We start from the raw sequence: 56,733 nt of genomic DNA on the forward strand, positions 1-56,733 counted from the left end.
CTGCAGGAAGCGGCCGAAGCTGCGCTGGGCGGGCGTCGTGGCGCGGTGGTGGCGCTCGATCCGAAGACTGGCGAAGTGCTGGCGATGGTCAGCCAGCCGAGTTTCGACCCGAACCTGTTCGTCACCGGCATCAGCTTCAAGGCCTATGCCGAACTGCGCGATTCCATCGACCGGCCGCTGTTCAACCGCGTGCTGCGCGGCCTGTACCCGCCGGGTTCGACGATCAAGCCGGCGGTGGCGATTGCCGGTCTCGATTCTGGCGTAGTGACAGCGTCGAGCCGGGTGTTCGACCCCGGTTACTACATGCTGCCCAACTACGATCACAAGTACCGCAACTGGAACCGTACCGGTGACGGCTTCGTCGACCTCGACACGGCGATCATGCGTTCCAACGACACCTACTTCTATGACCTGGCGCACAAGCTGGGCATCGATCGGTTGTCGGCCTACATGAATAAGTTCGGCATCGGCCAGAAGGTCTCGCTGGACATGTTCGAAGAGTCCCCCGGCCTGATGCCGTCCCGCGAGTGGAAGCGTGCGACGCGCAAGCAGGCGTGGTTCCCGGGTGAAACCCTGATTCTGGGGATTGGCCAGGGTTATATGCAGTCCACACCGTTGCAACTGGCGCAGGCCACGGCGCTGGTCGCCAACAAAGGCATCTGGAACCGGCCGCACCTGGCCAAGACCATTGAGGGCGCCAAACCGGTAGACGAGAACCCGATGCCGGACATTGTCCTGCGCGATCCGTCGGACTGGACCAAGGTCAACCACGGCATGCAGCAGGTGATGCACGGCGCCCGGGGTACTGCGCGCAAGGCAGCAATCGGTGCGCAATACCGCATCGCCGGCAAGTCCGGTACCGCTCAGGTCGTCGCGATCAAACAAGGTGAAAAATACGACCGCTCCAAGGTTCAGGAACGCCACCGCGACCACGCCTTGTTCGTTGGTTTCGCCCCGGCCGACAACCCGAAAATAGTGGTTTCGGTGATGGTCGAGAACGGTGAGTCCGGCTCCGGTGTCGCCGCGCCAGTGGTGCGTCAGGTCATGGATGCCTGGCTTCTGGATCAGGAGGGTCGATTGAAGGCCGAATACGCCGGTCCTATCAGTGCGGAGGCTACGGCCCGTGATGAATAATTTTGATCGCATGCTCTCCAGCGAGGATGTGATGCGTCGCCGGGCGACGCTGCTGCAACGTTTGCATATCGATGGCCCGCTGTTGATCCTGCTGCTGATCCTCGCCGCAGGCAGTCTGTTCGTGCTGTATTCGGCCAGTGGCAAGAGCTGGGATCTGCTGGGCAAACAAGCCACGTCGTTCGGCATCGGCCTGGTGTCGATGATTGTCATCGCCCAGTTCGAACCACGGTTCATGGCGCGTTGGGTGCCGCTCGGTTACGTGGTCGGCGTGGTGCTGCTGATGGTGGTGGACATCATGGGCCACAACGCCATGGGCGCAACTCGCTGGATCAACATCCCCGGGGTGATCCGCTTCCAGCCCTCGGAGTTCATGAAGATTCTGATGCCGGCGACGATTGCCTGGTATCTGTCCAAACGCACGCTGCCACCGCAACTCAAGCACGTCGGCATCAGCCTGATGCTGATCGGTGTGCCGTTCATTCTGATCGTGCGCCAGCCCGACCTCGGCACGTCGCTGCTGATTCTGGCCGGCGGCGCGTTCGTGCTGTTCATGGGCGGACTGCGCTGGCGCTGGATCCTCAGCGTGCTGGCCGCCGCCGTACCGGTGGCGATCGCCATGTGGTTCTTCATTATGCACGACTACCAGAAGCAGCGGATCCTCACGTTCCTCGACCCGGAAAGCGATCCGCTCGGCACCGGCTGGAACATCATCCAGTCGAAAGCCGCGATCGGTTCCGGGGGCGTGTTCGGCAAGGGCTGGCTGCTGGGCACCCAGTCGCACCTGGACTTTTTGCCGGAAAGCCACACCGACTTCATCATCGCCGTACTGGGCGAGGAGTTCGGTCTGGTGGGCATCTGCGCGCTGCTGCTGATCTATCTGCTGCTGATCGGTCGCGGCCTGGTGATTACCGCCCAGGCGCAGACGCTGTTCGGCAAATTGCTCGCCGGCGCGCTGACCATGACGTTTTTTGTTTATGTTTTCGTCAACATCGGTATGGTCAGTGGCCTGTTGCCGGTGGTGGGGGTGCCGTTGCCCTTCATTAGCTACGGAGGAACTTCGCTGGTGACACTGCTGTCAGCGTTTGGGGTTTTGATGTCGATTCATACGCATCGCAAGTGGATCGCACAGGTTTGAATAAGGTGAAGAGTTCAATGCAAGTCATGCGCAGCTGGGCGACTCGTTACGCGCCGTGGGTCGGCCTGGTCGGCATCCTTGGCAGCGCGCAGGAAGCGCTGGCCGGCGATTACGAAGGTTCACCGCAGGTGGCCGAATTCGTCGGTGAAATGACCCGCGACTACGGTTTTGCCGGCGAGCAACTGATGGCGGTGTTCCGCGAGGCGCAGCGCAAGCAGGCGATTCTCGACGCCATCTCCAAACCCGCCGAGCGGGTCAAGCAGTGGAAAGAATATCGCCCGATGTTCATCACCGACGCGCGCATCGCCCGTGGTGTGGACTTCTGGCGCCAGCACGAGGCCGTGCTGGCCCGTGCCGAGCAGGAGTACGGTGTACCGGCACAAGTCATCGTGTCGATCATCGGCGTCGAGACCTTTTTCGGACGTAATACCGGCAATTACCGGGTGATTGATGCATTGTCCACGCTCGGTTTCGACTATCCTCCCCGTGCCGAATTTTTCCGCAAGGAATTGCGTGAGTTCCTGCTGCTGGCCCGTGAAGAACAGGTCGATCCATTGACCCTCAAAGGCTCGTACGCCGGGGCGATGGGCTTGCCGCAATTCATGCCGAGCAGCTTTCGCGCCTATGCGGTGGATTTCGACGGTGACGGTCACATCAATATCTGGACCAATCCGGACGATGCGATCGGCAGCGTGGCCAGTTACTTCAAACGGCATGGCTGGGTCGCCGGGGAACCAGTGGTCAGTCGCGCCGATGTGCGCGGCGAGCAGGTCGATGAAGGCCTGACCACCGGCATCGAGCCGACGAAAACGGTCGGAGAGTTGCGGGCGCTGGGCTGGTCAAGTCATGATGCGCTGCGCGATGATATGCCGGTTACTGCATTTCGCCTCGAAGGCGACAACGGCCCTGAATACTGGATGGGCCTGAAGAATTTCTACGCGATCACGCGTTATAACCGCAGCGTGATGTACGCCATGGCCGTACATCAACTGTCTGAAGAGCTGGTAAAAGCACGGGGCGTCAAGTAATGCGGGCATTGCCTATCAATAAACCCCTGAAGCTGGTGGCATTCGCCGCGTTGGCGGTGCTGGTCGCCAGCTGTTCGACCAGCCGCGCGCCAACCCAGAAGACCTCGTCTACCGCCGTACGTGCGCAGCCGGGGCTGGACATCAACCGCGCGCACAAAGACGGCGCGCCGTGGTGGGATGTCGATGTTTCGCGGATCCCGGACGCCACGCCGACCCTGCACACCGGCCCGTACAAGGCCAACCCTTACACCGTGCTGGGCAAGACCTATTTCCCGTTGCAGGAATCCAAGACCTACGTCGCCTCGGGTACGGCGTCCTGGTACGGCACCAAGTTCCACGGGCAGAACACCGCCAACGGCGAAGTGTATGACCTGTACGGCATGAGTGCCGCTCACAAGACTCTGCCACTGCCAAGTTACGTTCGGGTGACCAACCTGGACAATAACAAGAGCGTGATCCTGCGGGTCAACGATCGCGGGCCGTTCTATTCGGACCGGATCATCGACTTGTCCTACGCGGCCGCGAAGAAGCTCGGTTATGCCGAAATCGGCACCGCGCGGGTCAAGGTCGAGGGCATCGATCCGCAGCAATGGTGGGCCGCCAAGGGCCGTCCGGCGCCGCTGATGCTCAACGAGCCACAAGTCGCGCAGAATAGCGCCCCGGTGATCACGGCGTCGGCCGGTACCATCGAGCAGTGGACCCCGCCGCCGCAGCAACATGCCTCTGACACTGTCCCTGTACAGATCAGCGCAAAAAAAAACGCTTCTGCACCAGCGTCTGGCCAGTATCTGCAGGTGGGCGCGTTCGCCAACCCGGACGCTGCAGAACTCCTGAGGTCGAAGCTCAGCGGGATGGTGAGCGCTCCGGTGTTCATCAGCTCGATCGTGCGCAATCAGCAGACCCTGCACCGGGTACGCCTGGGGCCGATCGGTTCGCCGGGTGAGATCGCCCAGGTGCAGAACAGCGTGCGCCTGGCCAATCTCGGCTCGCCGAGCGTGGTCACAGAGTAAGAAACGTAGCACTTGATTGACGGTTCACTTGCGGTTTTGGGGGGTGAACCAGGTTGTTGGCTCGTCGAAGAACAAAAGCCCGGCAAGGGTGACTGGAGTGAGCAACTGAACACGCGATGGCCCGTTAGAAGGCTGTCTGAATAGTTTTGCCTTCGGGCAAGTTTCCATTAGCGATTTCGAGAGACGGATGAACATCACCACCTTTGCCAAACGCCTGTGTCTGCTAGTCCCGCTGCTCCTCTCGCCAGCCGCTTTCGCGGCCGAGATGATGCCGTCGCCACCTCAACTGGCTGCAAAAGCCTACGTGCTCATGGACGCCAGCAGCGGCAACGTGCTGGTGGAGAACAACGGTGACCAGCGTCTGCCGCCAGCCAGCCTGACCAAACTGATGACCGCGTACATCGCTACGCTGGAAATCCGTCGTGGCCAGATCGGTGAGAACGACCCGGTGACCGTCAGCGAAAACGCCTGGCGTACCGGCGGCTCGCGGATGTTCATCAAAGTCGGCTCGCAAGTGACCGTCAGCGACCTGCTGCACGGCATCATCATCCAGTCCGGCAACGACGCCAGCGTGGCGCTGTCCGAGCACATCGCCGGCAGCGAAGACGCGTTCGCCGACCTGATGAACAAGACGGTCACCGATCTGGGCATGACCAACTCGCACTTCATGAACCCGACCGGTCTGCCGAACCCTGAGCACTACTCGTCGGCTCATGACATGGCGATCCTGGCCCGTGCGATCATCCACGAAGACCCGGCTCACTACGCGATCTACTCGCAGAAAGAGTTCTTCTGGAACGGCATCAAGCAGCCTAACCGCAACCTGCTGCTGTGGCGCGACAAGACCGTTGACGGTCTGAAAACCGGTCACACCGACGAAGCCGGCTACTGCATGGTGTCCTCGGCTGTACGTGATGGCCAGCGTCTGATCGCCGTGGTGTTCGGCACCAACAGCGAAGTGGCGCGTGCCGCTGAAACCCAGAAGCTGCTGACCTACGGTTTCCGTTTCTTCGAAACCCAGACCTTCTACCAGAAGGGCACCGAACTGGCTCAGGCCCCGGTGTGGAAAGGCACCACCAGTCAAGTCAAGGCCGGCCTGGCTGAAGACCTGACCATGACCCTGCCAAAAGGCCAGCTGAAAAAGCTCGCTGCCAGCATGACCATGAACCCGCAACTGACCGCGCCAATCGCCAAGGGCGACGTGATCGGTAAAGTCGAAGTGAAACTGGACGACAAGGTAGTGCACAGCGCTGACCTGATCGCTCTGGACGCTGTCGAGGAGGGTGGTATCTTCCGCCGCATGTGGGATAGCATCCGTCTATTCTTCTACGGCTTGTTCAACTGATTTGTGTTGACCTGCATGGCCCCGCCCCGATCCGGTGCGGGGCCATGTGCGTTACCACGGCTTGCGCTCTAGAGGCCGTTACGCCATGACCGATACCGAAGTAAAGGCGCCAAAGATCGAATTTCCGCAGACTGATTATCCGATTAAGGTGATCAGCGATACGGGCGTCGGCAACAAAGACAAAATCATCGACATCGTCAAGAAACACGCAACCATCAATGATGAGCGCATCGACGAGCGTCAAAGCAGCAACGGCAAGTACACCACCATCCAGCTGCACATCGTCGCGACAGACCAGGATCAGCTGTACAACATCAACAGCGAACTGCGGGCTTCCGGTTTCGTGCACATGGTGTTGTGATGCCGGGCACGCTGGGCTTTCGCGAACTTGGCCAGATGGCTTACGAGCCGGTCTGGCATGCCATGCAACGCTTCACCAACGAACGCGGCAGCGATGCCGCCGACGAAATCTGGCTGGTCGAGCACCCTCCGGTGTTCACCCAAGGCCAGGCCGGCAAGGCCGAACACCTGTTGCTGCCGGGCGATATCCCGGTGGTACAGGTCGATCGCGGCGGGCAGGTGACTTATCATGGCCCGGGCCAATTGGTGGCTTACCTGTTGCTGGATGTGCGCAAGCTGGGTTTCGGCGTACGTGATCTGGTCACGCGCATGGAACACTGCCTGATCGAACTGCTGGCCAGCTACGGCGTCACCGCCGCCGCCAAGCCAGATGCTCCCGGCGTCTACGTCGACGGAGCGAAAATCGCTTCTCTGGGTTTGCGGATTCGCCACGGTTGCTCCTTTCATGGCCTGGCCCTGAACGTGGATATGAACCTGGAGCCGTTTCGACGGATTAATCCCTGCGGCTATGCCGGGCTGGCGATGACCCAGCTGAGCGATCACGCAGGATCGATTGAATTTGCCGAGGTAAGTGCCCGGCTGCGCGCGCAGCTCGTCAAACACCTCGACTATGCTGAGCAGACGACCCTGACGGGCGGAATCGACTGATATGACTACTGATGCAGTGCAAACCATGATCCCGACGCTCGACGTGACCGAGCGCCCGGCCCCGCGTCCCAAGGTTGAGGCCGGCGTCAAGCTGCGCGGCGCCGAGAAGGTTGCACGCATCCCGGTAAAGATCATTCCGACCACCGAACTGCCGAAGAAACCCGACTGGATTCGCGTGCGTATCCCGGTTTCGCCGGAAGTCGACCGGATCAAGAGTCTGCTGCGCAAGCACAAGCTGCACAGCGTCTGCGAAGAAGCCTCCTGCCCGAACCTGGGCGAGTGCTTCTCCGGCGGCACCGCGACCTTCATGATCATGGGCGACATCTGCACCCGTCGTTGCCCGTTCTGCGACGTTGGCCACGGTCGTCCGAAGCCACTGGACGTCAACGAGCCGGAAAGCCTGGCGATCGCCATTGCCGACCTCAAGCTCAAGTACGTGGTGATCACCTCGGTTGACCGCGACGACCTGCGCGACGGCGGTTCCCAGCACTTTGCCGACTGCATCCGCGAGATCCGCAAGCTGTCGCCGAACGTGCAGCTGGAAACCCTGGTCCCGGACTACCGTGGCCGCATGGACATCGCCCTGGAAATCACCGCTGCCGAGCCGCCGGATGTGTTCAACCACAACCTGGAAACCGTGCCGCGCCTGTACAAGGCTGCGCGTCCGGGTTCGGACTACCAGTGGTCGCTGACCCTGCTGCAACGCTTCAAGCAGATGATGCCGCACATTCCGACCAAGTCCGGCCTGATGCTGGGTCTGGGCGAGACTGACGAAGAAGTCATCGAGGTCATGAAGCGCATGCGCGAACACGACATCGACATGCTGACCCTCGGCCAGTACCTGCAACCGTCGCGCAGCCACTTGCCGGTGCAGCGTTTCGTGCACCCGGACACCTTCGCCTGGTTCGCCGAAGAAGGCTACAAGATGGGCTTCAAGAACGTTGCTTCCGGCCCGCTGGTACGTTCCTCGTATCACGCCGACGAGCAGGCGAAACTGGTCAAGGCTGAACTGCTCGGTTCCTGATCCGGCGCAGATAGCCTCGAAAAATACCCGCTTCGGCGGGTATTTTTGTTTGGGCCTGCCGCGCACTCTTTTGTTTGTCTCTGGACCTGACTACTGTGTCTGCAAGACTTCACACAGGGAGACCCATGGATGACCGTTCGACCGACCCACCGCCTTTTTCCGCATAAACCCGTACCGGCGCTGCCGTCCGAAGGGCAGATCGGCGTGATCGCGCCCGCCGGCCCCGGTGCGCTGGACACGGAAAAGGCTGTGCAGTGGATGCGCGCCCGCGGGTATGCGCTGAAAGTGTTCCCCGGTGTCTACGAGAAGGACGGCTATCTGGCCGGCAGCGATGACGTACGCCTCAACGACCTGCATGCCGCGTTCGCCGACCCTGAAGTCGACGCGATCATTTGCCTGCGCGGCGGCTACGGTACGCCGCGCCTGCTGGACCGGATCGATTACGATCTGCTCAGCCGCCACGCCAAGCCGTTTGTCGGCTACAGCGACATCACCGCGCTGCATCTGGCGATCAGTCGCTACGCCGGGTTCGTGACCTTCCACGGCCCGCTGCTCAATGCCGATTTGCTGGGCGACAAGGAGCCGCCGACTGTCACTTCATTCTTCGCCATGCTGCGCGGTCAGTTGAAGGCGGGGAGTGTGTTGAGCCATCCGGTGGCTTATCCCTTGACCACCGTCGAACCCGGCATCGCTCATGGACGCTTGCTCGGCGGTAATCTGGCGATGATTGCTTCGACGCTGGGCACGCCTTATGAAATCGATGTGGAAGGGGTGATTCTGCTGATCGAGGACGTCAACGAGCCGCTGTACCGCATCGACCGTTTGCTCACGCAAATGCGCCTGGCCGGGAAGCTGGCCCAATTGCGCGGGGTGCTGGTCGGTGATGTCGCTGGTGTCGATGTCGAGGCGCTGAATCGCTTGCTCAAGCAGACATTCGAGCCGTTACGGATTCCGGTGCTGTCGGGGTGGCGCAGCGGGCATTGTGATCCGAACCTGACGCTGCCGATGGGGGCGCTGGTGCGACTGGATGCGGGGAAGAAGGAATTGATGTTGGAACAGGATGTGGTGATCAAGACTGAAACGGTTATTGCCTGACAGTCAGTCTTCGCGAGCAGGCTCGCTCCCACATTGGAATACGGTCAACTGTGGGAGCGAGCCTGCTCGCGAAAGCGATACCCGCCATACGGCAGTGTTTCTATTGGGCGCGCAGGCTCTCAAGCAGCTTATGCGTCGGATACCCGTCCGCCGGCCAGCCAAACGACTGTTGCGCACTGCGGATCGCCTTGCGGGTATTGGCGCCGATAATCCCGTCCGCCGTTCCCGCATCGTAGTTACGCGCGCTCAGCAGGTTCTGCAATTCGATACGCTCGGTGCGGCTCAGTGGCAGGTCATCTTTCGGCCACGTGCCGTTGATCAGGCCAGCGCCATTGAAGCGCTCGGACAACAGGCTGACCGCCAGTGCGTAGGACGACGAGTTGTTGTACTTGAGGATCGCCCGGAAGTTGTCGAGGATCAGGAACGCCGGGCCACGGTAGCCGGCCGGCAGCAGCAGGGCGGCAGACAGCTGTTCCGAGCCGGCCGGGGCCTGACCGCCATTAGGCAGGATCACGCCCAGTTGCCGCCATTCGGCAACGGTCTTGCGCATCGCGCCATCGGCCAGGGTGTAGTTGAATCCGCTCGGCAGTTGCACCTCGAAGCCCCACGGCTGACCACGCTGCCAGCCTGAGCTTTGCAGGTAGTGCGCGGTGGAGGCCAGTGCATCGGCCGGGCTGCCCCAGATGTCGCGGCGGCCGTCACCGTCGAAATCCACGGCGTGGGTGTTGTAGGTCGTCGGAATGAACTGGGTCTGGCCCATCGCGCCGGCCCACGAGCCAAGCATCTTTTCTGGCGTGATGTCGCCCTGTTGCAGGATCTGCAGCGCCGCGATCAGTTGTGCATGAGCAAATGCGGGGCGACGGCCTTCGTAGGCCAGGGTCGCCAGCGAGTTGATCACCGATTTGGTGCCCTGGAACTGACCGAAGTTGCTTTCCATGCCCCATACCGACACCAGTGCCTGGCGATCCACGCCATAACGCTGTTCGATGCTTTGCAGGATGTCGGCGTACTGACTGATCAGCGCCTGACCCTTGCGCACCCGCAACGGCGACAGGGCGCCGTCGAGGTATTCCCATACCGGACGCGAGAACTCCGGCTGGCTGCGGTCGGCTTTGATCACACTGGCATCGAAGCTGACATTGGCAAACGCGCGGTCGAACAGATCGGCGCGGATCCCGGCCGCCAGCGCATCCTTGCGGAAACCCGCCTGCCATTCGGCAAAGGTCTGGGTTGGCTGAAGATCAAGTGGGTCAGCGGACGGCACTACCGGCGGGATGATTGCCGGGGCTGTTGCGACAGGGGCGGCTTGAAGGGGTTGCGCATCGGCGGCGGTAGGTTTTTCCGCGCAGGCGACAAGCAGAATGAAGCTGGAGGCAGCGATCAGTTGGCGAACGGGCCAACGACGGGAAAGACTGAAGGGCATGCACAGTTCCAGGGGATACGAATCAGGTGCAGACCTTAACATGACCAGGGGGTGCTGTGCTTCAGGCAGCCAGAAAGTAAGAAGCCTCCCAGCTATTAGACTGGAAGGCTTCGCGGCGGTAGCTGCCTTTACCCTTGGTTGGTCGTTCCTGGCGACTGCGGAACAGGGGTTGGGCGATGATGGATTTGGCCTTGTTCGGGCCATGTTTCGATGGCTTTTTGCTCATGAGGGTTCTCTCGAGTGAGTGGTTTTGCGGGGAAATAATCTGCCGATGTTGGACGTCTGTCCAGTCCCTGATATGTAGGAATGTTCTGACGCTTTCGCGAGCAGGCTCGCTCCCACAGTTGGAAAGCACTTCAATGTGGGAGCGAGCCTGCTCGCGAAGGGTCGTTATACGGTATGACAGATTATTCGGCGGGAAGAGTCAGGCGCTGGCCGGACATCAACAGCGCCAACCGGCTCAGGCTCATCCACGGCGAACCGGCGGCCTGACCCTTGATCTGCGCATCGATGCGCTGGGCTTCGAGCAACAACTGCGCCCAGCGTTGCGCCGAGTAGCGTTGCAGGGCTTTGCTCATCAGCGGTTTGCGCTTGTCCCAGACCGGAGGTTTCGCCTGACTGAAGCACTTGTCCAGCGGCGTGCCTTGGCTGTACTGCAGCGAAATATTGGCCAGCAGGCGCAACTCCCGCGCCAGTGCCCAGAGAATCACCGGTGGCTCGACGCCTTCACCGCGCAGGCCTTCAAGCATGCGCAAGGCGTGGGCCGGTTCGCCGTTAAGCACGGCGTCGGTCAGGCCAAACACGTCGAAGCGCGCACTGTCGGCCACTGCGGCCTGCACGGTTTCGACGGTGATCTGCCCACCTTCGGCCATCAACTTGAGCTTTTCGATTTCCTGCGCAGCGGCGAGCAGGTTGCCCTCGACGCGTGCGGCGATCAGTTCGACCGCGTCCTGGCTGGCCGACAAGCCGGCCTGCGACAGGCGCTGGCGAATCCAGCTCGGCAGCTGATTGGCATCCACTGGCCAGATCTGGATGAATTGAGTCTGCTGGCCTTCGACCAGCGCCTTACCCCACTTGGTCTTCTGCGCACTGCCGTCGAGCTTGGGCAAGCTGATCAGCAGCACCGTGTCTTCAGCGGGGCGCGAGCAGTATTCGATCAGCGCAGCAGCGCCCTTGTCACCGGGCTTGCCCGAAGGCAGGCGCAGTTCCAGTAGGCGTTTTTCGGCGAACAGCGACATGCTGGCGCCGGCCTGCAACAAGGTCCCCCAATCGAAATTGGCGTCGGCGGCGAACACCTGGCGTTCGTCGAAACCTTGCTGGCGGGCAGCACTGCGAATGGCGTCGGCGGCTTCCTGGCACAACAGCGGGTCATCGCCGCTGATGATATAGACGGGCGCGAGCGCGCCTTGCAGGTGTTTGCCGAGTTGAGCGGGAGCGAGCTTCATAAGAGAGGGCGAACGGGGCGCCTGAGCGCCCCGTACGTCTTACTGCTGCGGCAGTTCGAGCGGCGACTGACGCGGGGTTTCCGCTTCAGCTTTCTGTGCCGCCTTCAGCGCGTCGGCTTCAGCCCGGGCACGGTCGTTGGCCGCTTGCTGCAATTGCTGCAGTTGGCCCGGCGTCAGCTGTTGCAGGCGCAGCATCATGCGCTGAACCAGTTCGCGACGGGTTTCGCGACGGGCGTCGTTGGCTTCCTGATCGGAGCCGACGAGGTTGTTGCCGTCGTGGATGAACACTTTCTGCACTTCAAGCTTGTCGCTCAACAGGTTCAGATTGTGTTCGCCTACGATGTCGTAGTTCAGCACGGTGGTCACTTGGTACTCACCCGTACGACCGGCACCGGCGTAGCTGAGGATGCGCTGGTTTTCCTGTTCGTCAGCCAGATACAGCTTGTACGGTGCACCGCTGTAGACCTTGACGCCGCTGGACTCGAGCACCTGACGCAGCTGGGTGACGGTCTCGCCATACGCGTTACGGGCGCTCAGATCGAGCTCCTTGATCGACAGTTCGTTGGTGCCGGTGCCACGCAGCTGGAAACCGCAGGCGCTCAGCAGAACGGCGAGGCCCATCACCAGCAGATTGCGTTTGATCATTGTGTTGCTCCCCTTGAAACCATGTGGGCCGACCCTGCGGCCCGAAAGGTTTTACAGTGCGTCAGGCGAACCTGACGCCCAATCCAATTTAGCTGGCGACGATGTTGACCAGTTTCCCTGGTACAACGATCACTTTGCGAATGGTCAGACCGTCGACAAAACGCAGCACGTTTTCGTTGGCGCGGGCCGCCGCTTCAACTTCTTCGCGGGTGGCGCTGGCCGGCATTTCGATCTGGCCACGCAGCTTGCCGTTCACTTGAATGACCAGTTGCAGGCTGTCCTGCACCAGTGCGCTTTCATCGACCGCAGGCCAGCCGGCATCGATCACCGGGTCAGCGTGGCCCAGTTGATTCCACAGCTCATGGCTGATGTGCGGCGTGATCGGAGCCAGCAACAACGTCACGGCTTCCAGACCTTCGTGAATCAGCGCGCGGTCCTGTTCCGTGCCTTGCGCAGCTTTTTCCAGCACGTTCATCAGCGTCATCACCTGAGCGATGGCGGTGTTGAATTTGTGGTTCTGGCCGACGTCGTGGCTGGCCTGTTTGATGGCCAGGTGGATGGCGCGGCGCACGGCTTTCTGCTCGTCGTTCAGGCCGGCGATGTCCAGCTTGCCCGGCAGGCCCTGGGTCACATGGGCCTGCGCCAGGCGCCAGACGCGCTTGAGGAAACGGTGCGAGCCTTCAACGCCGGAGTCCGACCATTCGGCGCTCATGTCCGGCGGCGAAGCGAACATCATGAACAGGCGGCAGGTGTCGGCGCCGAACTGATCGATCATCGACTGTGGGTCGACGCCGTTGTTCTTCGACTTGGCCATTTTCTCGGTGCCACCGATTTCCACCGGCAGGCCGTCGGATTTCAGTTTGGCGCTGATGACCTTGGCCTTGCTGTCACGCTCGAGTTCCACGTCCGCCGGGTTGAACCAGGTGTAGGCACCATTGGCTTCGCGGCGATAGTAAGTCTCGGCGATCACCATACCCTGGGTCAGCAGGTTCTTGAACGGCTCGTTGGAGCTGACCAGACCTTCGTCACGCATCAGCTTGTGGAAGAAACGCGCGTACAGCAGGTGAAGAATGGCGTGTTCGATACCGCCGATGTACTGATCCACCGGCAACCAGTGGTCGGCCGCGGATTTTTCCACCAGGCCACCTTCGAAGTGCGGCGAGGCGTAACGGGCGTAGTACCAGGAGGACTCGACGAAGGTGTCCATGGTGTCGGTTTCACGCTTGGCAGGCTGGCCGCATTTCGGGCAGTTGCACTCGTAGAATTCCGGCATGCGCGCCAGCGGCGAACCGGCGCCGTCCGGCACCACGTCTTCCGGCAGCACCACCGGCAACTGGTCTTCCGGCACCGGCACGTCACCGCAGGTGGCGCAGTGGATGATCGGGATCGGGCAACCCCAGTAGCGCTGACGGCTGATGCCCCAGTCGCGCAGGCGGAACTGAGTGCGCGAGGCACCGAGGTTTTTCTTGATCAGGGCGACTTCCATGGCGTCGAACGCGCCGGTGAAGTCCAGGCCGTCGAACTCGCCGGAGTTGATCAGCGTGCCGTGCTCGCCGTAGGCGTCTTGCCACGGAGCCGGGTTGGTGTCGCCGGAGCTGGTGCGCACCACCGATTTGACCGGCAGGTTGTACTTGTGGGCGAATTCGAAATCGCGCTCGTCGTGCGCCGGAACTGCCATCACGGCGCCGTCGCCGTAGTGCATCAGCACGTAGTTGGCGACCCAGACCGGAAGTTTTTCACCGGTCAGCGGGTGCTCGACGAACAGGCCGGTCGGCAGGCCTTTTTTCTCTTGAGTGGCGACGTCGGCTTCAGCCACGCTGCCGCCCTTGCATTCGGCGATGAAGGCTTGCAGCTCTGGGTTGTTCTGCGCTGCCTGGGTGGCCAGCGGGTGCTCGGCTGCCACGGCAACGTAGGTCGCGCCCATCAGGGTGTCCGGACGGGTGGTGAAGACCTTGAGGGTGCCTGCTTCGCCGATCGAGTCGACGTTGTACGGGAACTGTACTTCCATGCCGCGGGATTTGCCGATCCAGTTGCGCTGCATGGTCTTGACCTGTTCCGGCCAGCCAGTCAGTTCGTCGAGGCTCTCCAGCAGCTCATCCGCGTAAGCGGTGATCTTGAAGTAGTACATCGGGATTTCGCGCTTTTCGATCAGCGCGCCGGAGCGCCAGCCGCGACCATCGATCACCTGTTCGTTGGCCAGCACGGTCTGGTCGACCGGGTCCCAGTTCACGGTGCCGTTCTTGCGGTAGATCACGCCTTTTTCGAACAGGCGGGTGAACAGCCATTGTTCCCAGCGGTAGTAATCCGGCTTGCAGGTGGTCACTTCACGGGACCAGTCCACCGCCAGGCCCAGGCTGCGCAGCTGGGACTTCATGTAGGCGATGTTTTCGTAGGTCCACTTGGCGGGCGCCACATTGTTCTTCATCGCGGCGTTTTCCGCCGGCATGCCGAAGGCGTCCCAACCCATCGGTTGCAGAACGTTCTTGCCTTGCATGCGCTGGTAGCGGGAGATCACGTCGCCGATGGTGTAGTTGCGCACGTGCCCCATGTGTAGCTTGCCGCTGGGGTAAGGGAACATCGACAGGCAGTAGTAGGTTTCCTTGCCTGGCTGTTCACTGACTTCAAAGGACTTTTGCTCGTCCCAGAACGACTGGGCGGCGGCTTCGATTTCACGGGGCTGATATTGTTCGTGCATGGCTACTTTTGTACTGGATAGGGGTGGCCTAATCCTCTTCAACGCGCCCTCCGGGGGATGCTCCGGACAGGCTGGAAGTGGAATGACAGGAAGCGCCGTAGCATACATGACCGCGCTTGGCCTAGGGAAACCCTGATTACAGCTGTCTGGCCCCGGAAAACCGTGGCGAGGGCCGTTGGTCGCGGCGTTCAGCCGGTTTGTGCAGCGAAGCTAAGCTCTTATTGGGGAGTGAGTCTTATCTTCAATGAGGTGAGGGATGGTGGAGCAACGGCAAAAAAACGTGACGAAACCCGAGTTGTACGAACGGTTGATGGATCGTCTGGGCATGGCGCTCGACGCTGCAAAAACCGCTGGCCGGCTGCGCGACGAGCGCCCCGTGGAACTGGAATTGCGTGGCTTGAGCCCCGCCGAGTTCAAACTGGTCAAGGCCTATCTGGATCGCAGTGAGCGTGAATCGCATGGATACCTGTCGCAGGCAGTGAAACAGCTCGATGCAGCACATTCAGCCAAGGTCATCTGGCTCAAGGACAAGGCGCCCGGCAGAGACACCGTCAAGGTTCGTTCTGTGCAGGCCAAGTAATCGCATGGCAGGTCAAGTAACGGATCTTTTCCAACAGGATCCTACCTATCGGTTGTAACGTGTCATTAACACTCTTAGGCTTCGGGCATCTCTGGAGATGCCCCGATGCCTTTGCGTTACTTCATCAAACAACTTCTATTGCCGCCTGGCATTCTTTTGCTGCTGTTGCTGGTCGCCTGGTGGCTGCGCCGCTCCCGGCCACGGCTGGCCGGCCTGTGTTTTGCCCTTGGCCTGGGTGGTTTCTGGCTGATGAGCCTGCCGGTGGTGGTGCAGTGGGGCGCCAAGGCGCTGGAGCGTGAGCCGCCGCTGCCCCGTGACGCGTGGTCGATATTGGCGCAGCGCGCCGATGCCATCGTGGTGCTGGGTTCCGGGCGCGAGCGCGGCGATCTGGCCTGGGGCGAGGACCAGCCAACCGGCGTGGGGCTGGAGCGTCAGCGCTATGCGGCGCGACTGGCCAAGGCCTCCGGGCTGCCGATTCTGACCAGCGGTGGCTTGCATTACGGCACGCCGCCGACCGAGGCGAAGCTGATGGCCGATTCGTTGCGCGATGATTTCGGCGTGACCACGCGCTGGCAGGAAGGCGAGAGCCGTACCACCTGGGAAAACGCCAAATTCAGCGCCGACATCTTGTTGCCACAAGGCATCAAGCGCGTCGTGGTGGTCACGCAGGCCTGGCACATGCCGCGCGCCGTGTGGTGTTTCCAGCAGGCAGGATTCGAAGTGGTGCCGGCGCCCGTCGGGTTTCTCGGGACCGATAATGCGCGCCCGTTTGGTGGCTGGCTGCCGGAGTTCAAGTCGATCTGGCAAAGCGGGCAGTTGCTGAATGAGGCGGTGGGGCAGGTGGGGTATTCGTTGTTTTACCGGGGTGATGCCAACCCTGATTGATTGGGTGCTGCTGATGTCCATTCGCGAGCAAGCCCGCTCCCACATTTGAATTGCATTCCAAATGTGGGAGCGGGCTTGCTCGCGAAGCTTTTTAAAGGGTTTTCGACATCCGGCTCGCCATCAGCGCCCAGCCAAACAGCAGCACACAGACGATGATCAGCGGCCACGAACGCCATTGCAGGTACGGCGTCAGGTTGTGCATCGGCACCACTTCGCCATACAGAATGCCCTGTTCGAACTGCGGGATCTGCTCGGTGATCTGCCCGAACGGGTTGATCAGTCCGGTCACGCCATTGTTCGTAGCGCGGATCATCCAGCGGCCTGCCTCAAGTGCGCGCATTTGCGCCATTTGCAGGTGTTGCAGCGGGCCGATCGAGGTGCCGAACCAGGTGTCGTTGCTGATCGTCAGCAGCAGATCGCTGCGTGCCGACAGCCCAGCGGCGAATTCCGGGTACACCACTTCGTAGCAGATGAATGGCGCGATTTGATAACCCTTGGCCTGCAGCAGCGGCTGATCCGCCGGACCGCGAGCGAAGTCGGACATCGGCAAGTCAAAGAACGCGATCAACCCGCGCAGCAGATCCTGCAACGGTACGTACTCACCGAACGGCACCAGTTTCTGCTTGAGGTAGGTGCCATCGCCCTCGCCGACCACGGTGATGCCGTTGAAGAAGCGTTTTTCGTGGCGGACCGTCTCGCGGATCGGCACGCCGGTGATCAGCGCCGATTTACGCTCGGCGGCGAAGTTGCCCATCATGTTCAAGTAGCCCTCGGCGGACTCCTTGAGCACCGGTACCGCGGTTTCCGGCCAGATCAGCAGGTCCACCGGCTTCGAGCGAAAACTCAGGTCGCGATACAGCGCCAGTTGCGCGTTAAGCTGCGCCGGATCCCATTTCATGCTTTGTTCGACGTTGCCCTGAATCGCAGCGACGCTCAGTGCCGGGCCAGACGGACTGGTCCAGGCGTGGCCCTTGAGCGCAATACCCGCCACCCATGGCCCAACCAGCAACAGCAAACCGGCCGCGATAAAGCCTTTACGACCGGTTTGCAGCAGACGCGGTGCGTTGTAGATCAGCGCCGCAGTCAGCGCCAGAACGAACGACACCAACCACATGCCACCGACCGGCGCGAGCCCGGCCAATGGGCCGTCGAGCTGGCTGTAGCCGGAGTAGAGCCACGGAAAACCGGTGAGGAACCAGCCACGAAACGCTTCCTGGCCGACCCACAGCGCGGCAAACGCCAGCGCATCGGCCAGCGGTGCTTCATTTCGGCGCAACCAGCGTGCCCAGACCCAGGCGGGCAGGGCGAAGAAAAAGGCGATCGCTGCGGTGAACAGCAGCATCAGGAACCCGGCCAGCAGCACCGAGGCACCACCGAAGTGGTGGATGCTGTAGTAGATCCAACTGGTGCCGGCGCCGAACAGGCCGAAACCGAAACACCAGCCACGGCCCAGCGCCTGACGCGGTTTCAGCTCGCGCAGGCCGGCGTGGAACAGCCCAACCGCGAGCAAAGCCAGCGGCCAGATGTTGAACGGGGCGAGGGCGAAGGTGGTGATTGCACCGGCCGCCACGGCCAGCAGGTTACCGGGCCAGCCGGGGCGGGTTGTCCAGCGCATTTCAGTCCTTAGATTTAACGAGCGATTGGCGTCAGTCGCAGCAAATGAATCCGACGGCTGTCGGCGTTCAGGATGCGGAAACGATAGGCGCCGATTTCAGTGATTTCGTTGCGTTTTGGCAAGTGCCCGAACGCGCTCATCACCAGGCCGCCGACGGTGTCGAATTCGTCGTCGGAGAATTCGCTGTCGAAGAACTCGTTGAAGTTCTCGATCGGCGTCAGGGCCTTGATCAGGAAGTCACCGCTGGGCAGCGGCTTGATGTAGCTGTCTTCTTCGACGTCGTGCTCGTCTTCGATGTCGCCGACGATCTGCTCCAGCACGTCTTCAATCGTCACCAGGCCGGCGACGCCGCCGTATTCGTCGATGACGATGGCCATGTGGTTGTGGTTGGCGCGGAATTCACGCAGCAACACGTTCAGACGCTTGGACTCGGGCACGAAGGTGGCCGGGCGCAGCAGGTCCTTGATGTTGAAGCTGTCGCCGTTCTCCTTGAGGATCAGCGGCAGCAGATCCTTGGCCAGCAGCACGCCCATCACGTCGTCGTGGCTTTCGCCGATGACCGGATAGCGCGAGTGGGCCGAGTCGACCACGGCCGGGAGGAATTCACGGGGTGTCTGGTTCGCCTTGATGCTGATCATCTGCGAGCGCGGCACCATGATGTCGCGTACTTGCAGGTCAGCCACTTGAATGGCGCCTTCGACGATGGCCAGCGCTTCGCTGTCCAGCAGTTTGTTCTGATGTGCATCACGCAGCAGCTCAAGCAGCTCCTGACGGTTCTTCGGCTCGTGGGCAAAAGCCTGGGTCAGTTTACCCAGCCATGACTTCTGCCCGTTGCTCGATCGATCTTCGCTCATAGCGATTACTCTGAATCCTTTGTTGTAACGATAGGGGATGTTTCGGCTTCGTCGTCCGCGTACGGATCGGGATAGCCCAGTTCGGCAAGCAACTCGCGTTCCAGTGCTTCCATTTCTTCGGCTTCGTCGTCATCTATATGGTCGTAACCGAGCAGATGCAAGCAGCCGTGAATGACTAGATGTGCCCAATGGGCCTGGAGTTCCTTGCCTTGTTCGGCAGCTTCGCGCTCGACCACGGCCACGCAGATCACCAGATCGCCAAGCAGCGGGATATCGAGAAACTCGTCCGGGACTTCGGCCGGGAACGACAGGACGTTGGTCGCGTAATCCTTGTGGCGCCAGGTGTGATTGAGCTCACGACCTTCTTCCTCGTCAACCAGACGAATGGTCATTTCCGAGTCGGCGCTGCGCTGGCGCAGGGCCAGTTCGCACCATTTGCGGAAGTCGGCTTCACTCGGGGCGTTCGCTTCAGTAGCGATTTGCAGATCCAGCTCAAGCATCGCGCGAGGTTTCCCTGGCGGCTTCGGCACGGGTCTCGAAGCGCTCGTAGGCCTCGACGATCCGCTGCACCAACGGATGGCGCACGACGTCTTTGGGCTGGAAGTGGGTGAAGCTGATGCCAGGAACGTCCTTGAGCACTTCGATCACATGGTGCAGCCCGGACTTGGTACCGCGCGGCAGGTCGACCTGGGTGATGTCGCCGGTGATGACCGCGGTGGAGCCAAAGCCGATCCGGGTCAGGAACATTTTCATCTGCTCGACGGTGGTGTTCTGGCTTTCGTCGAGAATGATGAAGCTGTTGTTCAGCGTCCGACCGCGCATGTAGGCCAGCGGCGCGACTTCGATCACCTGGCGCTCGATCAGCTTGGCCACGTATTCGAAGCCGAGCATTTCGTAGAGGGCGTCGTACAGCGGGCGCAGGTACGGGTCGATCTTCTGGGCGAGATCGCCGGGCAGGAAGCCGAGTTTTTCACCGGCTTCAACCGCCGGACGCACCAGCAGGATGCGGCGGATCTGCTCGCGCTCCAGGGCATCGACGGCGCAAGCCACAGCCAGATAGGTCTTGCCGGTACCGGCCGGACCGATGCCGAAGTTGATGTCGTTGCCGAGGATTTCCTTCACGTAGCGCAGCTGATTCAAGCCGCGTGGGCGAATCATGCCTTTCTTGGTGCGCAGGGCGACGGAGGCTTCGGCGGGGGCGTGGTTGTCCAGTTCGACCACGGCCGATTCCTGGAGGAACAGGTGCACCATGTCTGGCGACAGCTCGGTACCCTTGGTTTCGCGGTACAGGCGGCGCAGCAGGTTTTCCGCAGACGTGGTGTGCTTGGGGTCGCCGATCAGCTCGAACTGGTTTCCGCGATTACGGATCTCGATGGCCAGGCGCTGTTCGATCAAGCGCAGATGCTCGTCGAATTGCCCGCACAGATTGGCGAAGCGGCGAGCCTCAAAGGGCTCGAGGATAAAACGATGTGGTTCTATGGGTGCGTTCAAGGTCGTATTTAGCCGCCCTGGGGCAATTAAGATGAAATCAAGGATAACGCCAGTGGCGTGGGTGCGAAAGCTCTTATATGAACTCGCCCGATTCATGCCCCTGGCGCTGTACCTGTGGGAGCGAGCCTGCTCGCGAAGGCGGCGACACATTCAACATTGAGGTGTCTGACAGACCGCTTTCGCGAGCAGGCTCGCTCCCACAGGGATATGCGGTGTTATTGAATCAGCGAGCCGCGCAGCGAGTGCGGTTGCGCCGCATCGATGTGCACATCGGCGAACTGGCCGATCAGGGTCGGATTATCGCAGCGGAAGTTGACGATACGATTATTCTCGGTACGCCCTTGCAGCTCGCCCGGGTCTTTCTTCGAGTAGTCGGTGACCAGAATGCGCTGGATCGAACCGACCATTTGTCGGCTGATCTCGAACCCTTGCTGATTCAAACGATGCTGCAAGGCGTTCAGGCGTTCTTTCTTCAGCTCTTCCGGGGTGTCGTCGGCCAGATCGGCCGCCGGGGTGCCCGGGCGCTGGCTGTAGACGAACGAGTAGGAAAAGTCGAAACCGACGTCGGCAATCAGCTTCATGGTCTGTTCGAAGTCTTTCTCGGTCTCGCCAGGGAAGCCGACGATGAAGTCCGAACTGATGCAGATACCCGGTACCGCAGCGCGCAGTTTGCGCAGCTTGGATTTGTACTCCAGCGCGGTGTGGTTGCGCTTCATCGCCGCGAGGATCCGGTCGGAACCCGACTGCACCGGCAAGTGCAGGTGTTTGACCAGCTCCGGCACTTCGGCGTGGGCCTGGATCAGGCTGTCGGAGAACTCCAGCGGGTGCGAAGTGGTGTAGCGGATGCGGTCGATGCCGTCGACAGCGGCGACCACGCGGATCAGCTCGGCCAGATCGGCCAGACGCCCATCGTGGGTCAGGCCGCGATAGCCGTTGACGTTCTGCCCGAGCAAGGTGACTTCACGCACGCCGTTTTCGGCGAGGTGAATGATCTCGGCAATCACGTCATCGAACGGCCGGCTGACTTCTTCGCCACGGGTGTAGGGCACCACGCAGAACGTGCAGTACTTGCTGCAACCTTCCATCACCGACACGTAGGCGCTCGGGCCGTCGATGCGCGGCTCGGGCAAATGGTCGAATTTTTCGATTTCCGGGAACGAGACGTCGACTTGCGGCAACTTGCTGCTGCGCGCGGCGTCGATCATTTCCGGCAGACGGTGCAGGGTCTGCGGGCCGAAGACCACGTCGACGTACGGGGCGCGATCACGGATCGCCGCGCCTTCCTGGCTGGCCACGCAACCACCGACGGCGATCACCATGTCCGGGTTGGCCAGTTTCAGTTCGCGCCAGCGGCCGAGCTGCGAGTACACCCGATCCTGAGCACGTTCGCGGATCGAGCAGGTGTTGAGCAGAATCACGTCGGCGTCTTCGGCGCGGGCGGTGACTTCCAGGGCCTGATGTTCGCCCAGCAGATCAACCATGCGCGAGCTGTCGTACTCGTTCATCTGGCAACCGTGGGTTTCGATGTAAAGCTTCTTGGCCATGGAGTAAGGTCGTCACCTGATTCAAAGAACCGCGCATTATAGGGAACAAGCCCTCAGGTTCCTACCGCTGTGCGTCCGGCGGCTATGCTATAGTTTGCGCCCTCATTTTTATCCCCGATGTTATCCCCCCGCCATGACCAAACGCGAAGCTCCAATCTATAAGGTGATTTTCCTCAACCAGGGCCAGGTGTTCGAAATGTACGCCAAGCAGATCTATCAAAGTGATCTGTGGGGTTTTCTGGAAGTGGAAGAGTTCGTCTTTGGCGAGCGCACGCAAGTGGTGGTCGATCCGAGCGAAGAGAAGCTCAAGGCGCAGTTTGAAGGCGTGGTGCGCAGCTTTGTGCCGATGCATTCGATCGTGCGCATCGACGAGGTGGAACGTCTGGGCACCCCGAAAATCAGCGAAGCCCGTGGCGCGGTCGGCAATGTGATGCCGTTTCCGATGCCGATGCCTGAGAAGTAGGGCTCAGAACCGCGTCGCCCCCCTTCGCGAGCAGGCTCGCTCCCACAAAAGATCTTCGCAGCGCTGGAGATCAAATGTGGGAGCGAGCCTGCTCGCGAATGGGGATAGTCAGAGCAAAGCAGAAATCAGGGAAGTGGCGAGAACGGCGTACGCCCGTCGGCGCTCTGCAGTTCCATCAGGTATTTACGGAAAATTTGCCCGAGCACCTGGGTCGCGGTTTCGAGGTCTTCGCGGGACATTTTTTCGGAGACTTCGTCGGCGGTGTCCAGCGCATCTTCGGCGCCGTTGACCGCGGCCATCTTCAGCACGATGTACGCCTGAATGTTGTTGGCCTGCACGCCTTCGCCGTGGAAGAACATGGTGCCAAGCTTGAACTGCGCCTGAGCGTGGCCTTGCAGCGAGGCCTTTTCGAAATAGCTCAGGGCTTGATTGAGATCGCGTGGCGCATTCTTGCCGTCGTAGTAGAACTCACCCAACTCGTATTGCGCTTGCGCATCCCCTTCGTCGGCCGCTTTCTGGCAGGCGGCCAGTGCCTGCGTGACGTCTTGCGGCTGAGTGTTGAGGGTGCAACGACCCATCGCCGGGATCAACAACGAGTTGCCGCCTGCTTGTGCATGCGCGAGCAGGGGCTGAAGGAGCAACAGGCAGCCCAAGGCAAGGGTGCGGCCGGTGCGGTTCATGGGAATCGACTTACCTCTGAAGGGCACGCGGACCCATCGAGGGATCCAATAAGCGCGCATTATGAAATAAGCAGGGCCAACCTTACAAAGTCTTTACTCGTTTTTCTGCTGCGCGGGGAATATATCGGCCACTTTCTGATGGATTTTTAGCAGAGGCGTGGGAAAAACGGCGTGAGTGTAGGTGAAAGCTGACGCTGGCCATGGCCAACGTCAGCGGTACGGCGATTACTTCAATGCAGCGAAGGCGCGTTCTGCAGCGTCCAGGGTGATTTTCAGCTCGGCTTCGCCGTGGGCGATCGAGGTGAAACCGGCTTCGAATGCACTCGGCGCCAGGTACACGCCACCTTCCAGCATCAGATGGAAGAAGCGACCGAACAGTGCTGCGTCGCTGGCCATCACGTCTTCAAAGGTGACGATGTCGTTGGCGCCGCTGAAATACAGGCCGAACATGCCACCCGCTTGCGTGGTCACGAACGGAATGCCCGCGGCATCGGCGCGTTGTTGCAGGCCGTCGAGCAGGCGCGTGGTGTAGTCGGTCAGTTCGGCGTGGAACCCCGGACGGCTGATCAGGCGCAGGGTGGTCAGACCGGCGGCCATCGCCAGTGGGTTACCCGACAGGGTGCCGGCCTGATACACCGGGCCCAGCGGCGCGATGCGCTCCATGATTTCACGCTTGCCGCCGAAGCAGCCGACCGGCATGCCGCCGCCGATGATCTTGCCGAAGGTGGTCAGATCCGGGGTCACGTCGTAGTGCGCCTGGGCACCGCCGAGGGCAACGCGGAAACCGGTCATCACTTCGTCGAAAATCAGCACCACGCCATGCTTGTCGCAGAGCGAACGCAGGCCTTCGAGGAAACCCGGTGCCGGCGGCACGCAGTTCATGTTGCCCGCGACTGGCTCGACGATGATGCAGGCGACGTCCTGACCGACTTCGGCGAGCATCTTCTCCACGGCGTCGATGTCGTTGAACGGCAGAGTCAGGGTGTGTTTGGCGAACGCGGCCGGCACACCGGCGGAGCTTGGCACGCCCTGGGTCAGCGCCCCGGAGCCGGCCTTGACCAGCAGGCTGTCGGAGTGGCCGTGGTAGCAGCCTTCGAACTTGATGATGCTGTCCCGACCGGTGTAGCCACGGGCCAGACGAATCGCGCTCATGGTCGCTTCGGTGCCGGAGCTGACCATGCGCACCATGTCCATCGACGGCACCAGCGAGCAGACCAGGTCGGCCATCTCGGTTTCCATCGCGGTCGGCGCGCCGTAGGACAGGCCGTGTTGCAGTTGATTGCGCACTGCGTCGAGCACGTCCGGGTGGCTGTGGCCGAGGATCATCGGCCCCCACGAACCGACGTAATCCACATAGCGCTTGTCGTCTTCGTCAGTGACGTAGGCGCCTTCGGCATGCTTGAAGAACAGCGGTGTGCCGCCCACGCTCTTGAACGCGCGAACCGGCGAGTTCACGCCACCGGGAATGTGTTTCTGGGCATTGGCAAACAGGGTTTCGGAACGAGACATGTTCGGGCTCTCAAATCAGATTTTCAGAAGTTCGTTGAAGGCGCGGGCGCGGCGGGTCACTTCGGCGGTGCTTTCGGCACCGAACAAACCGTGGACCACCGCCAGCAGGTCGACCCCGTGGGCCACCAGCGGCGCGGCGTTGTCGAGGGTGATGCCACCAATCGCGCAGACCGGCAGATGCAGCTTGCGTTTGGCCTCGTCGAGCAGATCGAGGCTGCAGCTTGGCGCGCCGGGTTTGGTGCTGGAATTGAAGAAGCGACCGAAGGCGACATAGCTCGCGCCTTCCTTGGCGGCCTGTTCAGCCAGTTCGAGCTGCGCATGGCAGGTCGACCCGATGATGGCCTTGGAGCCGAGCAGGGCGCGGGTCGGCGACAGCGGGCCGTCGGTCTGCCCCAGGTGCACGCCGACGTTGAGGCGTGCGGCCAATTCGGCGTCATCGTTGATGATCAACTGCGTCTTGTAACGTTCGCACAGATCGCGTAGCGCTTCGGCCTCGCGCAGACGGCGGGCCTCGTCGCTGCTTTTGTCGCGGTATTGCAGCAGGGTGACGCCGCCTTCCAGCGCCGCCTCCACATACGACAGAAACTTGCCCGCCAGTAATTGGCTGTCGGTGATGGCGTACAGGCCACGTAGTTTCATCAGGCAGACCTCACGACGTTACGAGCAAAAATCCAGCGGCAGGCGACGCGGCACGAACTGGCCTTTGCCCAGTTGTTCGGCATCGCGCAGGGTGCGCCAGGTGTAATCCAGTGCCGTACGCACGGCGCTGGCGAGGTTTTCACCTTGGGCCAGCCGACCGGCGAGGGCGCTGGCCAATGTGCAGCCGGAACCGTGATAACTGCCCGGCAAACGCTGGCAATAGAAGGTTTCACGCAGGCCGTCACGGCTGTACAGGCGATTGTGGATTTCAGTTTCGTCGCCATGGCCGCCGGTGATCAGCAGGTTTTTGACGAACGGCAGGAGTTTTTCCGCGCACTCGTCCGCAGTGCCTTCGGGCAGTTCGGCGAGAATCCGCGCTTCGGGCAGGTTGGGGGTGGCAATGATCGACAGTGGCAGCAGACGCTCGCGCATCGCATAACCGACTTCGTCCTTGCCCAGGCGTCCGCCGCCGCCGGCACGCAGCACCGGGTCGCAGACCACTGGCAAGTGCGGGTGCGCAGAGAGCAGTTCGACCACGGTGTCGACCATTTCCAGCGAACCGAGCATGCCCAGTTTGACCGCAGCGACTTCGGAGTCGTTGAGCACGGCATTGGCCTGGGCCAGTACCCACTCACGGTCGAGGACGCGGAAGTCAGTGACGTTGACAGTGTCTTGCACGGTCAGGGCGGTGACGGCCGGAGCCGCATGGCAACCCTGCGCGAGCAGGGCTTCGATATCTGCCTGCAAGCCGGCGCCACCACTGGGGTCGTGGCCGGAGAGACAGAGGACAACGGGGCGGGAGCTGTAGATATTCATGGTGCGCGAGCTTACCACCAAAGCTGAATTTGGGGTTCAGTCCCGATCGAGCTTGTCATCACAAAAGCATTCACAATGTCTGCTGCTTTACTGAGTTGACCAACTCAACAGCTCTAGTCCGCTGCTTTGCTCTGAAACGCCCGTTCTAGAGCCTTTGTAGGAAAAATTTCGATGGTGCTCAATGGCTATCAACGGCTATGCTAGTCTGGATCCAAACCAATAACAGGTAATACCGGTTTTACGTCTACTCAAAGGGAATGGGGGGCTTCCTGACACAACCGGACGAGCCACGCTGGGGCTTCAATGCGCTATTTGCTGATGTTGCTGTTCTGCTTGCCCCTCCTCGCAAGCGCCGTCGAGTTCGACGAAAATACCCAGAGCCTTCCCCTGGGCCGCTCCTTGCAAGTGTTCGAAGACCCGAGCGGTCAGGCGAACATCGCCGACGTCCGTGCTCAAGCGGCGGCGGGCAATTTCAAACCCCATGACAAAGCCACGCTCAATGCCGGTTACTCGCGCTCGGCGTTCTGGCTGAAGATCGACCTGCATTACCGTCCGAACAATCCGGCCGCCCAGCGCACCTGGCTGCTGGAACTGGCGTATCCGCCGCTCGATCACCTCGACCTTTATATGGCCGATGCCAATGGCGACTACCGCCTGATCCGGCAGACCGGCGACGCCTTTCCGTTCGCCAGTCGCGAGATCCGGCAGAACAATTACCTGTTCGACCTGACCTTCGCCCCTGACCAGCAAAAAACCGTGTACCTGCGCCTGGCCAGTGAAGGCTCGATCCAGGCACCAGTGACGTTATGGTCGAGCACCGCGTACCTCGAAGACCAGCCGGTGCGCCTGTATGTGCTGGGGATCATCTATGGCGTGCTGCTGGGGATGCTGGTCTACAACCTGTTCATCTACCTGAGCGTGCGCGACACCAGCTACCTCTATTACATCTTCTACATCGCCTCGTTCGGCCTTTATCAACTGTCGGTGAACGGCGCGGCGGTCGAGTATTTCTGGCCGGACAATCCGTGGTGGGCCAACGCCGCCACACCGTTTTTCATCGGTTGCGCCGGGTTGTTCGGCAGCCAGTTCGCCCGCAGTTTCCTGCAGACCAGAACCCACAGCCGCTGGCTCGACTATCTGCTGATCGCCCTGATCGCGTTCGGCGCGCTGGTGGTCGGGCTGTCGCTGATGACCAGTTACGCATTGTCGCTGCGCCTGGCGACCCTGTTGGCGCTGGTGTTCACCGTGGTGATCTTCGCCGCGGGGATTCTCGCCTGGTGGCGTGGCTTGCGGGTGGCGCGTTATTTCATCATTGCCTGGTCGGCATTCCTGCTCGGCGGCATCGTCAATACGCTGATGGTGCTGGGCCTGCTGCCGAACGTGTTCCTGACCATGTACGCCAGTCAGATCGGTTCGGCGATCGAAGTCGCGCTGCTGTCGCTGGCGCTGGCTGATCGCATCAACGCGATGCGCGAACAACAGGCGCAAACCCTGTTCGATGCCGGGCAGAAGCTCGAAGTGCTCAACCAGCAACTGGCCCACAGCAACAAGCTCAAGGATGAATTCCTCGCGACCCTGACCCACGAATTGCGCACGCCGATGAACGGTGTGATCGGTTCGCTGGAACTGATGCAGACCGTCGAGCTGGAGCCTGAACTGGAGCAATACCAGCAAACCGCCGCTGGCTCTGCCCGGGACATGATGCGCATGGTCAACGGCATCCTCACCCTCACCGAATTGCAGGCCGGCAAGCTCAAGGCGACGCCGGGCAGCTTCAGTCTGCGCGCGGTGGTCGAGGCCTTGCGCGTGCAGTTCGATGGCAACGCGGCCAGCAAGTCGCTGGACTTCAAAGTCGAGGTGCTGCCGACCCTGCCGGATCGCTTGCACGGCGACAGCGCAAAACTGGCGCAGTGCCTGGAGTGCCTGCTGGACAACGCGATCAAGTTCACCCGGGTCGGCGGTCTGGCGCTGCGGGTCACTGGCAAACCGGCGACGGACAACCGCCTGGCGCTGTCGTTTGCGGTCATCGATACCGGCATCGGTTTCACCGATCTGGGCGAGGCGACGATGTATCAGCGTTTCTTCCAGCTCGACGGCTCGATGACCCGCGAATACGGCGGGCTGGGCGTGGGGCTGGCGATCTGTCGGCAACTGGTGGAACTGCTCGGCGGCAAGCTCACCCACCGCTCCCAACCTGGCAGCGGCAGCCGTTTTCAACTGGATGTCGAGTTCGAGCTGCCGGAAGTCGAAGCGGCGCCAACCGCGGACGCGCTGCACGAGCGCAGCCGTGCGCCGCAGGACTGCACGGTGTTGCTGGTGGATGACAACAGCGTCAACCAACTGGTGATGCGCGGCATGCTGCTCAAACTGGGGTTCCGCGTACGCACCGCGGACAACGGCCCGGCGGCGCTGGATTGTCTGCAACGGGAAACCTTCGACGCGGTGCTGATTGATTGCCAGTTGCCCAATCATGAAGGCGCGTCGTTGTGCTGCCAGATTCATGCGTTGCCTGGCTGCGCCAATCTGCCGGTGTTCATGCTGGCGCTGGGCACGGATCGCGAACACTGCGCGCCGGGTACGCGCATCGATTACCTGAACAAACCGGTGAAATTCGAAGACCTGCAGACGGCGCTGGAGCGTCGGGTGCTCAGCGCGTAACAGGGTGAAAGCGCCGACAGTTCGGCGCATATGACACTTTGATCAACCACGGGCCGGTGCTTAACTGAATCCCTTGGCTGACCAAAGGAGCCCCGTCATGAACCTGCATCAGTTCGCCGAAACCCACGAAGTCACCAACCAGCCACCGTCGCTGGATGGCGCCAACCTGTACCGCATCGACCTGCCGCTGCAGGAGTGGTCACGCCGTTTCGGCGCCGGGTGGGCCGAGTCGCGGATCGATGCCTACGGTGCGCTGGCCGGCGGACCGCTGATGGCAGCCGGGTTCCTCGCCAATCAGAACAAACCGGTATTCGTCAGCCATGACCGTTACGGCCATCGCATTGATCTGGTGGAGTTTCATCCGGCCTATCATGAGCTGATGCGCACTGCGATCGAACATGGCCTGACCTCGTCCCCCTGGACTCATCCGCAGGACGGCGCACATGTCGCCCGCGCCTCGATGAGCTATCTGCACAGCCAGGCTGAGGCAGGCAGCGGTTGCCCGTTGACCATGACCTTCGCCAGCGTCCCGGCCATGCGCTTGCAGCCGGATCTGGCCGAACAATGGTTGCCGAAAATCCTCGCCACCGAATACGACCCGCGCAACGTCGGCATGGCGCACAAGGCCGGCGTGACCATCGGCATGGCCATGACCGAGAAACAGGGCGGCACCGACGTGCGGGCCAATACCACCAAGGCCTATCCGGTCGGTGCCAGTGGCCCGGGGCAGGCCTATGAACTGGTCGGGCACAAGTGGTTCTGCTCGGCGCCGATGTGCGATGCATTCCTGACGCTGGCGCAGACCGACAAGGGCCTGACCTGCTTCCTGCTGCCGCGCCACCGCCCCGACGATACGCGCAATCAGTTCTACATCCAGCGCCTGAAAAACAAACTCGGCAATCAGTCCAACGCCTCCAGCGAAGTTGAATTCCGTGGCGCGCTGGCGTGGATGGTCGGCGAAGAAGGGCGCGGTGTGCCGACCATCATCGAGATGGTGGCGATGACCCGTTTCGATTGCATGGTCGGCTCCAGCTCGCTGATGCGTCAGGCGCTGACTCAGGCCAGCCACCACTGCGCGCACCGCAAGGTCGGCGGCAAACTGCTCAGCGAACAGCCGTTGATGCAGAACGTGCTGGCCGATCTGGCGCTGGAAAGCGAGGCCGCGCTGGCCCTGAGCCTGCGCATGGGCAAGGCGCTGGATCATCTGGATGATCGCCATGAAGCACAATTCGCCCGCCTGGTGACGGCGGTGGGCAAATACTGGATCTGCAAACGTGCCCCCGGAATGATCAACGAAGCCGCCGAGTGCATGGGCGGTGCCGGTTATGTCGAGGAGAGCATCCTGCCACGGCTGTATCGCGAGGCGCCGGTCAACTCGACGTGGGAAGGCTCGGGGAATGTGCAGTGCCTGGACTTGCTGCGTGCGCTGTCGAAAGAACCGGGTGTGCTCGACGTGTTGTTCAGCGAATTGGGCGATGGGCACGGCGACAAGCGCCTGGCCGCGCATATCCAGCAGTTGCAGGCGCAGTTCAAGGACACCAGCGACATTCAGTATCGGGCGCGGCAACTCACCGAAGACATCGCGCTCGGTTTGCAGGCCAAGCTATTGCTGGAGGCCGGCAACTCGGCGGTCAGCGACGCGTTCATTGCCAGCCGCCTGAACGGTGGCGGCCGGGTCTACGGTGCATTGCCGCGTGGGCTGGACGTCGAAGCCATCGTCGCTCGCTCAACCCCCCAGGGTTTCTGACCCAACACAAATCCCCTTGTGGGAGCGGACTTGCTCGCGAATGTGGTGTGTCAGTCAATGGATAGGTCGACTGACACAGCGCATTCGCGAGCAAGCCCGCTCCCACAGGGGATCTCCATTGACAGGGAGATTTGGGTACAGCCACAACGCCACTGTTCCCGTGAGACCACGATGCAGGCAAGATGAAGCTCTGCAAGTCAGAACACAGGAAGCTGATCGTGACCGAAGCGTTTATTGTCGTTCAAACCGCCGAACAAGCCGTGGATCGTCTGGCCGAGCTGCATGAGCGGGCCACCACTGCGCTCAACTCGGCGCTCAAGCGTTACCTCAAGGATCGCGTCGAGCCTGACGCCGAACAGCGTGCCCTGTTTCGTTATCCCGAACTGCGTCTGACCTACCTGTGTCAGGGCGAAGTCCCGCAGACCACCCGCGCCTACGCCAAGGTGCAACTGCCGGGCACCTACAGCGTCACCGTCACCCATCCCAAGGCGTTCCGCAAATACCTGCTGGAACAACTGGTGCCGTTGATGCACGACTTCACCGTGACCGTGGAAGTCGGCGTCAGTCAGCAGAATATTCCATACCCGTACGTGGTCGAGCAGGGCGATGAGCTGGCCGGCTCCGGCGTCACCGCTGCGGTGCTGGCGCGAGTGTTCCCGAGTACCGACCTGTCCGCCGCCACCGATGGCATCGCCGACGGTCTCTACGACTGGGAAAACACCGATCCGCTGCCACTGGCGCTGTTTGACGCCGCGCGCGTCGACTTCTCCCTGCGTCGCCTGGTGCACTACACCGGCAGCGACTGGCGCCATGTACAGCCTTGGATTCTGCTGACCAACTACCACCGCTACGTCGACCAGTTCATCGTCCATGGCCTGGAGCAACTGCGCAACGACCCGCGTTTCGTGCGCATGGTCCTGCCGGGCAACGTGATCATCGAGAAGGGCATGGATCACGGCGAAGCCTCGGCGATCGCCGCTGGCGTGGTCTGGCACCGCTACCAGATGCCGGCCTATCACCTGATCGCCAACGACGGCCATGGCGTGACCCTGGTCAACATCGGCGTCGGCCCGTCCAACGCCAAGAACATCACCGACCACCTGGCGGTGCTGCGCCCGCATTGCTGGCTGATGATCGGTCACTGCGGCGGGCTGCGGCAGTCGCAGACCATCGGCGACTATGTGCTGGCTCACGCCTACATGCGTCGCGACGGGATTCTCGACCGCGTGGTGCCGCCGAACATTCCGATCCCGGCACTGGCGGAAGTGCAACTGGCGCTGCAGCAAGCCGCGGCCAATATCACCGGCGAGAAGGGCGAGGAACTGAAAAAACGCCTGCGCACCGGCACTGTGCTGACTTACGACGACCGTAACTGGGAACTGCGCTGGGCGCAGGAACGTCCGCTGATCAACCTGTCCCGCGCCGTGGCGGTGGACATGGAAAGCGGCACCATCGCCGCCCAGGGTTATCGCCTGCGGGTGCCGTACGGCACGTTGCTCTGCGTCTCGGACAAACCGCTGCACAGTGAAATCAAGCTGCCGGGTTCGGCCAACGCGTTCTACGAGCGCGCGGTCAGCCAACACTTGAAGATCGGCATCGCGGCGGTGGATCTGCTGCGCACCGAACTCAACTCGCTGCACTCGCGCAAACTGCGCAGCTTCGACGAGCCGCCGTTCCGTTAACGGTTAGTCGTGGTCATTTGGCGGTCGGGGCACTAGCATTACCAGCCCTGATCGCTAAATGTCTGTTCTCTTATGTCCCGTCCCCCGCGTCCACCTTCCCGCCGTCCCGGTGCGAAGCCATCCTTCTCGGCTCCACGTCGTGTCGCCAAAGCGCCGCCGGCCGAGCCGAAGCTGATCCTGTTCAACAAGCCATTCGATGTGCTAACGCAGTTCAGCGATGAAGGCGGGCGGGCGACGCTCAAGGATTTCATCGAGATACCCGGCATCTATCCGGCCGGACGCCTTGATCGCGACAGCGAAGGTTTGCTGCTGCTGACCAACGACGGTCAGTTGCAGGCGCGGATTGCCGACCCGAAACACAAGTTGCCGAAGACGTACTGGGTGCAGGTCGAGGGCGAGCCAACGGCCGAGCAACTGCAGCGTTTACGCGATGGCGTCGAACTGAACGACGGCATGACCCTGCCCGCCGAGGCGCGGCAACTGGAAGAACCTGAACTGTGGCCACGCAATCCGCCGGTACGCTTTCGCAAAAGCGTGCCGACCAGTTGGCTGGAGTTGGTAATTCGTGAAGGGCGCAACCGTCAGGTGCGGCGGATGACCGCTGCGGTCGGGCTGCCGACGTTGCGGTTGGTGCGGGTACGGATTGGCGACTGGACGCTCGAAGGGCTCGATCAGGGCCAGTGGAAGGAAGTGCCGGCGCGGTTATAGAGCGCCGGATTCGATCAGGCCGATCACCACACTCTTGATGATGAACGCGGCCACGCCCAGGCCCAGGACGAAGAACAAAATGAACGAGCCGAAGCGCCCGGCCTTGGACTTCTTCGCCAGATCCCAGACGATGAAACCCATGAAAATGATCAGGATGCTGACCAGGCCAGTCATCATCCACTCTTCGAATACTGCAGGATCCATCGGGCATCTCCGGCGCGCACAGGGCTGAAAGGGCTGGGCGATTATACGCCGAGGGTGGCAGGGCCGCATTGACCTGTGTCGGTGTGCCGCGGTTATGGGGTGCCTGTACCGGCCTCTTCGCGAGCAAGCCCGCTCCCACATTTGGAATGCATTTCCCTGTGGGAGCGGGCTTGCTCGCGAAAGCGATGTCAGTTGCGCAGATGCGTCAGCGGCAGTTCGGTGCTGTTGAGCACCTGATTCAGTACAAAACTCGAACGCACGCTGGTCACCCCTTCAATCCGGGTCAGATGCCCCAGCAACAGCTTCTGATAGTGGTCCATGTCCGGCACCACCACTTTCAACTGATAGTCGGCATCCACGCCGGTCACCAGGCTGCATTCCAGCACTTGCGGCAGGGTGCGGATCGCCGCTTCGAAATTCTCGAAACGCTCCGGTGTGTGCCGGTCCATGCCGATCAGCACGTAGGCCGTCAGGCTCAAGCCGAGCATCTTGCGATCGAGCAGGGCGACCTGGCGCGAGATGTAGCCGTCGTCCTCCAGTTGCTTGACCCGGCGCGAGCAGGGGGAGGGTGACAGACCGATGCGCTCGGCCAGTTCCTGGTTGGAGATGCGGGCGTCGCGCTGCAATTCCGCCAAAATACTCAGGTCGTAACGGTCGAGTTTGCTCATGAATCAGTCCTTGGTTGTAACTATTGCGGCGGATTATCTATCCAGGGTTAAAAATTGCGCAAGCAGTGTTTATTTGAGCAATCTTCGCAATCCTCTGTCGCGTCTTGCGGCCTATTCTTATCACCAGAATCACTGCTCGGTAACACAGTCCACTGCGGCCCGCCCAATCAGGCCCGCCGCGGCCGCCACCCCCACCGGGGATGGGCCGGCCCCCGAGCTGCACACTGTCCAGAAGACGGCGTGAGGTGAGCCGACGTCAAAAGCGTCGAGCCAGGACGAAGTTCTCTAAAGGGAGGCCGACGGGTCTCCCTTTTTCTTGCCTGCGATTTTTGTGCCTCGATGCACAGCCTTCCTCAATAAATAAGTCTCGTGACTGATAACCTGTCGCAGAACCCGGTGTGCGTATTCCCGGTCTTAGCTACAAGCCCTCTTAATACCCGCAGTGAGGAAAAGCATGAAGTCGCGCATCTGGCGTCTGGCCGGTGTTGGTTTGCTGTGTGTGAGCGTCAGTGCGCAAGCGCTCGCCGACGATCCGGAGAGCCGCAGCCCTAATGGTGGACGCGGCCCTGAGCATCAGGGAAATAACCAGGGCCATGGGGGCGATCATCAGCCCCACGGGCAGAACAATCCGCCGCCGCAAAATCAGCCGCGGCCGCAGAACAACGAAATCATTCGGGGCGACAACAGCCGCCAGTTCGAGCACAACGGCCAGCAGCACAACAATGGCCAGTGGCAGAACCAGAACCGCACACCCAATCAGCCTGCTCCGGTGCATCAGGCGCCACCGTCGAACAACCTGCCGATCCAGCCACGGCCCGACACCGTGCGCCAGACTCAGGAACCGCGCCAGGGTTACTACCGCGACGAGCGGCCGCAGAATGGTTACCACAACCAGCAATGGCAAACCGGCAACCGGCCCAATGACAATCGCTGGCCGGGTCGCCCGGACGGACATGGCAACGGTTGGGGGCCAGGCCCGCAATACCGCCCGGGGCATGTGATCGACCGCTTCCCGGATCGCGAATACCGAGTGCCGTATCGCGGTCAGGATTACTTCTATTCCGGCGGCTACTGGTATCGCCCGCAAGGCCCGCGCTACATCGTCGTGCAGCCGCCACGAGGGATTCGCACCCAGTATCTGCCGGACTATGCCCGTGAAGTGTGGATCGGCGGTGCGTTGCTGTTCCTCGCTGCCGGTTCCTACTATGCGTATCAGGAAGCCACTCAGGATTACGTCGTAGTCGAACCCCCGGTGCAGCAACCGCCGCAACCGCAGCCGCAATCCCAGGGCTATGACGTCGAGGCCTATCCGGCCAACGGGCAGTCGCCGGAACAGGTGCAGCAGGACGGTTATCAGTGCTACCAATACGCCGTGCAGCAGAGCGGTTTCGACCCGCGTACCGCGACCTATCAACCGGCGCCTGAGGTGGTGCAGGCTTACCGTCAGGCGCAGGGCAATTGCCTGAGCAGTCGCGGTTATCAGGTGTCTTACTGAATCCGGGTTTGCGCCCGTTCGGTCTTGACCACTTCCTGCGGGTCGGCGTGCACCAGCACTTCGGCTCGCGGGTAGGCGGCGTGAATCGCATCCGCCGCCTGATCGCTGATACCGTGAGCGACTGACAAGGTCAGCTCTCCCGGCAATTCCAGATGCAACTGCACGAACCAGTGGTTGCCTGAAATCCGCGTGCGCAAATCATGCGCGCCCAGTACGCCGGGTACGCCGCAGGCCAGTTCGAGCATGTGCTGACTGACGTCCGTCGGCAGCTCTTCATCCATCAGCACCGAAAAACTTTCCCGGGCGATCTGGATCGCGCTCCACAAGATGTACCCGGCAATCCCCAGGCCGAACCATGCGTCCAACTGATGAAAGCCCATGCCGGCGAGAATCAGCGCAATCAGAATGCTGCCGTTGAGCAGCATGTCAGAACGGTAGTGCAGCGAGTCGGCGCGCACGGCGTTGGAGCCGGTCTGCTTGATCACCCGATGTTGCAGCGTCAGCAACGCCGCGGTCAGCAGCAGCGAGAACACGATCACGCCGATGCTCAGCCACGGCGCGCCAAGCGGCTCCGGTTGCTTGATGCGTTCATACGCCTGAAACGCAATCAGCACCGCACTGCCACCGATGAACAGCGCCTGCGCCATGCCCGCCAGCGATTCGGCCTTGCCGTGGCCGTAACGGTGATCGTCATCGGCCGGACGCAGCGCGTAATGCACCGCCAGCAGATTGAGCAGCGAAGTGACGCCATCCAGCGCCGAGTCGGTGAGGCCGGCGAGCATGCTCACCGAGCCGCTCAGCCACCAGGCGATGGCTTTGGCGATGATCAGCGTGCAGGCCACCGCCACCGAAGCGCGGGTTGCCAGCCGCAGCAGGCGGGCGTGTTCGGGGCTGGTGGTCATGTGATTTCCTTATGCGGCGGGTTGCAGGCCAAACATCGCCAGTTGTTGAGTGCTGCCCTTGTGCTGGATCAGGCGCGGATCGTCCAGCGGCAGGTTGCGGCCCAGTTCTGTTTCGAGAATAGCCTGCAACTTGAGGTTATCGACCTGACCGTCCGGGCCGATGGCTTGTTTGAGTTTGGCCGGATCGACCTGAGCGGTGTGGCCCGGTTCGAAATAGATCGCGCCAGTGGCGAAGTCCACCGCAAAGGCGATCAGCCCGGGAATTACGTAGAACAGCAGGCCCACGGCGTCGAGTACGGCAATCGCCGGGTCGATCTTGCCATCGATCTGACCGCGACGATCCGGGTAGAAAATCGAACCGCAGGCCGTGAGTTGAGTGAGCAGGGTGGCGACCAGTACACCGCCGATCAGGCGAGAAGGTAAGCGCATGGAAAATCTCCTGAGTCATTTGAAAACGAAGCGTCGTCATTTGAAATTAAGACCCTGACAAACGCCCGGCAGTTCGCCGTTATACTCGCGCCTCTGTTTGGGAGCCAGCATGATTTCTTTGCCGATCGATGAAGTTTTACCCGCCCTGCGTGAAGCCTTGGCGACACGCCACGAAGCCGTGCTCGAAGCACCGCCCGGCGCCGGTAAAACCACCCGCGTGCCTTTAGCCTTGCTCGATGAAGCGTGGCTGGCCGGGCAGACCATTCTGATGCTCGAACCACGGCGTCTCGCCGCGCGAGCCGCTGCCGAACGGTTGGCCAGCGAACTGGGTGAGAAGGTCGGTGAAACCGTCGGTTATCGCATCCGCCTCGACAGCAAGGTCGGCCCCGATACCCGTATCGAAGTGGTCACCGAGGGGATTCTCACCCGACGCCTGCAGGATGATCCGGCGCTGGAAGGCGTCGGTCTGCTGATCTTCGACGAATTTCACGAACGCAGTCTTGATGCCGACCTGGCCTTGGCCCTGAGTTTGAACGGTCGTGAACTGTTCCGAGCTGAACAGCCGCTGAAGATTTTGCTGATGTCCGCCACGCTGGAAGGCGAGCGTCTGGCCGGGTTGCTGGATGACGCGCCGATCCTGCGCAGCGAAGGGCGCATGTACCCGGTGACGATGCGCTGGGGCCGGCCGTTCCAGCCCGGCGAATACATCGACCAGCGCGTGACCCAGACCGTCCTCGAAGCGTTGCACGATGAGACTGGCAGCCTGCTGGTGTTCTTGCCGGGGCAGGCGGAAATCCGTCGGGTGCATCAGCAACTGAGCGATGCCATCGGCGAGCGTAAAGACGTATTGCTCTGCCCATTGCACGGCGAACTGGACCTGAATGCCCAACGCGCTGCCATCGACCCGGCGCCGGCGGGCCAGCGCAAAGTGGTGCTGGCGACCAACATCGCCGAGACCAGCCTGACCATCAACGGCGTGCGCGTGGTAATCGACGCCGGGCTGGCGCGAGTGCCGCGTTTCGACCCCGGCAGCGGCATGACCCGCCTCGATACTCAGCGCATTTCCAGGGCCAGCGCCACCCAGCGCGCGGGCCGGGCCGGACGTCTGGAGCCGGGTGTGTGTTACCGCTTGTGGTCGCAGGATCAGCACGAGCAGCTCGCCGCTTACGGCAGTGCGGAAATACTGTCGGCGGATCTGGCGAGTCTGGCGCTGCAACTTGGACGCTGGGGCGTGACCCCGGGCGAGCTGGTCTGGCTCGATGTGCCGCCGGCAGCGGCCTATGCCCAGGCGCAGGATTTGTTGCAGCGCCTGGGCGCACTTGAAGGCGAGGCGTTGACTTCCCACGGTCAGGCCATGGCCGAGTTGCCGGCGCATCCGCGCATCGCCCATCTGTTGCTGCGCGGTCAGGCGCTGGGGCTGGCGAACATGGCGTGTGACGTCGCGGCACTGCTCGGCGAGCGCGATATTTTGCGCGGCGCCGGGGCCGATCTGCACAGCCGCTTGGTGCTGCTCTCCGGCGAAGAACGCGCGGCACGCGGTGCTCAGGGCGGCGTGCAGCGTGCCCGGCAACTGGCGCGGCAATATCGCGGTTACCTGCGCGGCAAGGCCAGCGCGCCGGTCAGCGATCCCGATCACCCGCGCTGGCTCGGTGCGCTGCTGGCGCTGGCCTACCCGGATCGGGTTGCCCAGCAGCGGCGTGCCGGTGGCGCCGAATATCGTCTGGCCAATGGTCGCGCTGCGCTGTTCGCCGAAGCCGACAGCCTGATGAAGGAGCCGTGGATCGTTGTCGCCGATCTCGGCAGTCGTCAGGGCCAGCGTGAGGAGCGGATTTACCTGGCGGCGGATTTTGATCCGGCGCTGTTCGATTCGGTGCTCGCCGAGCAAGTGCGCGCTGTCGATCAACTGGACTGGGATGAGCGCGAAGGCGTGCTGCGCGCCGAGCGTCAGCGCAAGGTTGGCGAACTGATCCTCAGCCGCGAACCGTTGACCGGTCTCGACGAAGCGGCGCGCAGTCAGGCGCTGGTCAATCTGGTGCGGCGCAAGGGACTGGAGTTGTTGCCGTGGACGCCGGAGTTGCGCCAGTGGCAGGCGCGGGTCGCGTTGCTGCGGCAACTGGATCTGAGCGCTCAGGCCGAAAGCCAATGGCCGGATGTCAGCGATGCAACGTTGCTGAACACTCTCGAGCATTGGTTAATGCCTTACCTGGGCAAGGTCTCGCGGCTCAGCCATTTCGCCAATCTGGACCTGTCGAGCATCGTCCGCAATCTGCTGCCGTGGCCGTTGCCGCAGAAGCTTGATGAGCTGGCGCCGCACCACATCAGCGTGCCGTCGGGGTCATCGATTCGTCTGGATTACAGCGAACAGCCACCGATTCTCGCGGTGCGTTTGCAGGAGCTGTTCGGCCTCGCCGAGACGCCACGAATTGCCGGCGGCCGGCAAGTGGTCAAGCTGCATCTGCTGTCCCCGGCACGGCGGCCGGTGCAGGTGACGCAGGATCTGGCCAACTTCTGGCGCAGCACCTATGCCGAGGTGAAGAAAGATCTCAAGGGGCGCTATCCGAAGCATTATTGGCCGGATGATCCGTTGGTGGCCGAGGCGACCGCGCGGGCCAAGCCGCGCGGCACCTGAAGAGCAAAACATCGCAGCCTGCCAACCAATCACGGTACGACATCAATCTATTGTGGGAGCGGGCTTGCTCGCGAAGGCGGTGCGCCAGGCACGGATGCATCAACTGACACACCGCTTTCGCGAGCAAGCCCGCTCCCACAGGGTTATGAGGTGTGTGTGACTACGGGGCTGCGGGCAGCAGGAACCGCGCAATCACCGGCAAGTGATCGGAAATGCGCAACGTATCGTCCTGGCGCACCCGCGCTTCGACCCGTTTGATCTTTGGGCTGTAGAAGAGATAGTCCACGGTGCGATCCGGGCCATTCAGGCCGGGGTCGTTGGGGTAGTGGGTCAGCCAGTGGGCGCGGTCGATGCCGCTGGCTTCGTTGTTGGTCGGGATCATCGGGTACTTGTCCCACAACAGATGCAGCGCGCTGTCGATCGAGTAGGGCGTGCGCTGCTCGGCGGGCAGACGCTGATACTGGCCCAGCGGCAACAGATTGAAGTCGCCGCCGATGAGCCACGGCAGGCCCTGGCTTTCGTACTTGTCGAGTACCTTGGTCACCGCCGTCACTTGTGCCTGCAAGGTCTCGTCCGGTTGGCGGGCGCGATCCAGATGGGTGTTGAACACCGTCAGTTGCCCACCGTCGCTCAGCGGCAGCTTGGTCGCGAGCAGGGCGTCTTTGGGTTGGAACTGGCGGTAGATGAAGTTCGCTGGCGGCACCGGCAATTGCAGGCGCTCGGCGTGTTCGATGCGGTAGCGGCTGAGGGTCGCCAGTTGCCGGCCAACGCTGCCGAAGATGTGCGGGTCAGGGACAAAATCGGCTTTCCAGTCGAAGGCGTGAGCGCTGCACGGGTAAAGGTCGGTGACCCGTTCCCGCAGCAGCTTGAGCTGATTCTGGTAATCACTGGCCTTGGCGCCGTCGTCCAGCTCCTGCAGCAGCACCACGTCGGGTTGTTCGTCGCGGATCACCCGCGCCACTTCGTCGAGACTGAAGGCCATGTCTTCCGGGGATGGCGCCTCATCAGAGCCTTGGGCGAGATCGTTCCAGAACACGTAGCGCTTGCCCGCGAGGTACTGCACGTTCCAGGTCATGACTTTCAGCGCTTGCCCCGGCACCAGGGTCGGCGGCGTACCGGTGCAGGTAACGGGCAGGGTCTCCCGTGCGCCGGGGCGCCAGGTCAGGCTGTAGAACAGCCCGCCGATCAGGACGATGGCGAGCACAATCAGCAACAGGGTGTAGCGCAGCAGACGGGGCATGGCTCGGCTTTTCGCGTTACAAAAGTGGCTCCGAGCATACCTGACCGCAGAGCCTTGGCCCAAGGGTCGCGAAGTCAGACCGCTCCGGTACGTTTGTCAGGCAATTCGCTGATCAGCATGAACAGACGGAACAGCACCACACTGGTGAACAGCTGCAGGAAACTGTGCGCGCTGTCGATCATTACCGCGATCAGCGGATTCTGTGGGTCGGGGTATGCCGCCAGGGTCGCGCCCTTGAGCAGCCACAACGGCCCCATCACACACAGAATGCACAGCAGGATCCGCCAGAAATGCCCACGCGTCAGGCGCAGACTTTCCTTCATCGCCTGCAGCGGCCCCATGCCGCGCAGCACCAGCAGGTATTCAGCGAATGCGAGCATGACCATCAGCATCAGGCCCGGCAGGAAATACAGCGACAACCCCAGCAGAATCAGCAAGGTATTGAGCGCGGTGAGCAAGGCGAAACGCGGCCACAGGCGCGCGGACATCGCCAGCAGATCAAGGTTACGCGGGGCTTCGCCACGGGTGCGAGCATCGAGGAACAGGATCAGCGCGGCGGTGTACAGCGGATACACCAGCAGACCGACGACCACGCTGGCGGCGGAGAAACTGTCGGGGTCGGTGACGTGATCCACCACTTGCTGCAGCGCCGCCTCGAAGATCACCAGCGGCAGGCACAGCTGCAAGATGCTGACCAGGTGGCGTTTGAAAAAATACAGAGAGTCGCGCAGTACATCGAAGGCATTCATCAGTCGGTATCGCAGGTCGAAAACAGTGGCTCACTTTAACCGATGATGGGCGGGCGGACACAAACGTAAACATTCGGTAAAGGTCGTTGAAACATCCTGTCACTGCCTCCATTACAGAGGTGCGCCATGTCCACAGTGGACACGGGCAACGTTATCCCCGGCAATCTACGAGGTCGCCATGAACAGCGAAGAGCAAACCCTGATCGATGGACTGTTTTCCCGGCTGCAACAGGCCGAAACGGAGGCAGCCCCGCGCGACGCCCAGGCCGAGGCGCGGATCAAGGAACACCTGACCCGCCAGCCGGCGGCAGGTTATTTCATGACCCAGGCGATTCTGGTGCAAGAGGCGGCCATCAAGAGCCTCGACGAACAGAACAAGCAGCTGACCCGGCAAGTCCAGCAATTGCAGGCTGAACTGCAAGCGGCCAAGTCCCAGAGCGCGGCCCCGGCGCCAAGCGGCGGCGGTGGTTTCCTGTCGAGCATCTTCGGCGGCGGCAGCTCGCGTCCAGCGCCGACCCAGAGCGCTCCGGCTTCTACCGGCGGCTGGCGTGAGCCGGCACCGCAGCAGAACTACGCTGCGCCAGCGCCACAACAGAACTATGCCGCACCACCGCCCAACTACGCGCAGCAAGCAGCTCCGGCTGCGGGCAGCAGCTTCCTCGGCGGCGCTCTGAAAACTGCCGCTGGCGTGGCCGGTGGCGTGATGCTGGCGCAGGGCATCAGCAGCCTGTTCCATCACAACCAGCAGCCCGAAGAAATCGTTGAAGTGATCAAGGAAGAGCCGGCGCAAGTGGCCGACCAGAGCGGTAACGACTGGGGCAATGACCAGCGTGTGGCCGATAACGGTTTCTCTGGCAATGACCAGGGCGGATTCACTGACACCGACTACAGCGATGACAACTCGTCATTCTTCGATGACGACGATTCGTTCGTCTGACGGATCAGTCGCCAGTATCAAATCTGTGGTGAGGGGATTTATCCCCGATGGAGTGCGCAGCAGTCCCATTTTCGGGGCCGCTGCGCTGCCCATCGGGGATAAATCCCCTCACCACAGTCCACCATCCGTCCGGAGTGGTGGGTTGATTATTCGCGCCACCTTCCTGTGGACTGGCATACTGAGCGCCTTTTTCGGGCCCGGCGCCTGATCCCGCTTCGTGCGCTATGCGCTCACAGGAATCCCGGTGAAAAAAATCGCAGTGTTCGCCGATGTGCAGAACCTCTACTACACCGTGCGTCAGGCCTATGGTTGTCACTTCAACTACGCCGCGCTGTGGGCTGACATTAGCAAGCAAGGGCAGATCGTCGAGGCCTATGCCTACGCCATCGACCGTGGCGACAGCAAGCAGCAGCAGTTCCAGCAGATCCTGCGCAACCTCGGTTTCACCGTGAAGCTCAAACCCTATATCCAGCGCAGCGACGGCTCGGCCAAGGGCGACTGGGACGTGGGCATCACCCTCGACATCATGGACGCCGCCGACCACGTCGACGAAATCGTCCTGGCCTCCGGTGACGGCGACTTCGACATGCTGCTCGAACGCATCATCAGCAAGCACGGCGTACAGGCAGTGGCCTATGGCGTGCCGGGCCTGACCGCCAACTCGCTGATCCGCGCCGCCAGCCGTTATGTGCCGATCGAAGGCGCACTGCTGTTGAAAAACTGAGCGTTGCTCAAGAATTGATTTGAACGGAGTTGAACCCGGTTTGGAACGCATTGCAGTCATCGACTTTGAAACCACCGGCCTGTCGCCGAACAGCAGCTGCCGCGCCACGGAAATCGCCGTGGTCATGCTGGAAAACGGCCGTATCGTCGAGCGTTACCAGAGCCTGATGAACGCCGGCGTGCGCGTTCCTGCGTTCATCGAACAACTGACCGGCATCAGCAACGCCATGCTGCGCAGTGCACCCTCGGCCGAGCGGGTCATGGAAGAGGTCAACGAATTCGTCGGCTGCACCCCGCTGGTGGCGCACAACGCCTCGTTCGACCAGAAGTTCTGGGACTTCGAACTGGGGCGGATCAAACGCACCCGTCTGCAGAACTTCGCCTGCTCGCTATTGCTGGCCCGCCGCCTGATGCCGGCGGCACCGAATCACAAGCTCGGCACGCTCACCACTTTCGCCCGCCTGCCACACACCGGCCAGGCGCACAGGGCGATGGCGGATGCGGAGATGGCGGCCAACCTGATGGCGCATCTGGCGGAAGAATTGCGGCACAAGCATGGGGTGCGTGAGCTGAACCATGACCTGCTGTGCAAACTGCAGAAAGTCCCGGCGGCCAAAGTCAGCGAACACCTGCAGCGCTATCGCTGATCTCGAAGTCACCCAAAATCCCCTGTGGGAGCGGGCTTGCTCGCGAAAGCGGTGTGTCATTCGGCAAAAGGTTGTCTGACACTCCCTCTTCGCGAGCAAGCCCGCTCCCACATTTGGATCTTCTGAGTTCCTGATTACTTACCGTTGCCTTCTATATGGCTCAACGGCACCCGCTTCTCGATCGCGCTCGACAGCACAATCGAGGTCTTGCTGAAGCCGAACTTCGCCACGCGATTGATCAATTCTTCCAGCTCCGTCATCGACGCCACTGCACCCTTCATCATCACGCACGGATCGCCCGTCACCCGAAAGCACTCGGTCAGCTGCGGGATTTTCACCAGTTCGTCGTAGACCTTCTGGCTGCCGTTCTGGTGCAGGCGCAATTCGATCATGCACTGGATCGGCAAACCGATTTTCGACAGGTCGATGTTCGCCTGATACCCGGTGATCACTCCGGCGGCTTCAAGCTTGGCCACGCGCTCGGCCACTGCCGGGGCGGACAGGTTCACCTTGCGCGCCAGATCGGCATAGGACGCGCGACCGTTTTCCAACAGGGCGCTGAGCAGCATGCGGTCGTATTTGTCCAAGGCCGGACTCCTGAAATTGCCAGACTTTCGAAATCGCGGTTTATTCCGTCGATCTCCGTTGTTTCAAAAGTGTACCGGCGCCATAAACAGGTTTTGTAGCTTATTTTTGCTCGCGGGCCTTTCTAGAATAATTCACACCCTGCCTCTGACTGTCGAGCTGCCCATGCCTGCCTTGCGCCGTTTTTCCTTGCCGTTGATCGCCGCGTTTTTCGCGCTGTACGTGATTTGGGGATCGACCTATCTGGTGATCCGCCTCGGCGTCGAATACTGGCCGCCGCTGATGCTCGGCGGGGTGCGCTTCGTGATTGCCGGCAGCCTGATGTACGCCTTCCTGCGCTGGCGCGGGGCGCCGGCACCGACCTGGGCGCAGTGGAAAGCGGCGGGGATCATCGGGATTCTGCTGCTCAGCTTCGGTAACGGCGCGGTCAGTGTCGCCGAGCACACTGGCGTGGCGTCAGGCGTGGCAGCACTGGCGGTGGCGACGGTGCCGTTGTTCACGTTGCTCTTCGGGTATTTCTGGGGCGCGCGTAATACCCGCCTCGAATGGGCCGGGGTGGCGTTGGGGATCGTCGGCATTGCCATGCTCAACATGGGTTCCAACCTGCAATCGAGTCCGCTGGGCGCGGCGTTGCTGATTTTTGCAGCGGCGACCTGGGCGTTCGGCTCGGTGTGGAGCAAACACCTGCCGCTGCCGCAAGGGGCGATGGCCAGTGCCGTGGAGATGCTGGTGGGCGGCGTGGTGCTGTTGATCGGCAGCGCGGTCAGCGGCGAACACCTGCAAGCCTTGCCGCCGGTGGAGGGCTGGCTGGCCTTGGGTTATCTGATCTTCTTCGGCTCGATCATCGCTTTCAATTCCTACATGTACCTGCTCAAGCACGTGCGTCCTGCGGCGGCCACCAGTTATGCCTACGTCAACCCGGCGGTGGCGGTGTTGCTGGGGATCGTGTTTGTCGGCGAGACCATCGGCATGGAAGAAGCGCTGGCGATGCTGGTGATCATCAGTGCCGTGGTGCTGATCGGTCTGCCGCAGTGGCGGCGACCGGCGCAGCCGCTCGTCGTGGAGACGCCGAAGACCGCCGTTCCAGCAGAACAGCGTGTGAATTAGGGTAAACTGCGCGCCATTGCACACTCGTGTCGCACAATTGCGCTGAATTTTCCTACGGTACTCCCATGACTTTCGCCTCTCTTGGCCTGATCGAACCCTTGCTGCGCTCCCTCGAGAAGCTCGGCTACCAGACTCCAACGCCGGTCCAGGCGCAAGCCATTCCGGCCGTTCTGGCCGGTCGCGACCTGATGGCCGCGGCCCAGACCGGGACCGGCAAGACCGCCGGTTTCGCCTTGCCGCTGCTGCAGTTGCTGGCCATGGAAGGGCCGAAAGTGGCCGCCAATTCGGCGCGTGCACTGATTCTGGTGCCGACCCGCGAGCTGGCGGAGCAGGTTCATGAGTCGGTGCGCCAATACGCTGAAAACCTGCCATTGCGTACGTATGCGGTGTACGGCGGCGTCAGCATCAACCCGCAGATGATGAAGCTGCGCGGCGGCGTTGATGTGCTGGTCGCCACGCCTGGTCGCCTGATCGACCTGTTCCGCCAGAACGCGTTGAAACTCGATCAGTTGCAAACTCTGGTGCTCGACGAAGCCGACCGCATGCTCGACCTGGGCTTCTCCGAAGAACTGGCGAACATTTACCGCATGCTGCCGAAGAAGCGCCAGACGCTGCTGTTCTCCGCGACCTTCTCCGATGACATTCGCCTGCTCGCCGGGCAGATGCTCAACGATCCGCTGAGCATCGAAGTCAGCCCGCGCAACGTCGCGGCCAACACCGTCAAACAGTGGGTGGTGACGGTGGACAAGAAGCGCAAGCCGGAACTGTTCGTGCACTTGATGCGCAAGAACAAGTGGAAGCAGGTGCTGGTGTTCGCCAAGACCCGCAACGGCGTGGATGCGCTGGTGGAAAAACTCCAGGGCCTGGGCATCAACGCCGACGGCATCCATGGCGACAAACCGCAGGCGACCCGTCAGCGTGCGCTGGATCGTTTCAAACTCAGCGAAGTGCAGATTCTGGTGGCGACCGACGTCGCTGCCCGTGGTCTGGATATCGAAGATTTGCCGCTGGTGGTCAACTTCGACCTGCCGATCGTCGCCGAGGATTACATCCACCGCATCGGTCGTACTGGCCGTGCGGGCGCGACGGGCGAGGCGATCTCGCTGGTGTGCGCGGATGAAGTGAACATGCTCTCGGCAATCGAGATGCTCACCCGCCAGACCTTGAAGCGTCAGAACGAGCCGGATTTCGAACCTGAGCACCGCGTGCCGGATACCGATGCCAGCGGTCAGGTGATCAAGAAGCCGAAGAAACCGAAAAAGCCGAAAACGTCCGGCGGCGGTGGCGGCAAGCGCAATCTGGGCAAGTGGGTCGACAGTGGTGACACTCAGGCGCCGGAGCCGTCGATCAAGCCTGTGCGTAAAGTGCCGGTGTTCAATACCGGGCCGCGCAAGCGCAAGCCTTGATCTGATAGGGCGTCTGTAAGGACGCCTTCGCGAGCAGGCTCGCTCCCACAAGGGATCTCCTTGTTACTGGAGATCAGTGTGGGAGCGAGCCTGCTCGCGAAGGGCGCGCCGCGGTCTTCAGCCCTTACTCTGCAACCACTCCAACATTGCCAATCCCGCCGCACGCCCGCTGGCAAAACACGCCGTCAGCAGATACCCGCCCGTTGGCGCCTCCCAATCCAGCATCTCCCCCGCACAAAACACCCCCGGCAACGCCTTGAGCATCAAGCGCTCACCCATCGCCTCAAACGTCACGCCACCGGCGCTGCTGATGGCTTCGTCCAGGGGCCGCGCTTTCACCAGGGTCAGCGGCAACGCCTTGATCGCCCGCGCCAGCAACGCCGGATCAGCGAAGGTTGCCGCGTCAGTCAATTCACGCAACAACGCCGCTTTCACCCCATCAATTCCGACCTGACTGTGCAGATGCTTGGCCATCGAGCGTGAACCGCGTGGCTTGCTCAACGCTGCCTGCAATTTATCCACAGGTCGGCCGGGCAACAGATCGATGTGCACCGTGGCTGAACCCTGCGTATTGATCGCCTCGCGAATCGGTGCCGACAGCGCATAGATCAGGCTGCCTTCAACCCCGGTCGCGGTGATCACGCATTCGCCCAAGCGTGGCACGTCGTCGTTCAAACCGATGGCGACATTTTTCAGCGGTGCACCGGCGAATTTGCTGACAAGCAATTCGCTCCAGGCCTGCACCTCGAATCCGCAATTGCTCGGCTGCAACGGCGCCAATCCTACGCCTTTTTGCTCCAGGGGCAGCATCCACGCGCCATCCGAACCCAGGCGCGACCAACTGCCGCCGCCGAGGGCGAGCAGGGTGGCATCGGGTTTGACGGTGATTTCGCCGTCGGGGCTGCTGATGCGCAGTGCGCCGTGTTCATCCCAGCCGAGCCAGCGATGGCGGGTGTGGATAACCACGCCGCTGTCGCGCAGGCGTTTGAGCCAGGCGCGCAGCAGGGGAGCGGCTTTCATGTCGGTGGGGAACACCCGGCCGGAGCTGCCGATAAAGGTTTCGATGCCCAGTTCATGAATCCAGCGGCACAACGCGTCGGCGTCGAAACCGCGCAGTAACGGCGCGATCTGCGGCGCGCGTTCGGCGTAGCGCGCGAGGAATGCCGGGTAAGGCTCGGAGTGGGTGATGTTCATGCCGCCGACCCCGGCCAGCAGGAACTTGCGCCCCACCGAGGGCATGCCGTCGTACAGATCGACGCGCACGCCGGCCTGGCTCAGCACTTCGGCGGCCATCAGGCCGGCGGGGCCACCGCCGATGATGGCGACGTGAGCGGGGTGGGGGGCGGAGTTCTGGGTCATGGCGTGCGCTGCGGTATGGCGGGATAAGGCGCGCATTCTAACAGCGCAGACCTTTGTAGGAGTGAGCCTGCTCGCGATGGCGGTTTATCAGGCGACATAAGTGCTGAATGTTGGTCCGCCATCGCGAGCAGGCTCACTCCTACAAAGAGATCGAGGTGAATTCAGTATGTGGTTAAAAAATAACCATCGCGCTGTACACCATGTTCGCTGTGGTCTGTAGTCCCTTTCGCTCAGGTTATCCACAGGCCGTTCCACAGCGATTGTGGGTAACGCAACACAGCTTAGTGACATCCGTGTGACGTCCAGACCCGTTGCGCGCTGTGATGCAGGATGCCGTGGCGGCGGGCGAGGGCGTGGCGATCCTTGCTGTAGCCGCCGCCGATCACGCCGACCACCGGGATGTCGCGGCCCAGACAATGGCGCATCACGCTTTCATCGCGGGCGGCGACGCCTTCGTCTGTCAGCTGCAGATAACCGAGGGCGTCGTCCTTGTGCACATCGACCCCGGCGTCGTACAGCACCAGGTCCGGTTGATACAGCGGCAGCAGGTAGTTGAGGGTGTCATCCACCACCTGCAGATAATCGGCATCGCCCATGCCGTTGGGCAGCGGAATGTCCCAGTCGCTTTCGGCCTTGCGTGCAGGAAAATTCTTTTCGCAATGCAGGGATACGGTGATCGCCTCCGGGGTGTCATGCAGGATCCGCGCGGTGCCATCGCCCTGATGCACGTCGCAATCGAAGATCAGCACCCGGTTCACCCGACCGCTTTGCAGCAGGTAATGGCTGATGATTGCCAGGTCGTTGAAGATGCAGAACCCGGCCGGGTAGTCGTAGTGAGCGTGATGGGTGCCGCCGGCGAGGTGACAGGCCAGACCATGCTCCAAGGCTTTTTCTGCCGCCAGAATCGAGCCGCCAACTGCGCGCACCGTGCGCCGCGCCAGTGCTTCGTTCCACGGCAGGCCGAGGCGCCGCTGGTCTTCGCGGGACAACTCGCCGCTCATGTAACGTTCGATATAGCGACGGTCATGCGCCAGGGCGAGGATGTCGTTGGGGCAGATCTCGGGACGCAGCAGGTCGGCGTCGCGGGTCAGGCCGCTGTCGACCAGGTGGTCGCGCAGCAAGCGGAATTTATCCATCGGAAAGCGGTGATCCGCCGGAAACTCGGGGCTGTAGTCTTCGTGGTAGATCAGCGGCAGGGGCATGGCAACTTCATGTAGGAACGATGGAAAGAGTGAACGATCCTACCAGCGATGTAGACTTGCGGCATGGAAATGGAGGGGCATGATGGAGCCGATTCAGCAACTCGAAAGCGCACGCCTGCTGATGCGTCAGTGGCGCGACGAGGATTTGCCGGAATTTGCGGCGATGTGCGCCGATCCTCAGGTGATGCGTTACTTTCCGGCCCCGCTCAGCCGTCTCGAAAGTGCGTCGATGATCGGCCGGGTGCGCGGGCATTTTGCCGAGCACGGTTTCGGTCTGTGGGCGCTGGAGCGCAAGGACAGCGGTGAGTTCATCGGTTTCACTGGCCTGGGTGTGGTCGGTTTCGATGCGCCGTTCACCCCGGCGGTGGAAATCGGCTGGCGTCTGGCCCGCGAGCATTGGGGGCTGGGCTATGCCAGTGAGGCGGCGTGGACGGCATTGCGCGCAGGTTTTGATCGGCTGGGGCTGAAGGAAATCGTGTCTTTCACCGCCCAGAGCAATCTGCCGTCGGAGAAAGTCATGCAGGCGATTGGCATGCAGCACGATCCGGCCGATGATTTCGATCACCCCAAACTTGCCGTCGATCACCCGTTGCGGCGGCATCTGTTGTACCGAATTACCAGGGAGCAATGGCTGCAAACCCTGCATGGCTGAGCCGACACGGACGTTTACAATGGCGCGACAATGGCTCGCGCCAGAACCTGAATGGGCCGCCGCAGCCAAGACTGCGCGGCATAGCGTTGTGTGAGGAGAGTCTGAATGAGCCAAGTGTTGGAAGATCTGGTCGACCTGCTGACCCTGGAGCCAATCGAGGAAAACCTGTTCCGTGGCCGCAGCCAGGACTTGGGTTTCCGTCAGTTGTTCGGTGGTCAGGTACTCGGTCAGTCGCTGTCGGCGGCCAGTCAGACGGTTGAAGAGGCGCGCCACGTGCATTCGATGCACGGTTATTTCCTGCGTCCGGGCGATGCCAAGTTGCCGGTGGTGTATTCGGTGGATCGCGTGCGTGACGGCGGCAGCTTCAGCACCCGACGGGTCACAGCGATCCAGAAGGGCCACCCGATCTTCACCTGCAGCGCGTCGTTCCAGTACGACGAGGCTGGCTTCGAGCACCAGAGCCAGATGCCGGTGGTGGTCGGCCCGGAAAACCTGCCGTCGGAGCTGGAACTGACCCAGCAACGCGCGCACCTGATCCCCGAGCACATGCGCGAAAAATTGCTGTGCCCGAAACCGATCGAAGTGCGCCCGGTCACCGAAAAGGATCCGTACAACCCGCAGCCGGCCGATCCGGTGAAGTATGTGTGGTTCCGTGCCGACGGTGCGCTGGCGGATATTCCGGCGCTGCACAAGTACCTGCTGGCCTACGCCTCGGACTTCGGTCTGCTGACCACCTCGATGCTGCCGCACGGCAAGTCGGTCTGGCAGAAAGACATGCAGGTCGCCAGCCTCGATCACGCGCTGTGGTTCCACAACGATCTGCGCGCCGATGACTGGTTGCTCTACGCGATGGACAGCCCGTGGGCCGGCAATTCCCGGGGATTCTCCCGTGGCAGCGTGTACAACCGCGCCGGGCAACTGGTGGCATCGGTGACCCAGGAAGGCCTGATTCGTCACCGCAAGGACTGGGCATGAGCCTGAGCGATGTGAAGCACTGGGTGTTCGACATGGACGGCACCCTGACCATCGCCGTGCATGACTTTGCGGCGATCCGCGTGGCGCTGGCGATTCCGCCCGAGGACGACATTCTCACCCACCTTGCAGCGCTGCCGGCCGAGGAGGCCGCAGCGAAACACGCGTGGTTGCTGGAGCATGAGCGCGATCTGGCGCTGGGCTCGAAACCGGCGGCCGGTGCGGTGGAGCTGGTGCGCGACCTGCACGGGCGCGGCTATCGGCTAGGCATCCTGACGCGCAACGCACGGGAGCTGGCGCATGTGACGCTCGACGCCATCGGCCTGGCCGACTGCTTCGCCGTGGAAGATGTGCTGGGCCGCGATGAAGCGCCACCGAAGCCGCATCCCGGCGGGTTGCTGAAACTGGCCGAAGCCTGGAGCGTGCCGGCCAGCGAAATGGTGATGGTCGGGGATTACCGCTTTGATCTGGATTGCGGGCGGGCGGCCGGGGCACGGACGGTGCTGGTGAATCTGCCGGACAACCCGTGGCCGGAACTGACGGATTGGCATGCGCAGGATTGTGTCGAGTTGCGGCGGATGCTTTCGGTCTGAGATCTTTATTGTCTGATCTGGCCTCATCGCGAGCAGGCTCACTCCTACAATTGGAATGCGTTTCCCCTGTAGGAGTGAGCCTGCTCGCGATGGCGCCTCAACAGTCACTACAAGTCATTAATCAAACAGCGCTTTCAGCCCCTCCGGCGACGTCAACATCCCATCGCCGTTATGCCCGACCCCGGGCACTTCAACCAGCCGCTGATTGACCCCTTCCGGATGCCGGCGCAGCAGGTAGCCGAAAAACAGCTTGCCGCGTTCCAGCCGATACGCGCCTTGTGCCTCGGCGGCGCAACTCTTGTCCAGCGCCGGATGTTGCGGGTCTATGTCCTGCTGCCCCAGCAGGTAAATCACTTCGCGTTTGATGTAGCTGCTCTCAAGCTGCAACGGTGTTTGCCCACCGGCGTACACCGGCATGTCGGTCAACCCGTACTTCCAGCGATTGAAACCCGGGCACTGTGCGTGATCGAACGCTACCGGCCGCTGTTCGTTGAAATACGCGTACGACGACGGATTGGCCACCACATAGCGCAGGCGAATGCCATTGGCCTTCAGCGCCGGTTGATCCTTGGCCAGCAAGGCATAACGCTGCACCACTTGACCGCCACCGGAATGGCCGAAAATCACGATCTGCTTCACGTCCGGAAACTGCTTGCGGTCGCTGACCCGGGCGACGATGGCGTCGAGTGCGGCGTAGGAACTCAGCGGCTTCGGCCCTGTGGATAACCCGCCGCCCATCCACTCGTTGCCTTTCCAGCGCAGCAATGTATTGGGCAGGGAGTACAGCGCGACGTCGCTTTCGTTGAGAAACTGCGGCGCGATCACCAGCGTGTGCGCCGTTTGCCCCGCCAGTTCGGTGGCGTGCTCGGCACTCTTGCGATAGGTCTCGGCATTGCGCAGACGACCGTGAATGACGATCAGCACCCGCTCGATTTTCTCAGGTGCCGGGCTGATGCCAACGGCCATTTCGCCGGCCTCGAATTGCAGGCGCCCTGGGCTGATGGCATCGACGCCTGCCGCGTGCGCGTTGCCGCCGATGATCAGTAAAGCCAGAAGCCATTTGCGCATTTACAGGTTTTTCGCCGCGAAGGTATCGCACTGGCCGACCTGGCCCTGGGCGAAACCGGTTTTGAACCAGCGCACCCTTTGCGCCGACGTGCCATGGGTAAACGAGTCCGGTACCACACGGCCCTGACCCTGTTGTTGCAGGCGATCATCACCGATGGCGTTGGCCGCATTCAAGGCCTCTTCGACGTCACCCGGTTCCAGCCAGTTCAGGCGCTTCTGCGCATGGTAGGCCCAGACGCCGGCCAGGCAGTCGGCCTGCAATTCCTGACGCACCAGCAAACCGCCGTCGCCCTGCATCTGCCGGCCCTGCTGACGGGCCGTCTGAATTTTTGCCGAGACGCCGAGCAGCGTCTGCACATGGTGGCCGACTTCGTGCGCGATCACGTAAGCCTGGGCGAAGTCGCCGGCGGCCTTGAAGCGCTGGGCCATTTCCTGGAAGAAGGCCATGTCCAGATAGACTTTCTGATCCGCCGGGCAGTAGAACGGGCCGGTCGCCGAAGTCGCCAGACCGCAGGCGGAATTCACCCGGTTGCTGAACAGCACCAGGGTCGGGTCCTTATATTGGCGACCAGCCTGCTGGAAGATCGCGCCCCAGGTGTCTTCGGTATCGCCGAGGATCGAACGCACGAATTCGGCCTGCTGGTCGTTGGCCGGTGGCGCCTGACGCGTCTGCGTACTGGCCGGTGCCGATTGCTCGGTCATTTGCCCGGTGAGCTGGCCGAGGATCTGCAACGGATCCTGTCCGGTGATCCAGCCGATGCCGACGATCAGCAGGATCGCCCCCAGGCTCAGGCCTTTGCCGCCACCGAACCGCATGCCACCACCGCCGCCGCTATCATCGCCACGGGCATCGACGACGTTGTCACTGCGTCGGCCTTTTTTCCATAGCATGTGGGAATCCTCTTTTCTGTTCGTGGTGATGAGTGTTGCTGGTGTGGGAGTGTGGCGCCAGTCCGGTCGTCCGTCTATTGGCGTACACGCAAACAGGCCCGGCCTCGGGTGACGAGGGCGGGCCTGTTATTGACGAGCGTGTGCGCGACTAATTCAATCCGTCGGCGGATTTCTCTCGGCGCGCTGTGCGTCAGCGATCGAAGGCATCCCACACCGGGGCGAAATCCGGGCTGACCTGACGCTGATTCTTCGGCAGCGCGGCGATCAGTGCGCGGTCTTCAGCGTCCAGTTCAACCTGCAGCGAAGCCAGGTTCGCCAGTTGATTGGCCCGGCTGCTGGCTTTGGGAATCGCTGCCACGTTGTTCTGATCCAGCAGCCATTTCAACGCCACCTGAGTCGGCAGCACGCCGTGTTTTTCGGCAATCTGCTGAATCTGTGGAATCTCCGAGACCTTGTTGCGCGCCAGCGGTGTGTACGCGGTCAGCGCCAGGTCGTGTTGGCGCGCGTAGTCGAGCAGGGCGTTCTGGCCGAGCAGGACGTGGTACTCGACCTGGATCGCTGACAGAGGGATGCCGTATTCCTCGACGACTGTGCGCAGCAGCGGCAGCGGAAAATTCGCCACGCCGATGTTGCGCGCCAGACCCTGTTCCTTGAACGAGGCCAGGGTGTCGAGAGTGCGCGGCAGATCCCAATCGGTACTCGGCCAGTGGATCATGAACAGGTCGACGTACTCGCTGCGCAAGGCCTTGAGGCTTCGTTCCATCGAGTGGCGCATGGCGTCCGGTTGCAACTGGTCCCACCAGACCTTGGTGGTGACATGAATCTGCTCGCGGGGTGTCGGTGTATTCGCCAATGCTTGTCCGACCGCGTCTTCGTTGTTGTAGGCCGCTGCCGTGTCGATGTGCCGGTAGCCGAGTTCCAGGGCCTGCTCGACGGCACGGGTGCATTCGTCGCCGAGCATCGGCCAGGTGCCGAGGCCGAGTTTCGGCATGTTCAAACCCTGGGCGTTAACGATGTGCTGCATGGTCGATCTCCTGTTCGAAAGCAGTGATGCCGGCGATATGCCGAGCGGCGATGTAGCCGAAAGTCAGCGCCGGGCCGAGGTTGATCCCGCCTGCCGGATAGTGCCCGCCCATGATGCTGGCCATGTCGCCACCGGCGGCGTAGAGCCCGGCGATGGGGTGGGCATGGGCATCGAGCACTTGCGCCTGCGGGTTGACCTTGAGCCCGGCAAAGGTGCCGAAGCAGCCCGGTTGCACTTTCACGGCATAAAAAGGGCCGGCCTCTATTGGGGCAACGCAAGGGTTGGGAAGGTTCGCCGGATCGCCCTGCTTGCGGTTATAGGGCGTTGCGCCGCGACCGAACGACGGGTCCTCGCCGTGGCGTGCATGGCGGTTGTAGTCCTCCACCGTCTGGCGCAACCCGCTGGGGTCGATGCCGCAGGCGCTGGCCAATTCTTCAAGGGTGTTGCCGGTTTTCAGATAGCCGCTGCGGATAAATCCTGACACCGGAACGGGAAATGGCCGCGACATGCCCAAGCCATAACGCCGTTGAAAGGCGCGGCTGCAGATCAGCCACGAGGCGACTTCCTCGCCTTCCGGGGTGGCGGCAACCATGGCGCTGACGTAGTCGTAGTAACCGTTGGCCTCGTTGACGAAGCGCTGGCCGTTGCGCAGTACGCCGATGATTCCCGGTTTGCCGCGTTCGATGATGTGTGGGAAATGGCCGATGCTGCCGTCGGCATGCGGCACTTGCGAGACCGGCGCCCAGGCCACGGGCGACGCCAGGTCGGTGTTGACCGTGGCGCCGACGCTTTCGCCCAGGCGCAGGCCATCGCCATTCACCGCCAGCGGCGGCAATGCCCAGTGTTCATGACCCGTGGGCGTGCGCGGAAACAAGGTCTTGCGCCGTTCGACGTCGTTGGCGAATCCGCCGGCGGCCAGCACCACGGCTTTACGTGCATGAATGCGGATCGGGCCTTTGGCGCTGCTGACCACTGCGCCGCAAACCCCTGCTTCATCACGCAGCAGCTCGGTCACGGGTGCCGACTCCCATAACAAAACGCCAAGGTCCTCGGCGGACTTCGCCAGCCTTGCGACCAATGCCACCCCGTTGACCAATTGCATGGCCCGGCCGTGTACCGCCAGATCGAGCAAGTGTCGGGTAAAACGACGGGTTACATGCCACGCGGCTTTCAGCGAACGGGTGAGATTGAGGAACGCCGAAAGGTCGGCGCCGGCCATGATCGGCATGCCCATGAAGGACGTTTCGCGCATTGTTGTACGCAGGCGCCTGAGCAGGCGTCCGACTTTTCGTCCGTCGTAAGGCGCCGCGATGACCGAGCGACCGCCCGTGCCCGCGCCGGGTGTATCGCCATGAATGTCGGCAATAGCGTTGCCGTCAGCAAATTGCAGAGCAGTGTGCTGTTCGAAAAACGCCACCATGTGCGGCCCGGCGGTGAGGAAAGCGTCGACCATTGCCGGATCGTAATGCTCACCGAGTTCGTGGCGCAGGTAAGTGCGCGGTCGCTCGACGTCTTCGACGATGCCGGCGCGTCGGGCCAGCGGATTGCACGGCACCCATGCCCAGCCGCCGGACCACGCGGTGGCACCGCCGAACACCGGATCTTTTTCAACCACGATGACCTTCAGACCGTGCCATGCGGCAGTGACCGCTGTGGATAAACCGGCGGCACCGGAGCCGACGACCAGAACGTCGCAGTCGATTTCGGGAAGTTCGGCAGGCATCAAGCAAAGCTCCGCAGTAAGAATTTATTGGAATTAGATTCCAGAAATTAACCAATGAACTTCAACTGCAACAAGGCATGTTTCAGTAAAGTGGGCGGTTATCGCACGGCCAGTTCCGGATTTCGCTTTGTCCCGGATATCTTCTAGAATCGGCAAAATTTTACTTGGACCTTCCCATGGCCGGCAGTCAGATCGAACGGGTTTTCAGCGTGCTGGAAAGCCTCACCAGTGAGCCGCGCGGGCTGCCGATGCAGACGCTGGCCGAGCAACTGGACATCCCGAAAAGTGCCACCCACCGGATGCTCGCGGAGCTGATTCGGCTGGGCTACGTGCGGCAGAATGCCGACACTCTGCGCTATCACCTGTCGACCAAACTGGTGGCGATGGGGTTTCAGTACCTGTCGAGCAGCGGTGCTGACATCGTGCAGCCGGTGCTGGATCGACTGGCGCAGGAAACCGGTGAACTGGTGCGTCTGGGGGTGATCGATGGCGAGCGCCAGACCTGGATCGCCAAGGCACAGGGCGCACGCACGGGCTTGCGTTATGACCCGGACATGGGTCGCGATGCGCCGCTGTTCTACACCGCTTCCGGGCACGCGTGGTTGGCCTGCATGAGCGATGCCGAAGCGTTATCGATGGTTGAGCGCCAGGGCGCGGAAGTACCGGTGGG

General features: G+C 61.9%; 54 protein-coding genes (2 of these 54 only partly in view). 27 read left to right on the plus strand and 27 right to left on the minus strand.

Features of this window, described 5'->3' with window-relative positions; all coding sequences use genetic code 11:
• The 9 genes from mrdA to CRO59_RS18985 all read left to right on the plus strand — a co-directional run.
• Positions 1–1,134: the 3' portion of a penicillin-binding protein 2 gene (gene mrdA, locus CRO59_RS18945; RefSeq protein WP_096796302.1), read on the plus strand. The gene continues 762 nt to the left of window position 1, outside the view; 1,134 of the gene's 1,896 nt are visible here — the last part of the coding sequence; the start codon falls outside the window, past its left edge; its stop codon occupies positions 1,132–1,134.
• Between the two features lie 31 nt (positions 1,135–1,165).
• On the plus strand, positions 1,166–2,269 hold the full coding sequence (gene rodA, locus CRO59_RS18950; protein ID WP_047296919.1) for a rod shape-determining protein RodA: 1,104 nt from the start codon (positions 1,166–1,168) through the stop codon (positions 2,267–2,269).
• A 17-nt stretch (positions 2,270–2,286) separates the two neighbouring features.
• Positions 2,287–3,297: a lytic murein transglycosylase B gene (gene mltB / locus CRO59_RS18955; RefSeq protein WP_007960589.1), complete on the plus strand. Its 1,011-nt coding sequence runs from the start codon at positions 2,287–2,289 to the stop codon at positions 3,295–3,297.
• Complete coding sequence (locus CRO59_RS18960) at positions 3,297–4,307, plus strand: septal ring lytic transglycosylase RlpA family protein (RefSeq protein WP_007960588.1); 1,011 nt, start codon at positions 3,297–3,299, stop codon at positions 4,305–4,307. The genes mltB and CRO59_RS18960 overlap by 1 nt, the downstream gene beginning before the upstream one ends.
• A 187-nt stretch (positions 4,308–4,494) precedes the next feature.
• On the plus strand, positions 4,495–5,652 hold the full coding sequence (locus CRO59_RS18965) for a D-alanyl-D-alanine carboxypeptidase family protein (RefSeq protein WP_025108693.1): 1,158 nt from the start codon (positions 4,495–4,497) through the stop codon (positions 5,650–5,652).
• Between the two features lie 85 nt (positions 5,653–5,737).
• The gene (locus tag CRO59_RS18970; protein WP_027612895.1) at positions 5,738–6,013 is read left to right on the plus strand and encodes a DUF493 domain-containing protein; all 276 of its coding nucleotides are present in this window, start codon (positions 5,738–5,740) and stop codon (positions 6,011–6,013) included.
• The gene (gene lipB / locus CRO59_RS18975; protein WP_097089339.1) at positions 6,013–6,660 is read left to right on the plus strand and encodes a lipoyl(octanoyl) transferase LipB; all 648 of its coding nucleotides are present in this window, start codon (positions 6,013–6,015) and stop codon (positions 6,658–6,660) included. The genes CRO59_RS18970 and lipB overlap by 1 nt, the downstream gene beginning before the upstream one ends.
• A gap of 25 nt (positions 6,661–6,685) precedes the next feature.
• Complete coding sequence (gene lipA, locus CRO59_RS18980) at positions 6,686–7,684, plus strand: lipoyl synthase (RefSeq protein WP_177409016.1); 999 nt, start codon at positions 6,686–6,688, stop codon at positions 7,682–7,684.
• Positions 7,685–7,813: 129 nt separating this feature from the next.
• Positions 7,814–8,779: an LD-carboxypeptidase gene (locus CRO59_RS18985; RefSeq protein WP_097089336.1), complete on the plus strand. Its 966-nt coding sequence runs from the start codon at positions 7,814–7,816 to the stop codon at positions 8,777–8,779.
• Between the two features lie 100 nt (positions 8,780–8,879).
• Here CRO59_RS18985 and CRO59_RS18990 read toward each other — a convergent pair whose 3' ends face one another.
• The 5 genes from CRO59_RS18990 to leuS all read right to left on the minus strand — a co-directional run bounded on the left by CRO59_RS18990 (position 8,880) and on the right by leuS (position 14,987).
• Positions 8,880–10,202, minus strand: a complete 1,323-nt coding sequence (locus CRO59_RS18990; protein WP_097089334.1) for a lytic murein transglycosylase — start codon at positions 10,200–10,202, stop codon at positions 8,880–8,882.
• A 61-nt stretch (positions 10,203–10,263) separates the two neighbouring features.
• Complete coding sequence (arfA, locus tag CRO59_RS18995) at positions 10,264–10,428, minus strand: alternative ribosome rescue factor ArfA (RefSeq protein ID WP_027612891.1); 165 nt, start codon at positions 10,426–10,428, stop codon at positions 10,264–10,266.
• Between the two features lie 181 nt (positions 10,429–10,609).
• Complete coding sequence (gene holA / locus CRO59_RS19000; protein WP_097089332.1) at positions 10,610–11,647, minus strand: DNA polymerase III subunit delta; 1,038 nt, start codon at positions 11,645–11,647, stop codon at positions 10,610–10,612.
• Positions 11,648–11,686: 39 nt separating this feature from the next.
• A complete protein-coding gene (gene lptE, locus CRO59_RS19005) occupies positions 11,687–12,292 on the minus strand; it encodes an LPS assembly lipoprotein LptE (protein WP_007960576.1) in 606 nt (201 codons plus the stop codon).
• A gap of 88 nt (positions 12,293–12,380) precedes the next feature.
• The gene (gene leuS / locus CRO59_RS19010) at positions 12,381–14,987 is read right to left on the minus strand and encodes a leucine--tRNA ligase (RefSeq protein WP_097089330.1); all 2,607 of its coding nucleotides are present in this window, start codon (positions 14,985–14,987) and stop codon (positions 12,381–12,383) included.
• Between the two features lie 256 nt (positions 14,988–15,243).
• Here leuS and CRO59_RS19015 point away from each other — a divergent pair, with 256 nt between their 5' ends.
• On the plus strand, positions 15,244–15,567 hold the full coding sequence (locus tag CRO59_RS19015; RefSeq protein ID WP_096796296.1) for a hypothetical protein: 324 nt from the start codon (positions 15,244–15,246) through the stop codon (positions 15,565–15,567).
• Positions 15,568–15,672: 105 nt separating this feature from the next.
• Positions 15,673–16,452 carry a YdcF family protein gene (locus CRO59_RS19020; protein ID WP_097089329.1) on the plus strand — a complete coding sequence of 260 codons (780 nt, stop codon included), beginning with the start codon at positions 15,673–15,675 and terminating at the stop codon, positions 16,450–16,452.
• A 91-nt stretch (positions 16,453–16,543) separates the two neighbouring features.
• Here the strand turns inward: CRO59_RS19020 and lnt are convergent, their stop codons facing one another.
• The 5 genes from lnt to miaB all read right to left on the minus strand — a co-directional run bounded on the left by lnt (position 16,544) and on the right by miaB (position 21,956).
• Positions 16,544–18,067: an apolipoprotein N-acyltransferase gene (gene lnt / locus CRO59_RS19025; RefSeq protein ID WP_097089327.1), complete on the minus strand. Its 1,524-nt coding sequence runs from the start codon at positions 18,065–18,067 to the stop codon at positions 16,544–16,546.
• Positions 18,068–18,081: 14 nt separating this feature from the next.
• Entirely contained in the window at positions 18,082–18,921 is an 840-nt protein-coding gene (locus tag CRO59_RS19030) for an HlyC/CorC family transporter (protein ID WP_027612886.1), read from the minus strand.
• Positions 18,922–18,926: 5 nt separating this feature from the next.
• The gene (gene ybeY / locus CRO59_RS19035; RefSeq protein ID WP_096795275.1) at positions 18,927–19,421 is read right to left on the minus strand and encodes an rRNA maturation RNase YbeY; all 495 of its coding nucleotides are present in this window, start codon (positions 19,419–19,421) and stop codon (positions 18,927–18,929) included.
• A complete protein-coding gene (locus tag CRO59_RS19040; protein ID WP_097089326.1) occupies positions 19,414–20,412 on the minus strand; it encodes a PhoH family protein in 999 nt (332 codons plus the stop codon). Before CRO59_RS19040 ends, ybeY begins: the two co-directional genes overlap by 8 nt.
• Before the next feature lie 215 nt (positions 20,413–20,627).
• Entirely contained in the window at positions 20,628–21,956 is a 1,329-nt protein-coding gene (gene miaB / locus CRO59_RS19045) for a tRNA (N6-isopentenyl adenosine(37)-C2)-methylthiotransferase MiaB (protein ID WP_007960557.1), read from the minus strand.
• A 133-nt stretch (positions 21,957–22,089) separates the two neighbouring features.
• Between miaB and CRO59_RS19050 the strand changes: the two genes are divergently transcribed.
• Complete coding sequence (locus tag CRO59_RS19050) at positions 22,090–22,419, plus strand: DUF1820 family protein (protein ID WP_003185742.1); 330 nt, start codon at positions 22,090–22,092, stop codon at positions 22,417–22,419.
• Positions 22,420–22,544: 125 nt separating this feature from the next.
• Here the strand turns inward: CRO59_RS19050 and CRO59_RS19055 are convergent, their stop codons facing one another.
• The 4 genes from CRO59_RS19055 to CRO59_RS19070 form a co-directional block, all read right to left on the minus strand.
• The gene (locus tag CRO59_RS19055; protein WP_003228518.1) at positions 22,545–23,099 is read right to left on the minus strand and encodes a tetratricopeptide repeat protein; all 555 of its coding nucleotides are present in this window, start codon (positions 23,097–23,099) and stop codon (positions 22,545–22,547) included.
• 225 nt (positions 23,100–23,324) lie between these two features.
• Positions 23,325–24,608, minus strand: a complete 1,284-nt coding sequence (hemL, locus tag CRO59_RS19060) for a glutamate-1-semialdehyde 2,1-aminomutase (RefSeq protein WP_097089324.1) — start codon at positions 24,606–24,608, stop codon at positions 23,325–23,327.
• A 15-nt stretch (positions 24,609–24,623) separates the two neighbouring features.
• Complete coding sequence (gene thiE / locus CRO59_RS19065; protein ID WP_097089322.1) at positions 24,624–25,247, minus strand: thiamine phosphate synthase; 624 nt, start codon at positions 25,245–25,247, stop codon at positions 24,624–24,626.
• Between the two features lie 18 nt (positions 25,248–25,265).
• Positions 25,266–26,063: a hydroxymethylpyrimidine/phosphomethylpyrimidine kinase gene (locus CRO59_RS19070; protein ID WP_007960553.1), complete on the minus strand. Its 798-nt coding sequence runs from the start codon at positions 26,061–26,063 to the stop codon at positions 25,266–25,268.
• A 303-nt stretch (positions 26,064–26,366) separates the two neighbouring features.
• Here CRO59_RS19070 and CRO59_RS19075 point away from each other — a divergent pair, with 303 nt between their 5' ends.
• From CRO59_RS19075 to CRO59_RS19095, 4 genes are all read left to right on the plus strand, one after another.
• Positions 26,367–28,721 (plus strand): hybrid sensor histidine kinase/response regulator, encoded by a 2,355-nt coding sequence (locus tag CRO59_RS19075; protein ID WP_097089320.1) that lies wholly within the window; start codon positions 26,367–26,369, stop codon positions 28,719–28,721.
• Between the two features lie 97 nt (positions 28,722–28,818).
• A complete protein-coding gene (locus CRO59_RS19080; RefSeq protein ID WP_097089318.1) occupies positions 28,819–30,468 on the plus strand; it encodes an acyl-CoA dehydrogenase family protein in 1,650 nt (549 codons plus the stop codon).
• Positions 30,469–30,650: 182 nt separating this feature from the next.
• The gene (gene amn / locus CRO59_RS19090; RefSeq protein WP_167734182.1) at positions 30,651–32,150 is read left to right on the plus strand and encodes an AMP nucleosidase; all 1,500 of its coding nucleotides are present in this window, start codon (positions 30,651–30,653) and stop codon (positions 32,148–32,150) included.
• A 72-nt stretch (positions 32,151–32,222) separates the two neighbouring features.
• Positions 32,223–32,858, plus strand: coding sequence for a pseudouridine synthase (locus CRO59_RS19095; protein WP_097089315.1), 636 nt, complete (start codon positions 32,223–32,225; stop codon positions 32,856–32,858).
• Here the strand turns inward: CRO59_RS19095 and CRO59_RS19100 are convergent.
• Positions 32,853–33,062, minus strand: coding sequence for a DUF2788 domain-containing protein (locus tag CRO59_RS19100; protein WP_003228500.1), 210 nt, complete (start codon positions 33,060–33,062; stop codon positions 32,853–32,855). The genes CRO59_RS19095 and CRO59_RS19100 overlap by 6 nt on opposite strands.
• 188 nt (positions 33,063–33,250) lie before the next feature.
• Entirely contained in the window at positions 33,251–33,730 is a 480-nt protein-coding gene (locus CRO59_RS19105; protein ID WP_008081091.1) for an Lrp/AsnC family transcriptional regulator, read from the minus strand.
• A gap of 454 nt (positions 33,731–34,184) precedes the next feature.
• Between CRO59_RS19105 and CRO59_RS19110 the strand changes: the two genes are divergently transcribed.
• The gene (locus CRO59_RS19110; RefSeq protein ID WP_097089313.1) at positions 34,185–35,225 is read left to right on the plus strand and encodes a DUF6515 family protein; all 1,041 of its coding nucleotides are present in this window, start codon (positions 34,185–34,187) and stop codon (positions 35,223–35,225) included.
• Here CRO59_RS19110 and CRO59_RS19115 read toward each other — a convergent pair.
• Together CRO59_RS19115 and CRO59_RS19120 are read right to left on the minus strand one after the other, a co-directional pair.
• A complete protein-coding gene (locus tag CRO59_RS19115; protein ID WP_047602562.1) occupies positions 35,219–36,127 on the minus strand; it encodes a cation diffusion facilitator family transporter in 909 nt (302 codons plus the stop codon). The two genes, CRO59_RS19110 and CRO59_RS19115, sit on opposite strands and share 7 nt — an antisense overlap.
• A gap of 9 nt (positions 36,128–36,136) precedes the next feature.
• Positions 36,137–36,556: a polyribonucleotide nucleotidyltransferase gene (locus CRO59_RS19120; RefSeq protein WP_095139235.1), complete on the minus strand. Its 420-nt coding sequence runs from the start codon at positions 36,554–36,556 to the stop codon at positions 36,137–36,139.
• A gap of 109 nt (positions 36,557–36,665) precedes the next feature.
• Here CRO59_RS19120 and hrpB point away from each other — a divergent pair, with 109 nt between their 5' ends.
• Positions 36,666–39,185, plus strand: coding sequence for an ATP-dependent helicase HrpB (hrpB, locus tag CRO59_RS19125; RefSeq protein ID WP_097089312.1), 2,520 nt, complete (start codon positions 36,666–36,668; stop codon positions 39,183–39,185).
• Positions 39,186–39,345: 160 nt separating this feature from the next.
• Here the strand turns inward: hrpB and CRO59_RS19130 are convergent, their stop codons facing one another.
• Complete coding sequence (locus CRO59_RS19130) at positions 39,346–40,425, minus strand: endonuclease/exonuclease/phosphatase family protein (RefSeq protein WP_097089310.1); 1,080 nt, start codon at positions 40,423–40,425, stop codon at positions 39,346–39,348.
• A gap of 74 nt (positions 40,426–40,499) precedes the next feature.
• On the minus strand, positions 40,500–41,174 hold the full coding sequence (locus tag CRO59_RS19135) for a YciC family protein (RefSeq protein ID WP_097089309.1): 675 nt from the start codon (positions 41,172–41,174) through the stop codon (positions 40,500–40,502).
• 178 nt (positions 41,175–41,352) lie between these two features.
• Between CRO59_RS19135 and CRO59_RS19140 the strand changes: the two genes are divergently transcribed.
• The 3 genes from CRO59_RS19140 (at position 41,353) to CRO59_RS19150 (ending at position 43,481) form a co-directional block, all read left to right on the plus strand.
• Positions 41,353–42,111, plus strand: coding sequence for a DUF2076 domain-containing protein (locus tag CRO59_RS19140; protein WP_096795265.1), 759 nt, complete (start codon positions 41,353–41,355; stop codon positions 42,109–42,111).
• Between the two features lie 244 nt (positions 42,112–42,355).
• Positions 42,356–42,835 (plus strand): NYN domain-containing protein, encoded by a 480-nt coding sequence (locus tag CRO59_RS19145; protein WP_007963710.1) that lies wholly within the window; start codon positions 42,356–42,358, stop codon positions 42,833–42,835.
• A gap of 40 nt (positions 42,836–42,875) precedes the next feature.
• Complete coding sequence (locus CRO59_RS19150) at positions 42,876–43,481, plus strand: PolC-type DNA polymerase III (protein ID WP_027612872.1); 606 nt, start codon at positions 42,876–42,878, stop codon at positions 43,479–43,481.
• 134 nt (positions 43,482–43,615) lie between these two features.
• Here CRO59_RS19150 and CRO59_RS19155 read toward each other — a convergent pair whose 3' ends face one another.
• Positions 43,616–44,068 (minus strand): Lrp/AsnC family transcriptional regulator, encoded by a 453-nt coding sequence (locus CRO59_RS19155; RefSeq protein ID WP_027612871.1) that lies wholly within the window; start codon positions 44,066–44,068, stop codon positions 43,616–43,618.
• A 163-nt stretch (positions 44,069–44,231) separates the two neighbouring features.
• Between CRO59_RS19155 and yedA the strand changes: the two genes are divergently transcribed.
• Positions 44,232–45,173 (plus strand): drug/metabolite exporter YedA, encoded by a 942-nt coding sequence (yedA, locus tag CRO59_RS19160; RefSeq protein ID WP_097089307.1) that lies wholly within the window; start codon positions 44,232–44,234, stop codon positions 45,171–45,173.
• A 65-nt stretch (positions 45,174–45,238) separates the two neighbouring features.
• Positions 45,239–46,579, plus strand: coding sequence for a DEAD/DEAH box helicase (locus CRO59_RS19165; protein ID WP_097089306.1), 1,341 nt, complete (start codon positions 45,239–45,241; stop codon positions 46,577–46,579).
• 117 nt (positions 46,580–46,696) lie between these two features.
• Here the strand turns inward: CRO59_RS19165 and CRO59_RS19170 are convergent, their stop codons facing one another.
• Both CRO59_RS19170 and CRO59_RS19175 read right to left on the minus strand, forming a co-directional pair.
• Positions 46,697–47,938 carry a TIGR03862 family flavoprotein gene (locus tag CRO59_RS19170; RefSeq protein WP_097089304.1) on the minus strand — a complete coding sequence of 414 codons (1,242 nt, stop codon included), beginning with the start codon at positions 47,936–47,938 and terminating at the stop codon, positions 46,697–46,699.
• 281 nt (positions 47,939–48,219) lie between these two features.
• Positions 48,220–49,140, minus strand: coding sequence for a histone deacetylase (locus CRO59_RS19175; protein WP_097089303.1), 921 nt, complete (start codon positions 49,138–49,140; stop codon positions 48,220–48,222).
• Between the two features lie 82 nt (positions 49,141–49,222).
• Between CRO59_RS19175 and CRO59_RS19180 the strand changes: the two genes are divergently transcribed.
• The 3 genes from CRO59_RS19180 to CRO59_RS19190 all read left to right on the plus strand — a co-directional run bounded on the left by CRO59_RS19180 (position 49,223) and on the right by CRO59_RS19190 (position 51,357).
• Positions 49,223–49,792: a GNAT family N-acetyltransferase gene (locus CRO59_RS19180; protein ID WP_027612866.1), complete on the plus strand. Its 570-nt coding sequence runs from the start codon at positions 49,223–49,225 to the stop codon at positions 49,790–49,792.
• A gap of 105 nt (positions 49,793–49,897) precedes the next feature.
• On the plus strand, positions 49,898–50,767 hold the full coding sequence (gene tesB / locus CRO59_RS19185; protein ID WP_003228466.1) for an acyl-CoA thioesterase II: 870 nt from the start codon (positions 49,898–49,900) through the stop codon (positions 50,765–50,767).
• Positions 50,764–51,357, plus strand: a complete 594-nt coding sequence (locus CRO59_RS19190) for an HAD family hydrolase (RefSeq protein ID WP_097089301.1) — start codon at positions 50,764–50,766, stop codon at positions 51,355–51,357. Before tesB ends, CRO59_RS19190 begins: the two co-directional genes overlap by 4 nt.
• Positions 51,358–51,474: 117 nt before the next feature.
• On the opposite strand, the gene CRO59_RS19195 is transcribed toward CRO59_RS19190, so the two are convergent.
• The 4 genes from CRO59_RS19195 to CRO59_RS19210 form a co-directional block, all read right to left on the minus strand.
• Entirely contained in the window at positions 51,475–52,425 is a 951-nt protein-coding gene (locus CRO59_RS19195) for an alpha/beta fold hydrolase (RefSeq protein ID WP_097089298.1), read from the minus strand.
• Positions 52,426–53,316, minus strand: a complete 891-nt coding sequence (locus CRO59_RS19200) for a neutral zinc metallopeptidase (RefSeq protein ID WP_027612863.1) — start codon at positions 53,314–53,316, stop codon at positions 52,426–52,428.
• A 190-nt stretch (positions 53,317–53,506) separates the two neighbouring features.
• On the minus strand, positions 53,507–54,340 hold the full coding sequence (locus CRO59_RS19205; RefSeq protein ID WP_027612862.1) for an aldo/keto reductase: 834 nt from the start codon (positions 54,338–54,340) through the stop codon (positions 53,507–53,509).
• Positions 54,324–56,063: an FAD-dependent oxidoreductase gene (locus CRO59_RS19210; protein WP_097089296.1), complete on the minus strand. Its 1,740-nt coding sequence runs from the start codon at positions 56,061–56,063 to the stop codon at positions 54,324–54,326. The genes CRO59_RS19205 and CRO59_RS19210 overlap by 17 nt, the downstream gene beginning before the upstream one ends.
• A gap of 176 nt (positions 56,064–56,239) precedes the next feature.
• On the opposite strand from CRO59_RS19210, the gene CRO59_RS19215 reads away from it, so the two are divergent.
• A protein-coding gene (locus CRO59_RS19215) for an IclR family transcriptional regulator (protein WP_097089295.1) crosses the window boundary here: on the plus strand, positions 56,240–56,733 show its 5' portion. The gene runs 283 nt beyond the window's last position; only the first 494 of its 777 coding nucleotides appear in the window; its start codon is at positions 56,240–56,242; the stop codon falls past the right edge of the window.

The organism is Pseudomonas sp. LAMO17WK12:I5 (assembly GCF_900215165.1).
Classification (GTDB): domain Bacteria; phylum Pseudomonadota; class Gammaproteobacteria; order Pseudomonadales; family Pseudomonadaceae; genus Aquipseudomonas; species Aquipseudomonas putida_A.

Coding starts and splice junctions, on each gene's coding strand:
- hrpB (WP_097089312.1), top strand. CDS start 36,666: ATGATTTCTTTGCCGATCGATGAAGTTTTACCCGCCCTGCGTGAAGCC.
- CRO59_RS19050 (WP_003185742.1), top strand. CDS start 22,090: ATGACCAAACGCGAAGCTCCAATCTATAAGGTGATTTTCCTCAACCAG.
- CRO59_RS19195 (WP_097089298.1), bottom strand. CDS start 52,425: ATGCGCAAATGGCTTCTGGCTTTACTGATCATCGGCGGCAACGCGCAC.
- holA (WP_097089332.1), bottom strand. CDS start 11,647: ATGAAGCTCGCTCCCGCTCAACTCGGCAAACACCTGCAAGGCGCGCTC.
- lptE (WP_007960576.1), bottom strand. CDS start 12,292: ATGATCAAACGCAATCTGCTGGTGATGGGCCTCGCCGTTCTGCTGAGC.
- CRO59_RS18970 (WP_027612895.1), top strand. CDS start 5,738: ATGACCGATACCGAAGTAAAGGCGCCAAAGATCGAATTTCCGCAGACT.
- CRO59_RS19015 (WP_096796296.1), top strand. CDS start 15,244: ATGGTGGAGCAACGGCAAAAAAACGTGACGAAACCCGAGTTGTACGAA.
- CRO59_RS19175 (WP_097089303.1), bottom strand. CDS start 49,140: ATGCCCCTGCCGCTGATCTACCACGAAGACTACAGCCCCGAGTTTCCG.
- CRO59_RS19075 (WP_097089320.1), top strand. CDS start 26,367: ATGCGCTATTTGCTGATGTTGCTGTTCTGCTTGCCCCTCCTCGCAAGC.
- CRO59_RS19070 (WP_007960553.1), bottom strand. CDS start 26,063: ATGAATATCTACAGCTCCCGCCCCGTTGTCCTCTGTCTCTCCGGCCAC.
- CRO59_RS19200 (WP_027612863.1), bottom strand. CDS start 53,316: ATGCTATGGAAAAAAGGCCGACGCAGTGACAACGTCGTCGATGCCCGT.
- mltB (WP_007960589.1), top strand. CDS start 2,287: ATGCAAGTCATGCGCAGCTGGGCGACTCGTTACGCGCCGTGGGTCGGC.
- lnt (WP_097089327.1), bottom strand. CDS start 18,067: ATGCGCTGGACAACCCGCCCCGGCTGGCCCGGTAACCTGCTGGCCGTG.
- CRO59_RS19165 (WP_097089306.1), top strand. CDS start 45,239: ATGACTTTCGCCTCTCTTGGCCTGATCGAACCCTTGCTGCGCTCCCTC.
- miaB (WP_007960557.1), bottom strand. CDS start 21,956: ATGGCCAAGAAGCTTTACATCGAAACCCACGGTTGCCAGATGAACGAG.
- CRO59_RS19135 (WP_097089309.1), bottom strand. CDS start 41,174: ATGAATGCCTTCGATGTACTGCGCGACTCTCTGTATTTTTTCAAACGC.
- CRO59_RS19030 (WP_027612886.1), bottom strand. CDS start 18,921: ATGAGCGAAGATCGATCGAGCAACGGGCAGAAGTCATGGCTGGGTAAA.
- CRO59_RS19080 (WP_097089318.1), top strand. CDS start 28,819: ATGAACCTGCATCAGTTCGCCGAAACCCACGAAGTCACCAACCAGCCA.
- CRO59_RS19105 (WP_008081091.1), bottom strand. CDS start 33,730: ATGAGCAAACTCGACCGTTACGACCTGAGTATTTTGGCGGAATTGCAG.
- CRO59_RS18985 (WP_097089336.1), top strand. CDS start 7,814: ATGACCGTTCGACCGACCCACCGCCTTTTTCCGCATAAACCCGTACCG.
- CRO59_RS19115 (WP_047602562.1), bottom strand. CDS start 36,127: ATGACCACCAGCCCCGAACACGCCCGCCTGCTGCGGCTGGCAACCCGC.
- CRO59_RS19170 (WP_097089304.1), bottom strand. CDS start 47,938: ATGACCCAGAACTCCGCCCCCCACCCCGCTCACGTCGCCATCATCGGC.
- lipA (WP_177409016.1), top strand. CDS start 6,686: ATGATCCCGACGCTCGACGTGACCGAGCGCCCGGCCCCGCGTCCCAAG.
- CRO59_RS19140 (WP_096795265.1), top strand. CDS start 41,353: ATGAACAGCGAAGAGCAAACCCTGATCGATGGACTGTTTTCCCGGCTG.
- CRO59_RS19190 (WP_097089301.1), top strand. CDS start 50,764: ATGAGCCTGAGCGATGTGAAGCACTGGGTGTTCGACATGGACGGCACC.
- CRO59_RS18960 (WP_007960588.1), top strand. CDS start 3,297: ATGCGGGCATTGCCTATCAATAAACCCCTGAAGCTGGTGGCATTCGCC.
- rodA (WP_047296919.1), top strand. CDS start 1,166: ATGCGTCGCCGGGCGACGCTGCTGCAACGTTTGCATATCGATGGCCCG.
- CRO59_RS19210 (WP_097089296.1), bottom strand. CDS start 56,063: ATGCCTGCCGAACTTCCCGAAATCGACTGCGACGTTCTGGTCGTCGGC.
- ybeY (WP_096795275.1), bottom strand. CDS start 19,421: ATGCTTGAGCTGGATCTGCAAATCGCTACTGAAGCGAACGCCCCGAGT.
- CRO59_RS19100 (WP_003228500.1), bottom strand. CDS start 33,062: ATGGATCCTGCAGTATTCGAAGAGTGGATGATGACTGGCCTGGTCAGC.
- amn (WP_167734182.1), top strand. CDS start 30,651: ATGAAGCTCTGCAAGTCAGAACACAGGAAGCTGATCGTGACCGAAGCG.
- CRO59_RS19180 (WP_027612866.1), top strand. CDS start 49,223: ATGGAGCCGATTCAGCAACTCGAAAGCGCACGCCTGCTGATGCGTCAG.
- lipB (WP_097089339.1), top strand. CDS start 6,013: ATGCCGGGCACGCTGGGCTTTCGCGAACTTGGCCAGATGGCTTACGAG.
- CRO59_RS19020 (WP_097089329.1), top strand. CDS start 15,673: ATGCCTTTGCGTTACTTCATCAAACAACTTCTATTGCCGCCTGGCATT.
- CRO59_RS19205 (WP_027612862.1), bottom strand. CDS start 54,340: ATGCAGCACATCGTTAACGCCCAGGGTTTGAACATGCCGAAACTCGGC.
- arfA (WP_027612891.1), bottom strand. CDS start 10,428: ATGAGCAAAAAGCCATCGAAACATGGCCCGAACAAGGCCAAATCCATC.
- CRO59_RS18990 (WP_097089334.1), bottom strand. CDS start 10,202: ATGCCCTTCAGTCTTTCCCGTCGTTGGCCCGTTCGCCAACTGATCGCT.
- CRO59_RS19055 (WP_003228518.1), bottom strand. CDS start 23,099: ATGAACCGCACCGGCCGCACCCTTGCCTTGGGCTGCCTGTTGCTCCTT.
- yedA (WP_097089307.1), top strand. CDS start 44,232: ATGCCTGCCTTGCGCCGTTTTTCCTTGCCGTTGATCGCCGCGTTTTTC.
- CRO59_RS19110 (WP_097089313.1), top strand. CDS start 34,185: ATGAAGTCGCGCATCTGGCGTCTGGCCGGTGTTGGTTTGCTGTGTGTG.
- CRO59_RS18965 (WP_025108693.1), top strand. CDS start 4,495: ATGAACATCACCACCTTTGCCAAACGCCTGTGTCTGCTAGTCCCGCTG.
- leuS (WP_097089330.1), bottom strand. CDS start 14,987: ATGCACGAACAATATCAGCCCCGTGAAATCGAAGCCGCCGCCCAGTCG.
- thiE (WP_097089322.1), bottom strand. CDS start 25,247: ATGAAACTACGTGGCCTGTACGCCATCACCGACAGCCAATTACTGGCG.
- CRO59_RS19120 (WP_095139235.1), bottom strand. CDS start 36,556: ATGCGCTTACCTTCTCGCCTGATCGGCGGTGTACTGGTCGCCACCCTG.
- hemL (WP_097089324.1), bottom strand. CDS start 24,608: ATGTCTCGTTCCGAAACCCTGTTTGCCAATGCCCAGAAACACATTCCC.
- CRO59_RS19095 (WP_097089315.1), top strand. CDS start 32,223: ATGTCCCGTCCCCCGCGTCCACCTTCCCGCCGTCCCGGTGCGAAGCCA.
- CRO59_RS19130 (WP_097089310.1), bottom strand. CDS start 40,425: ATGCCCCGTCTGCTGCGCTACACCCTGTTGCTGATTGTGCTCGCCATC.
- tesB (WP_003228466.1), top strand. CDS start 49,898: ATGAGCCAAGTGTTGGAAGATCTGGTCGACCTGCTGACCCTGGAGCCA.